General features: G+C 66.3%; 53 protein-coding genes and 3 pseudogenes (1 of these 56 running past the window's edge). 22 read left to right on the plus strand and 34 right to left on the minus strand.

The features are described 5' to 3' along the window. The first annotated feature begins 472 nt into the window (after window positions 1–472). From EPO51_RS23105 to EPO51_RS23125, 5 genes and pseudogenes are all read left to right on the plus strand, one after another. Window positions 473–1,150, plus strand: coding sequence for a TetR/AcrR family transcriptional regulator (locus EPO51_RS23105; RefSeq protein WP_293355285.1), 678 nt, complete (start codon window positions 473–475; stop codon window positions 1,148–1,150). Window positions 1,151–1,217: 67 nt separating this feature from the next. Continuing rightward, window positions 1,218–1,369: pseudogene (locus EPO51_RS23110) on the plus strand (transposase); the annotation flags it as partial. Window positions 1,370–1,543: 174 nt separating this feature from the next. Then, window positions 1,544–3,286, plus strand: a complete 1,743-nt coding sequence (locus EPO51_RS23115; RefSeq protein WP_293355288.1) for a Mu transposase C-terminal domain-containing protein — start codon at window positions 1,544–1,546, stop codon at window positions 3,284–3,286. Beyond that, a complete protein-coding gene (locus EPO51_RS23120) occupies window positions 3,270–4,199 on the plus strand; it encodes a TniB family NTP-binding protein (RefSeq protein ID WP_293355291.1) in 930 nt (309 codons plus the stop codon). The genes EPO51_RS23115 and EPO51_RS23120 overlap by 17 nt, the downstream gene beginning before the upstream one ends. Then, the gene (locus EPO51_RS23125; protein ID WP_293355294.1) at window positions 4,196–5,167 is read left to right on the plus strand and encodes a TniQ family protein; all 972 of its coding nucleotides are present in this window, start codon (window positions 4,196–4,198) and stop codon (window positions 5,165–5,167) included. Before EPO51_RS23120 ends, EPO51_RS23125 begins: the two co-directional genes overlap by 4 nt. 64 nt (window positions 5,168–5,231) lie before the next feature. Here EPO51_RS23125 and EPO51_RS23130 read toward each other — a convergent pair whose 3' ends face one another. The 4 genes from EPO51_RS23130 to EPO51_RS23145 are packed head-to-tail and all read right to left on the minus strand — an operon-like array spanning window position 5,232 to window position 8,037. Further along, window positions 5,232–6,563, minus strand: coding sequence for a hypothetical protein (locus EPO51_RS23130; protein WP_293355297.1), 1,332 nt, complete (start codon window positions 6,561–6,563; stop codon window positions 5,232–5,234). Further along, window positions 6,560–7,084 (minus strand): hypothetical protein, encoded by a 525-nt coding sequence (locus EPO51_RS23135; RefSeq protein WP_293355300.1) that lies wholly within the window; start codon window positions 7,082–7,084, stop codon window positions 6,560–6,562. Before EPO51_RS23135 ends, EPO51_RS23130 begins: the two co-directional genes overlap by 4 nt. Next, entirely contained in the window at window positions 7,020–7,529 is a 510-nt protein-coding gene (locus EPO51_RS23140) for a DUF7665 family protein (RefSeq protein ID WP_293355303.1), read from the minus strand. The genes EPO51_RS23135 and EPO51_RS23140 overlap by 65 nt, the downstream gene beginning before the upstream one ends. After that, a complete protein-coding gene (locus EPO51_RS23145; RefSeq protein WP_293355306.1) occupies window positions 7,516–8,037 on the minus strand; it encodes a hypothetical protein in 522 nt (173 codons plus the stop codon). The genes EPO51_RS23140 and EPO51_RS23145 overlap by 14 nt, the downstream gene beginning before the upstream one ends. Before the next feature lie 160 nt (window positions 8,038–8,197). On the opposite strand from EPO51_RS23145, the gene EPO51_RS23150 reads away from it, so the two are divergent. After that, window positions 8,198–8,587 (plus strand): MbcA/ParS/Xre antitoxin family protein, encoded by a 390-nt coding sequence (locus EPO51_RS23150; protein WP_293355309.1) that lies wholly within the window; start codon window positions 8,198–8,200, stop codon window positions 8,585–8,587. A 1-nt stretch (window position 8,588) separates the two neighbouring features. Then, window positions 8,589–9,299 (plus strand): RES family NAD+ phosphorylase, encoded by a 711-nt coding sequence (locus tag EPO51_RS23155; protein WP_293355312.1) that lies wholly within the window; start codon window positions 8,589–8,591, stop codon window positions 9,297–9,299. A 438-nt stretch (window positions 9,300–9,737) separates the two neighbouring features. Here EPO51_RS23155 and EPO51_RS23160 read toward each other — a convergent pair whose 3' ends face one another. Further along, window positions 9,738–10,454, minus strand: coding sequence for an NYN domain-containing protein (locus EPO51_RS23160; protein ID WP_293355315.1), 717 nt, complete (start codon window positions 10,452–10,454; stop codon window positions 9,738–9,740). A gap of 178 nt (window positions 10,455–10,632) precedes the next feature. Then, on the minus strand, window positions 10,633–10,971 hold the full coding sequence (locus EPO51_RS23165) for a hypothetical protein (protein WP_293355318.1): 339 nt from the start codon (window positions 10,969–10,971) through the stop codon (window positions 10,633–10,635). Here EPO51_RS23165 and EPO51_RS23170 point away from each other — a divergent pair. Beyond that, window positions 10,951–11,457 (plus strand): hypothetical protein, encoded by a 507-nt coding sequence (locus EPO51_RS23170; protein ID WP_293355321.1) that lies wholly within the window; start codon window positions 10,951–10,953, stop codon window positions 11,455–11,457. The two genes, EPO51_RS23165 and EPO51_RS23170, sit on opposite strands and share 21 nt — an antisense overlap. A gap of 319 nt (window positions 11,458–11,776) precedes the next feature. Beyond that, window positions 11,777–12,478: a recombinase family protein gene (locus EPO51_RS23175; protein ID WP_465246629.1), complete on the plus strand. Its 702-nt coding sequence runs from the start codon at window positions 11,777–11,779 to the stop codon at window positions 12,476–12,478. A gap of 416 nt (window positions 12,479–12,894) precedes the next feature. Here the strand turns inward: EPO51_RS23175 and EPO51_RS23180 are convergent, their stop codons facing one another. From EPO51_RS23180 to EPO51_RS23210, 7 genes are all read right to left on the minus strand, one after another. Further along, the gene (locus EPO51_RS23180; RefSeq protein WP_293355324.1) at window positions 12,895–13,380 is read right to left on the minus strand and encodes a c-type cytochrome; all 486 of its coding nucleotides are present in this window, start codon (window positions 13,378–13,380) and stop codon (window positions 12,895–12,897) included. Further along, on the minus strand, window positions 13,380–13,931 hold the full coding sequence (locus tag EPO51_RS23185) for a methylamine dehydrogenase light chain (protein ID WP_293355327.1): 552 nt from the start codon (window positions 13,929–13,931) through the stop codon (window positions 13,380–13,382). Before EPO51_RS23185 ends, EPO51_RS23180 begins: the two co-directional genes overlap by 1 nt. A 31-nt stretch (window positions 13,932–13,962) precedes the next feature. Next, a complete protein-coding gene (gene mauD, locus EPO51_RS23190) occupies window positions 13,963–14,568 on the minus strand; it encodes a methylamine dehydrogenase accessory protein MauD (protein ID WP_293355330.1) in 606 nt (201 codons plus the stop codon). Continuing rightward, window positions 14,568–15,125: a MauE/DoxX family redox-associated membrane protein gene (locus EPO51_RS23195; protein ID WP_293355333.1), complete on the minus strand. Its 558-nt coding sequence runs from the start codon at window positions 15,123–15,125 to the stop codon at window positions 14,568–14,570. Before EPO51_RS23195 ends, mauD begins: the two co-directional genes overlap by 1 nt. Before the next feature lies 1 nt (window position 15,126). Continuing rightward, entirely contained in the window at window positions 15,127–16,395 is a 1,269-nt protein-coding gene (locus EPO51_RS23200) for an amine dehydrogenase large subunit (protein ID WP_293355336.1), read from the minus strand. A 41-nt stretch (window positions 16,396–16,436) separates the two neighbouring features. After that, window positions 16,437–18,998, minus strand: a complete 2,562-nt coding sequence (locus tag EPO51_RS23205) for a TonB-dependent receptor (protein WP_293355339.1) — start codon at window positions 18,996–18,998, stop codon at window positions 16,437–16,439. Between the two features lie 268 nt (window positions 18,999–19,266). Next, window positions 19,267–19,647, minus strand: a complete 381-nt coding sequence (locus EPO51_RS23210) for a c-type cytochrome (protein ID WP_293355342.1) — start codon at window positions 19,645–19,647, stop codon at window positions 19,267–19,269. 314 nt (window positions 19,648–19,961) lie between these two features. Between EPO51_RS23210 and gabT the strand changes: the two genes are divergently transcribed. Beyond that, the gene (gabT, locus tag EPO51_RS23215; protein ID WP_293355344.1) at window positions 19,962–21,263 is read left to right on the plus strand and encodes a 4-aminobutyrate--2-oxoglutarate transaminase; all 1,302 of its coding nucleotides are present in this window, start codon (window positions 19,962–19,964) and stop codon (window positions 21,261–21,263) included. Further along, a complete protein-coding gene (locus tag EPO51_RS23220) occupies window positions 21,256–22,740 on the plus strand; it encodes an NAD-dependent succinate-semialdehyde dehydrogenase (protein WP_293355347.1) in 1,485 nt (494 codons plus the stop codon). The genes gabT and EPO51_RS23220 overlap by 8 nt, the downstream gene beginning before the upstream one ends. Before the next feature lie 197 nt (window positions 22,741–22,937). On the opposite strand, the gene EPO51_RS23225 is transcribed toward EPO51_RS23220, so the two are convergent. From EPO51_RS23225 to EPO51_RS23245, 5 genes are all read right to left on the minus strand, one after another. Beyond that, on the minus strand, window positions 22,938–24,341 hold the full coding sequence (locus EPO51_RS23225) for an amino acid permease (protein ID WP_293355350.1): 1,404 nt from the start codon (window positions 24,339–24,341) through the stop codon (window positions 22,938–22,940). 61 nt (window positions 24,342–24,402) lie between these two features. After that, the gene (locus EPO51_RS23230) at window positions 24,403–26,124 is read right to left on the minus strand and encodes an amidohydrolase (RefSeq protein WP_293355353.1); all 1,722 of its coding nucleotides are present in this window, start codon (window positions 26,122–26,124) and stop codon (window positions 24,403–24,405) included. Between the two features lie 191 nt (window positions 26,125–26,315). Beyond that, the gene (locus tag EPO51_RS23235) at window positions 26,316–27,782 is read right to left on the minus strand and encodes an amidase (RefSeq protein WP_293355356.1); all 1,467 of its coding nucleotides are present in this window, start codon (window positions 27,780–27,782) and stop codon (window positions 26,316–26,318) included. A gap of 201 nt (window positions 27,783–27,983) precedes the next feature. Beyond that, entirely contained in the window at window positions 27,984–28,994 is a 1,011-nt protein-coding gene (locus EPO51_RS23240; protein WP_293355359.1) for a LysR substrate-binding domain-containing protein, read from the minus strand. 101 nt (window positions 28,995–29,095) lie between these two features. Next, window positions 29,096–30,232 (minus strand): serine hydrolase domain-containing protein, encoded by a 1,137-nt coding sequence (locus EPO51_RS23245; protein WP_293355362.1) that lies wholly within the window; start codon window positions 30,230–30,232, stop codon window positions 29,096–29,098. 278 nt (window positions 30,233–30,510) lie between these two features. Here EPO51_RS23245 and EPO51_RS23250 point away from each other — a divergent pair, with 278 nt between their 5' ends. Beyond that, complete coding sequence (locus tag EPO51_RS23250) at window positions 30,511–30,777, plus strand: TetR/AcrR family transcriptional regulator (protein ID WP_293355365.1); 267 nt, start codon at window positions 30,511–30,513, stop codon at window positions 30,775–30,777. A 27-nt stretch (window positions 30,778–30,804) separates the two neighbouring features. Next, window positions 30,805–31,236, plus strand: coding sequence for a TetR family transcriptional regulator C-terminal domain-containing protein (locus EPO51_RS23255; RefSeq protein WP_293355369.1), 432 nt, complete (start codon window positions 30,805–30,807; stop codon window positions 31,234–31,236). Window positions 31,237–31,903: 667 nt separating this feature from the next. Here the strand turns inward: EPO51_RS23255 and EPO51_RS23260 are convergent. From EPO51_RS23260 to rdgB, 10 genes and pseudogenes are all read right to left on the minus strand, one after another. Continuing rightward, window positions 31,904–33,688, minus strand: a complete 1,785-nt coding sequence (locus EPO51_RS23260) for a hypothetical protein (RefSeq protein WP_293355372.1) — start codon at window positions 33,686–33,688, stop codon at window positions 31,904–31,906. Between the two features lie 266 nt (window positions 33,689–33,954). Next, window positions 33,955–34,797, minus strand: a pseudogene (locus tag EPO51_RS23265) (ATP-binding protein); the annotation flags it as partial. A gap of 135 nt (window positions 34,798–34,932) precedes the next feature. Then, the gene (gene gshB / locus EPO51_RS23270; RefSeq protein ID WP_293355375.1) at window positions 34,933–35,880 is read right to left on the minus strand and encodes a glutathione synthase; all 948 of its coding nucleotides are present in this window, start codon (window positions 35,878–35,880) and stop codon (window positions 34,933–34,935) included. 63 nt (window positions 35,881–35,943) lie between these two features. Further along, window positions 35,944–37,590, minus strand: coding sequence for an alginate O-acetyltransferase AlgX-related protein (locus tag EPO51_RS23275; RefSeq protein WP_293355378.1), 1,647 nt, complete (start codon window positions 37,588–37,590; stop codon window positions 35,944–35,946). Next, entirely contained in the window at window positions 37,590–39,026 is a 1,437-nt protein-coding gene (locus EPO51_RS23280) for an MBOAT family O-acyltransferase (RefSeq protein ID WP_293355381.1), read from the minus strand. Before EPO51_RS23280 ends, EPO51_RS23275 begins: the two co-directional genes overlap by 1 nt. A gap of 90 nt (window positions 39,027–39,116) precedes the next feature. Then, a complete protein-coding gene (locus EPO51_RS23285; RefSeq protein ID WP_293355384.1) occupies window positions 39,117–39,932 on the minus strand; it encodes a transglutaminase family protein in 816 nt (271 codons plus the stop codon). Between the two features lie 7 nt (window positions 39,933–39,939). Then, window positions 39,940–40,311 (minus strand): YraN family protein, encoded by a 372-nt coding sequence (locus EPO51_RS23290; protein WP_293355387.1) that lies wholly within the window; start codon window positions 40,309–40,311, stop codon window positions 39,940–39,942. Next, complete coding sequence (rsmI, locus tag EPO51_RS23295) at window positions 40,308–41,189, minus strand: 16S rRNA (cytidine(1402)-2'-O)-methyltransferase (protein WP_293355390.1); 882 nt, start codon at window positions 41,187–41,189, stop codon at window positions 40,308–40,310. Before rsmI ends, EPO51_RS23290 begins: the two co-directional genes overlap by 4 nt. A gap of 115 nt (window positions 41,190–41,304) precedes the next feature. After that, complete coding sequence (gene hemW, locus EPO51_RS23300; protein ID WP_293355393.1) at window positions 41,305–42,459, minus strand: radical SAM family heme chaperone HemW; 1,155 nt, start codon at window positions 42,457–42,459, stop codon at window positions 41,305–41,307. Continuing rightward, the gene (rdgB, locus tag EPO51_RS23305) at window positions 42,456–43,055 is read right to left on the minus strand and encodes an RdgB/HAM1 family non-canonical purine NTP pyrophosphatase (protein WP_293355396.1); all 600 of its coding nucleotides are present in this window, start codon (window positions 43,053–43,055) and stop codon (window positions 42,456–42,458) included. The genes hemW and rdgB overlap by 4 nt, the downstream gene beginning before the upstream one ends. A 401-nt stretch (window positions 43,056–43,456) precedes the next feature. Here rdgB and EPO51_RS23310 point away from each other — a divergent pair, with 401 nt between their 5' ends. Beyond that, a complete protein-coding gene (locus tag EPO51_RS23310; protein ID WP_293355399.1) occupies window positions 43,457–44,014 on the plus strand; it encodes a DUF2975 domain-containing protein in 558 nt (185 codons plus the stop codon). Between the two features lie 8 nt (window positions 44,015–44,022). After that, window positions 44,023–44,265 (plus strand): helix-turn-helix domain-containing protein, encoded by a 243-nt coding sequence (locus EPO51_RS23315; RefSeq protein ID WP_293355402.1) that lies wholly within the window; start codon window positions 44,023–44,025, stop codon window positions 44,263–44,265. 310 nt (window positions 44,266–44,575) lie between these two features. Here EPO51_RS23315 and rph read toward each other — a convergent pair whose 3' ends face one another. After that, the gene (rph, locus tag EPO51_RS23320; RefSeq protein ID WP_293355405.1) at window positions 44,576–45,292 is read right to left on the minus strand and encodes a ribonuclease PH; all 717 of its coding nucleotides are present in this window, start codon (window positions 45,290–45,292) and stop codon (window positions 44,576–44,578) included. Window positions 45,293–45,424: 132 nt separating this feature from the next. On the opposite strand from rph, the gene hrcA reads away from it, so the two are divergent. From hrcA to dnaN, 3 genes are all read left to right on the plus strand, one after another. Continuing rightward, entirely contained in the window at window positions 45,425–46,450 is a 1,026-nt protein-coding gene (gene hrcA / locus EPO51_RS23325) for a heat-inducible transcriptional repressor HrcA (RefSeq protein ID WP_293355494.1), read from the plus strand. A 16-nt stretch (window positions 46,451–46,466) separates the two neighbouring features. Continuing rightward, entirely contained in the window at window positions 46,467–47,066 is a 600-nt protein-coding gene (gene grpE / locus EPO51_RS23330; RefSeq protein ID WP_293355408.1) for a nucleotide exchange factor GrpE, read from the plus strand. Window positions 47,067–47,250: 184 nt separating this feature from the next. Beyond that, window positions 47,251–48,369, plus strand: a complete 1,119-nt coding sequence (dnaN, locus tag EPO51_RS23335; RefSeq protein WP_293355411.1) for a DNA polymerase III subunit beta — start codon at window positions 47,251–47,253, stop codon at window positions 48,367–48,369. A gap of 37 nt (window positions 48,370–48,406) precedes the next feature. Here the strand turns inward: dnaN and EPO51_RS28180 are convergent. Both EPO51_RS28180 and EPO51_RS23345 read right to left on the minus strand, forming a co-directional pair. Further along, a pseudogene (locus tag EPO51_RS28180) lies at window positions 48,407–48,508 on the minus strand (PEPxxWA-CTERM sorting domain-containing protein); the annotation flags it as partial. A 638-nt stretch (window positions 48,509–49,146) separates the two neighbouring features. Continuing rightward, entirely contained in the window at window positions 49,147–49,434 is a 288-nt protein-coding gene (locus tag EPO51_RS23345; protein WP_293355418.1) for a zinc-finger domain-containing protein, read from the minus strand. 110 nt (window positions 49,435–49,544) lie between these two features. Here EPO51_RS23345 and EPO51_RS23350 point away from each other — a divergent pair, with 110 nt between their 5' ends. Further along, the gene (locus EPO51_RS23350; RefSeq protein WP_293355421.1) at window positions 49,545–50,492 is read left to right on the plus strand and encodes an ABC transporter ATP-binding protein; all 948 of its coding nucleotides are present in this window, start codon (window positions 49,545–49,547) and stop codon (window positions 50,490–50,492) included. A gap of 25 nt (window positions 50,493–50,517) precedes the next feature. Here the strand turns inward: EPO51_RS23350 and EPO51_RS23355 are convergent, their stop codons facing one another. Continuing rightward, window positions 50,518–51,309: a TerC family protein gene (locus EPO51_RS23355; RefSeq protein WP_465246630.1), complete on the minus strand. Its 792-nt coding sequence runs from the start codon at window positions 51,307–51,309 to the stop codon at window positions 50,518–50,520. 501 nt (window positions 51,310–51,810) lie between these two features. Between EPO51_RS23355 and EPO51_RS23360 the strand changes: the two genes are divergently transcribed. The 3 genes from EPO51_RS23360 to EPO51_RS23370 all read left to right on the plus strand — a co-directional run bounded on the left by EPO51_RS23360 (window position 51,811) and on the right by EPO51_RS23370 (window position 54,809). Further along, window positions 51,811–52,485: a CHAP domain-containing protein gene (locus EPO51_RS23360; protein WP_293355427.1), complete on the plus strand. Its 675-nt coding sequence runs from the start codon at window positions 51,811–51,813 to the stop codon at window positions 52,483–52,485. A gap of 60 nt (window positions 52,486–52,545) precedes the next feature. Then, on the plus strand, window positions 52,546–53,499 hold the full coding sequence (locus EPO51_RS23365) for a magnesium transporter CorA family protein (protein WP_293355430.1): 954 nt from the start codon (window positions 52,546–52,548) through the stop codon (window positions 53,497–53,499). A 95-nt stretch (window positions 53,500–53,594) separates the two neighbouring features. Further along, complete coding sequence (locus EPO51_RS23370) at window positions 53,595–54,809, plus strand: pentapeptide repeat-containing protein (RefSeq protein ID WP_293355433.1); 1,215 nt, start codon at window positions 53,595–53,597, stop codon at window positions 54,807–54,809. Window positions 54,810–54,964: 155 nt separating this feature from the next. Here EPO51_RS23370 and EPO51_RS23375 read toward each other — a convergent pair whose 3' ends face one another. Both EPO51_RS23375 and EPO51_RS23380 read right to left on the minus strand, forming a co-directional pair. After that, a complete protein-coding gene (locus EPO51_RS23375) occupies window positions 54,965–55,840 on the minus strand; it encodes a crotonase/enoyl-CoA hydratase family protein (RefSeq protein ID WP_293355436.1) in 876 nt (291 codons plus the stop codon). A gap of 170 nt (window positions 55,841–56,010) precedes the next feature. Further along, window positions 56,011–56,114 carry the final stretch of a DUF488 domain-containing protein gene (locus EPO51_RS23380; protein ID WP_293355439.1) on the minus strand. 364 nt of this gene lie beyond the right edge of the window, so the window shows 104 of its 468 coding nt (coding positions 365–468); the start codon falls outside the window, past its right edge; it ends in the stop codon at window positions 56,011–56,013.

A 56,114-nucleotide genomic window follows, 5' to 3' on the forward strand; every position in this document is an offset into this window, starting at 1 on the left:
GCAGACCGCCTCCGAGGCTTGCACTCTGCGCGTGCGCCGCTTGCGACGCCGCGGCCATGGCCACGGCTGCAGCCGTGCCAAGCGCCAGGTTGCGAGAATGCCTCTTCATAGTTTGCCCCCTCTTTGCCGCTGCGCTGCTGCCGCACACACGGCTTCGCTTACGCTGCAGCTAATTGCCGCGCGAAAGATAGACGGATGTCCAAATTCTCGCAACCCCATCGTCGGCTGCGACACTTCGCCCTTCCCCTCACTTTCCGGCCGGCTTTAAATCCGGCCTTTGACAGGGTCACCGAAGATCGTGTTGCGCTCGCTCACGGGCCGACGTGGTGATGCGGTCTCCGCCTGCGGTCAGCCGCCCTGCCGCCGGAAAGTCACTGGAGACGAGTCTTCTCGTCTATCCGCAGATTCTCTGCTTCTACTCTATCAGAATACTGTCTCATGGACCGTGGATATGGAAATTCGAGGGTGCCACATGGTCGAGCGTAGAATTACTAAGACGCGATACACGAGCGGCCGCGCCACGATCTCCAATATCATCCGTGCAGCTGAGCGGGTACTTGCCGAGCAAGGTCACGCCGCTCTCAGCTTGCGCAGGGTTGCTCAAGAGTGTGGCCTGCCGATCGGCAACGTCTCGTACTATTTTCCTGCCAAGCAGCAATTGATCAAGGCGATGCTCGATTCCATCGTTGCCGATTTGGCGGCCCCGATGGACGAGCTCGAACGATGGGCAGCCGACTATCCGAACGATGGGCTCGTTAAATATCTGAGCGGTTGGATGAAGTTCAACGAAGAGAGCCGCGTCGCGCGCATCTACGTAGAAATTTGGTCAATGGCGAACAACGACTCGGAAGTCAGGGCCCACCTTGACCAATACTATGCTCATGGTGAAGCGCGCGTGCGCCGGATGCTAGCCCGCCTCAATCCCGAGCTCAGCGACGAGGCGATGGATACCTTGTCAATATTTGCAATTTCGATCATGGAGGGCCTCATGCTCTTCGGCAACAATGGCCACAGACATGCTAGACATATGCCGATTTTAGCGGCGTACGCCATGGATGCAGTTCTCCATCATGCTCGGTCGCCTGATAGTGCGTCGCTTCGATCGCTCGTAGACCAATACCAGCAGGCGACAGCCGTCCCCATCGTTTAAAGGGGGGCGTAGAGCAGCACGTCCACTTGGTGAGGCGGAGATCTACTCCACAGAAGGGCAGCTTTAACTGCCGGGCGTGGGCCCGGTCTGCGCGCTGAGCTTCGCCGCCGCCATCGACGGTCCGGCACGCTTCCGGCGTCCCGCGACGTGGCCGCTTACTTCGGGCTGACATCCAGACGCTGGCAGTCCGGCTCCTCCATCGACGTCCAGGGGCGGATATGGGGAATGCCTAGCGCACAGGTGGTGGCCCAGCAAGCATCGCCCCGGTGACAGCGAGTCCGGGGTCCAACAACACTTTAATTCTATTGCTGTAACTGGCGGTGTGATCGGAGAACGGCGCTCGGCTGACCGGCCTGGGCGCGAACCCGGTTGTCCAGTTCATAGGGTCAGCCCTTGCAGCGCAGAAGCGACTACGAATCCAAGATAGCCCATCCCGGGCCAGGCGCTCCGCTCGACATCCGCTTCCTCGATGAGGAAAGGACAAGGGAGGCAGAACGGCGATGCAAGATCATCGAGGATCTGGAAGCTGGGGGCCGCTTCGACGGCGCTACTGTGCGCGCGGCGGCTGACGAGTTCGGCGCCTCGAAGTCGCAGTTCAACCGCTATCGCCGCAAATACCGCGAACTCAAGACTCTCACATGCCTACTCCCTCAAGGCAGCAACGGCGGCCGTGGCGCCGTTCGCCTTCACCCGGAGGTGGAGGCGCTAATCGTCGAGGTTCGGGAGGAGTTCGATCGGGACAAGCCCAATGCGCCAGACAACCACGCCTTCGCGGAAATCCGCAGGCGCGCTCGCGCGCGAAACCTACCCGAGCCAGCGCACAACACGCTCCGAAGCCGCTTCATTGGTGTGCCGATCCGCCAACGCAAGGAGCGCAAGTACGGTAAGAAAATTGCCCGGGAGCACCACAACGCCCTGGTGGGTGCTACGCCAAAGACCGACTTTCCGCTGCAACGCATTCAGATCGACCACACTCTCGTCGATGTGGTTTGCACGGGCGTCCACGACCGCAGCCACATCGGCCGACCCTGGATCACCGTCGCCCTCGATGAACACACGCGGGCCGTACTGGCCTTCGTGCTTTCCTGGGAATACCCGAACGCGGCAACGGTCGCCCTTCTGATCACGCGGATCATGACGCCCAAGGAGGAATGGCTGAAGCGCCTGGGCTCATCCGCGAGCTGGCCTATGCACGGCAAGCCCGAAGCGATCTATGTCGACAACGCGAACGAGTTCAGCTCCGAAGCCGTCATCTTCGGCTGTCGGGAGTGGCAAATCCCCAAGCCTGAGACCCGCCCGCCCGGCATGCCGCATTTCGGAGGGATGATCGAACGCTTCATCGGGACCGCCATGGGTGAGATGAAGCTGCTCAAAGGTTCGACCGCCCACGCGCGTGGGTTCGGCAAGGAGCGAACGCGCAATCCTAACGAGACCGCCGAGATGAGCTTGCCCGAGCTCGAGCTCTGGATGATTGAGGCAATTTGCGAGCAATATCATCGCAAGAAACATAGCGGTAACGACGGCCAGCGCCCCGACTATGCGTGGGCAAGGGGCATCTACGGCACCGAAAGGCGCCCTGGCCGCGGCGAGCCAGAGAAAATCGCAGACAAGCTGAAGCTCTTCCTCGATTTTGCGCCGATCGAATATCGGACCGTCCAGCGGTATGGCGTCCTTTGGGACGTGCCGTACTGGGGCGACGTCCTACAGCCGTACCTCGACGCCGGGGACAAGCGCCGCTTTGTGATCCGTCGCAACCCCTATGACCTCACGCGCGCCTGGTTCCGGAGACCGGAGGACGGCCTCTACTACGAGCTTCGCACCAACGAGATCACGACCGAAAACGTGGCGCTTTGGGAGTGGCAGCAGGAGCGGCGCAAACGCCGAGCGGCTGGCGACTCCACTGACGTCGCCTCGATCGACGCGTCGGTTCAGCGCCAGCGCGACCTCGAAAAAGATGCCCGCAACAAGACTGCCGCCCACCGGCGCCGATTGAATGCGGAGCGGCGGGCAAAGGGTGCCGAGGTGACGCGCGAGATTCTCGGCGACGTAACTTCGAGGCCCCACGCACCCGCGCCACCAGCCAAGCCCTACAACCGCGACATCTTCTTCATGGTGGATGATGAAACCCTCATTTGACGGCCGCAAGCTGACGGCGGGGGCTCGAGCGGCCCTGGAGGCGGACGACACCGCTCGGCTTCGTCAAATCCGGCGCAAGCCCTTCATCCTCCACGCTACCGCCGCCACCATCCATACACTGTGCGACGAGGCCCTGGAGGACTACCCAACGGAGGGGGACACCCATCTGCTGGTGGTGGGCGATAGCGGAATGGGTAAGAGCAAGATCCTGAAGCGGTTCGCAGCAATTCACGGCTGTCCGGAGGACGGTAAGCTGACCGCTGCTAATGTCCCCGTACTCTACATCAGTTGTTCGATCACGGCCTCGGCCAAGGGCTTCCTGGGCCGCATCTTCGAGCGGACGAACGCACCGTACAGCGCCAGCGCGAGCGCCGAGGTGCTCTATCCTCTGGCTTTGCGATTGCTCCGGAGGATCGGCGTCAAGCTGCTGATTGTGGACGAGGTGCATCACGTCCTTGCAGGCCCCAAGGATCGCCAGCTCGAAATGCTGAGCGTGCTCAAGCTGCTCGGCAATGACCTGGGCATTACAATCGTCGCCTCGGGAATCGACACTGCGCTTCGCGCCGTCCAGCTCGATCCTCAGATGGCCCGCCGTTTCGACCCGATTGCGTTGAACCACTGGCAATTCGCTGATGCGACGGCCGGCTTCCTGAACAGCATCGAAGCCACCTTGCCCCTGCAGCACGCTTCCGATCTGTCCGAAGAGCCGCTCATGCGTTGGATTCTCGCGGAGAGCGAGGGCCTGACCGGTGACATCGTCCGGATCGCGCGCCGCGCCGCGGTCACCGCCATCAAGACCAAGGAGGAACGCATCACGCTGAAGACCCTCAAGTCCCTTGGGTGGATCCGTCCCTCCCGTCGCCTCGCCGAATCCCAGGCTGCGCTGAAGGCGGGCCGCCAGGTGTTGGGTTGAGCCAATTCCAGCTCTGGCCGATCAGACCGCGTCCTCAGCCGGACGAACTGCTCTCTTCGTGGCTGCGCCGGATCGCGCTCGCGCACACGCCCAAGGTTCATAGCTTCTGCCACGCCGTATGGCCTGGCCTGCAGATTTGGAACCGCGACATCGACGCGTCGGCGCCGGCCGTCCTCGCAACGGTGATGGCGGAACGTACAGGTATTGCGGCGGCGGACGTCGAAGTCACGACGCTGCGGCCGTTCACGGGCGTCCTATTCGAGGATCTTCGGGGGCGAACAGCACACACCGACTGGATCCTGCCGGTCGGCATCTATCACCGCACGCGCCGGCGTCCCGGTCTGCAGTGGTGTCCCATGTGCCTCAGCGCCGACGAGGAGCCCTACTATCGCCGCCGCTGGCGCCTTGCGCTGGCCAGCACCTGTCCGCGCCATGGTGTGGTCCTGGCTGATCGCTGCCATGACTGCCGGCGACCGGCATCGCCGCATCGTGGCCAGGATCCGCTCTGTGACGTCTGCCAAGCAGATCGCCGCGAATGCCCGGTCGAGCCTGCGGATTCACAGGCGCTACAGTTCGAGCACCGCCTCGCTGAACTCTTGTCGGCCGATGCCCGGGCCTGGACCCAACTTGAGGCGCTGCACCCCTTGTCGTTCTTCGGGGTAGTACGACAGGTCATGACCGTTGTTGGGGCGGGTGAGCGGTCCCAGGGCCTTCGAGATGAGATCGCCCGGCACTGGGGGGGCGACCCGGCGCCGCCCTCCGAGAAACAGCTGGAGTTCATGGTGACGGCCGACCGTCACCGCATCTCGGCTCTCTCCGCCCGCCTCATGCGTGGCTGGCCCTGGCTTTTCGTGGCTCACTGCGCCGATGCCGGTGTGTGGAAATCCTGGGCGTTCGGTGAGCGGCGCTACGGCCGCTCGCCATTCGCATACGCAGACCCCGTGATCCGGTTTCTCACCGCAGCCTAAGCCGGCAGTGCGAGTGACCAACGCGGAGGTGCGGCTCGTGCGGGTGCGCCGCACCTCCGAAGGCTCAGAGGAGAATTCGCTCGCTACCGAAGTTGGCTTCCGGCTTGGGAACTTGCCCTCCGTCCATCATCATGTGGGGCGCGTTCAGGTCCATCTGCAGGACGGCCGCAGCGGGCTTCAGGCTTGCTAGTCGTATTGCTTGTGCCAGCACCAGAGCGCCAGTAGCCGCACCGACGAACGGCACCGACACAGAGGCGTCGGCAAGGGGCACCACGCCGCACGCACCCGATGTTTGAGCAAGCGCCTCATAGGGCTCGGTGGCGAGATTTTTGGCCCGACGATCATCCGCGACGGGCTTGGTCCAAAGGCCGTCCAGGTTCGCGCCGGCGGGGATGACTCGGACCTGGAGACCCTCGAAGTCGACAGGACCGTGTCCAATGCCGGCGTCGATCATGTAGGGGAAGCCGGCGCCGGCGACGGCGCGGCGGGCAGGCAGACTGTCCAATCCCGCGATCAGCATCTGGGGGTCACTGTCCTGCACCTGCACGTCGCCGAAGTTCCTGCGCTCGACGATATCAACATCCCATCCCAGCGCTTCCAGCCAGCGCTCTCCGATGCGCGCCTTCTTCCACCCGATGTCCTTGCTCGTGACCAGCAAGCTCGTGGGCTCGTTCTCCGGCCCGATCCGCTGGTTGTCCTGCAAGATCACCCTACGAGGCCCCTTGAACGGCAGGAATCCCAGATTCCAGATGAAGGCTTGGCCTAGATGCCCAAGGCCGAGAATCCAGAAGGAATTCGGCACGTCGAAGGCTGCGGGACCTTGTAGGGGGGCGTCGACACTCCAGGGCGCCCAAAGGGAGATCGTCAACGGCTCAAGGCGGTATCCTTGCTTACCGCGGATGTTTGCGAACACATCGCGCACCGCGAGCGCGCCTGCGAAGACACCGGCGAGCGCAAGTCGACCGTCCCCAGTAGTATGGTCGCCTTCCGGACGCAGACCCGACAGCCAACCATCCCACCAGCAACTCACGCCCCAGGCCTCAAGCTCCGGGCCGCGCCCGACGTAGATCGCGTGCGTGGTGTCGTCCGGCGGTGCAGTGACCGTTGTGGCGCCTAGATAGGCTGCGGCCCCAAGCAGCGTACGGCCCATGAGCTGCGGCACGAGGAGATCGGCGTCCTCTCCGAGGACCAGGTTCACGCGGCCGAAGCACTTGAAGGCAGTCGCCAGCACGGTCAGCGTCGCCGCTTGGCCGGCCGCTGTACGGCTCTGGTCCCCCGCGACGACAACGCAGATGCTGACTGCGTCAAGCCGAGCCTCCGCCTCGGGGAACGAGGACACCAAGCTGGCGTCGGTGAGCGCCTTGGTGATGCGCGAGCGGCGAATGTGGTCGGTCATGACGTCTTCTCCAGTTTCACGAACTTCGACCCAGCCGCGGAGTGATCGGTCCAGGCGCCGTCGCCGTGGTACTCGTAGATGCCGATGTTCCCTGGAGCCGGAGCGCCCCGCGCGAAGTTCGGCAGGATCATTGCGATGTGACCCGCACGCGGCATGACGGGGTTGGCCCGGTCCGAGGGACTTTGGCCGTAACCTGCCGGATGAACATGCACGTCAGCGACAACGCCGTAGCCGCGAGAACGGCAGTGCTCCCACAGGCGCGGCAGCGCGACTTGGCGGATCGTCACCTCACCAGTGGCCAGTGCCAGCGGATCGATGTCGTCGTAAAAGACGAACTCCTGGATGCGTTTTGCCCCGTTGGGAAGCTCGACCCCGAGCAGGTAGGCGCCGCTTTCGCGCCGCCCACCCAGGGTGCGCCGAGCGAGCTCCCCCACGCCTACCCGCCAGACGGCGGTATCACACAGCAGCCGTGGCCGACTGCCGATCAGCCAACCAAGCAGCGTGTTCAGAAACGAGCGCATAGAGGTGCTCCATGATGAAGGTTATGTGCCGGTCGCGCCGCCAAGCCTGATCCGGCCGGCTAACGGCCCAGTTGTTGTGATTAGCGGCGCCACGCTGCCAGCCGCGGTAGATTCCGCCGTAACCCGTCCCGGACTCATTCCAGTCCTTCAGAGCGTCCACGACACCTGGCGTACTCTCGGTCGGTGCCGGTGGCCTGACCCCGCGGGCGTGATCCCACAGCTGCACGTAAGGTCCCTGTGCGGGAAAATCGTCGCACAGGAGCTGAAACTCCATGCTGGTTTTGAACGCGCCGTCCGCATCAGACCCGGTGACCCGCACCTCAATGTGGGGAAATTGGTTTCGGAGGACCGCCCAGCGGCCCTCCTCCACCCCGGCCTGAAACAGGACGGACTCCAGCTGGGCGGCGAGCGTTTGCTCGGCCGCCGAGGGCTCAGAACACTCCATTGGTGAAGTCCCGCAGCGTCAGATCGAGCACCAGCGTGTCTTGCCCTTGCGGGGAGTACTTGCCGATGACGTCGTCCTTGGGCAGGGGGTTCTCCGCACCCGGCAGGATCAGGTTGGCGCGGGCCGCGGCCTGGGGCTCCAGTTTGAACCCCTGTTTGCCGACCGCCCACTGCAGCACCTTGAAGACCGTCTTCGCCGGCCCGAACACCTTCTCCTTCGTCAAGTGTTCGTAGCGCACCTGGACGGTGATCTTCTTGTTGCGATGCGCCACCAGGCGAACCGCCTTGCGGCCGGCGAGCGCGGCCATCGCTTCGTCCGCGTCGCGTTCAAACAGCTCGTAGTCGTCATCCAGGCCCAGGGCGGCACGGACGCCTTCGCGGTTCGCCTGGTCTTCTGTGACCGCCAAGTTCACGACCTGGCCACGGTCTTCGACCTGCACTTCGATCTGCAGGGTGGCCGCCGACTTCGCGCCGGCGCTGGGGTTTTCGGTGTCTTTCAGCGTTCCCATCAGGGTCTCCAGGGCGCGCGAACCGACACGGACCGTCGGCGGGCGGCATTGACGAAAGGTCGAATTGGACTACAACAGCCAAATCGGTCCGATTTCGTACAGTGCATAATCGGACCTAAACCTCAGATCAAGTTTTTTCTGAGACACCAGGAGGAGCCGTTTGCCACATGCCACAGACACACTCGAGCAGCCCTCGTCACAGCCCAGCAGCAGCGAGAGGCTGCGGGCGTTTTTCAGGATCGCTGAACTCTGGGGCCTCACCACAGATCAACAAATAATTCTGCTGGGCAGTCCCTCCCGTTCCACATTTTTCAAGTGGAAGAAAGACGGCGGGGAGATGTCACCAGATACAGAAGAGCGAATTTCGCATCTCGTATCGATCTACAAGTCGCTTCAGATCATCGTTCCCGAGCCCGTCAACTCGGATACATGGCTGAAGCGACCGAACCGATTCTTTGATGGACGTACGGCGTTGGACAAGATGCTCGATGGTAAACTCACCGACATCTATGCAGTCCGTTCGTATGTAGACGCGCAACGCGGAGGGTAGATTGCGTTATCCCACGCGCTCAGTGGATCAGAAGTGGCGGCGTTTAATTCCGTCCCGCTTTCCGCCAATCGACATCTACGAGCGCCTGGGCTCACCCGAGCTCGCGCGCGCGGCGATTGATTCGGAGAATCGAACCAATCCCCGCCTGTTGGCGCGGGAGTGGCTCGTCGAGGGTTCCCCCCGCGTCGATGCCCGCTCCCCGCGCTTACAGAACTGGAATCACGCGCCGTTCGCCTACAAGAACCCCGAAGGCAGCACATTCCTCGATAAGGCCTTCGGAGTCATGGAGGTCGCGGACAGCGTGGAAGCGGCGTTGGCGATCGCCATCCGACGTCGCGAAATTTTCCTGAGCCGCACGGACGAGCCGCCGACGAATCTCGACATGCGAATGCTGGTGACGCGGATCAACGGCGAGTTCGCCGACCTGACGGGTCTGCCGCGCGACGCTTCGCAAAGAGATCGACGCCGTATCGGACTGGAGGTTTACAACGCCGACGGCTGCGGGGTGCTATTCAAGTGCGCAGAGCGTCCAGACGCGACCTGCCTGGCTGTCTTCGACAATCGTGTTGTAGGGACGACCGAGCAGGCCGCGCACTACAGATTTGTGTGGGATGGAAGGCAGATCCGCAGCGTCTATGACTTCTCACCGCCGGGCAATGTGATCGAAAGATCGGCTCTCATCACTGGCGCGATCGAACAGGAAGCAGCGTAGTGGCGCTTACCAACGCAGCGCGGGAAAATGCACACGCGCTGTAGACACAGCTGAAAATGATTCCTAAGTTCGGGTGGCGCTCGTCGCAGTTCACGTCCCCGCCGTGCTACCGAACGGGATAACTACGGCAGTGAGAGACAACAGTCTCCCAACGGCCGAACCGATAGCGGATATAAGAGCAAACGCTCACCGCTCTCGGGTAAGAACAAGCAATACGCATATCGCCTTTTCCTCCTTCTCCGGGTTTGAGCCCGGAGACTCCGTGCGCCCCATGCGCCACGTAGTTGGCCAGGGAGTGCGGAGTGGAAAAAAAGCGACGAGCGCCACCATCAGAGGTGGCCTAGCGGCGGCTTGAAGTCAAGACGACTGCACACAGAACAACCAGCTGGACCACGGAAGCGAAGCCTGCGGCACGTGACCGCAGATCAATCTCGAGTCCTATTCAGCCTCTGTTGCGCTTGTCTCGCGACGTTCACGCACCCTTTGGCGACGTCTACGCTGCCGTTCGCGTTTCACTTCATCGTGCGTCGGGATCTCGGAAAGACGAAGGTCGCTGTGCTCGATCAACGCCGGCAGGACACGTTTTCCCAGGGAGTCCAGGTAAACCTTGATCCCCTCACGCCGAGCGAACTTGAACGCCGGCACGAAGTCTGTGTCGGCCGTCACAACAACGAGCGACCTCACGGTGTCGTTGAGAGACAGTCGCGCGATGTCGAGGCCGATCCGGATATCAACGCCCTTCTGGCGCAGGTTGGGTTTGAGGTCGTTGGCCGTCAGCGCCCTTGGAGCCCGGGTCAACTTGTCCATCGCTGACTCGCGGACTTGCCACCCCCCGATCCTGACGTCACCCATGCGGAGCGCCAGGTTGGGGGCGCTCGCCAGTTCGTTTTGCAGCCGCATTGCCGCCTGCGTGCGATCGCTCGCTTGCAAGTCCAGCTCAGATGCATCGATGGGATTGATCAGCACACCTTGGGCGGCTGGCGCGTCGTAGTAATAGATGCGCAGGAGGTCGCAGTCCTTCACGGCCTCATGGGCGACTATCCGGTCGCATTCATCCAGGATGTCTTTCGCCGTCGGAAAGCGACGATGCCGGGCCCAGAGGACCTTCTGGATGAACCCGCCGTCGACGCAAATCGCGAATCGAGGCTTGAACACCCACTACAGCTAACATTTTTCGGGATTCGGCAAAACGGCCGTCCGCCCGTGGCGTCCCTTTCGGTCCGCACTTATTAAGGGTGACGGGCGAACGACCTGTTTTGCAAGGACAGCCTATAGGCCGTGCCTTGCCGAAGTGTCAACGATGAACCGGAAAGCCTTGTTCCATTCCGTTGAGCTAACCCTCAACCAGATGGATGCGCTCATGATCCGATGCAATAGGCAGCATCATCACACGTATGCCGCCACTCAAGACATCAACTCTGAAGACAGAGTTTTCTTCCAGCAGGGTTGAGCGCCCCTTTCCGGGATGTTGATCGCCGAAAGCGCCGCTGCTCAGCGCAAACATGCCCATCAGCGGGAATCGTTCTATCTTTATTCCTGCCTTTCTCGCGCATTTCGAACCAAAGGAGCCTAACTTGGCCGATCTGGTCTCGCGTTCTGAGTTTCGCCTGTCTTCGCTGTCGCGGTGGCCACCGGAGTGAGCACCACCCTCGTGGACGAAGAAGAAGGACATCTGCTGATCCGCCTGCTGGATCTCCCTGGCGTTCGGGAGATCGAGGCGCTGCTAGCGCGCGCCGTGGCCGCCCGAGGCAAGAACTGGCAGTGGTGTGACGAATACGATGAGGCCAAAGCGCTGGCGGAGCGGGTCTCGCGCCAAGCCTTCGGCATCGCCGAGGCGGACACACGACATGTCGATGACCCCAAGCGTTCCCGCGAGGACAACGACAACGAAGGAGGGTGGTGGGAAAGCCACTTCCGCGGCTATGTCGAGAACAATCAGCCAGACCCAGGAGCTGATTGGGCAGCCCTCGATTGGGATGTCAGCGACGAGGCGGGGCGGCCGCTCCGCGCTCTCGGCTTCTTCCACCGCCAGATCGTTGCGGTGGAGTACGGCCTGTGCGGACACCTCCCGGGTGAAGTCGTAGACCTGAGCCCGGCCGAAGCAAAAGCGATCGAAGCTCGGCTGCAAGCCGACTTTCAACTATTCAAAGCAAAATGAATTCTCAGGGTCTGCCGCACCGGGCTGCTGCGCGCTCAAGGCGCCGTGAGAGCAGAAAAGCGACTGTGAAAACGAACGCCGCCGCCGGCGTCGTCATGGCGAAGTTCATCAAACCTTGAAGCATGCCGCGCCCATCTGGTTAGGCCTCGACTTAACCCTTTTACGCCCGCGCCAGCCACCCACGCGCTCGCATATCGTTCCAAAACCCAAATCGGGACGTCGCGGTACATAGAAAATGGGATGGGATATAGTGACGGAAAATGGCCAACGGACGATGCCCGTAGCTGTTGTCACTAAATCGACCGTTTGTGGAACACGTATGTCCCAGCCCGCGAGGTCAACCGTCCACCCAAGCAAGCCCAAAGCCCTGGCGTCAACGCGGTCGGTAGGACTGCGCGGCGTCTTAGTTGGCTATGCGCGGGTGTCGAAATCAGACGGCCGTCAGACCTTGGACCTCCAACGGGATGCCCTGCTGGCAGCAGGCATCACGGCTAAGAACATCTACGAGGACCACGCCTCTGGTCGAAACGACGACAGGCCAGGCTTGGCGGCGTGCATCAAGGCTTTGCGCGGCGGGGACACTCTCGTGGTGTGGAAATTGGATCGGCTGGGCCGCAATCTTCGACACCTCGTCAATACCGTGCAGGACCTTCAGGCTGAAGGCATCGGCTTGCGCGTGCTTACAGGCCAAGGTGCAGCCATCGATACGACGACCCCGGCCGGAAAGCTGGTGTTCGGAATATTCGCTGCACTCGCGGAGTTCGAGCGCGAGCTGATCTCTGAACGAACCCGAGCCGGTCTTGCCGCTGCGCGAGCGCGGGGCCGCGCCGGCGGACGCAAGCCCAAAATGACTGCGGCCAAGGTGCGCCTTGCGCAGGCAGCAATGGGGAAACCTGAGACTCGGGTCAGCGCGCTCTGTAGGGAAATAGGCGTATCGCGGCAGACCCTCTACCGACATGTTGGGCCACAAGGCGAATTGCGAGCGGCTGGACTTCAAGTGCTGGGTCGGAAGGCACCATAAACTCCCGTTCCGGGAGCGGGTGGGAAGCGAACACCAGGCTTTCAGCCACCGAACTCAGCTTAGCGGCAGTCGTTGAACCTTCGCCGGGCTCCGCTGTCCGTCATCCATGCCCCGAGCAAATCCGCAGGGAACTTCGCCCAAGCAGGAGAGGGTTCAGGATGTGCGGCAAAGACGGCGCTGGTAGTGCGTGTCAGCGGGGAGAAAGCCCCATACGGATTGAGCGCCGCCGCTTCAATCGAGGCAGCGGGGCGGCGGAGGAGGTCTGCCGGCGAGCATGTACCAGGGCCGCCCCGCTCACGGGCTCTCCGCCTAGTCCGGGACTGGGAGATGCAGCGACCGCATACGGAGCAGCGAACAAGGACGGCTGAAACCCTCGCATGCCGGCTGAAAAGCGCGCATGCGCGAGCGGCGGGCGATTAGCGCCACGGGTAATCGGCTAGTCTGACGCCACGCGAAGCGAAACGATCAACGATTCTTCGGCGCAGGCTCACCACGTCGGCCGGACGAACCTGCGCCAAACGCGCCACTTCAGCGGACGTGAAGCGCTCGGGCTGCGCCGCTTCGCCCCGCCAGCGTTCGACGATGTAGTTCAGGACCGACGCCTTTTGCTCTGGGCTCAAGCCAGAGCCGGCCACGCCAGGCACGCTTACCATGTAAAGGCGACCTTCGGCGTCGCCGGCCAAATGTCCGATTGACGTTTCGAAAGGCGGGATGCCGGCCGAAACGGCACCCCGCCCATCACTCACATGGCAACCGGAGCAACGCAGCAGGTACATTGCTTGTGGCGAAGTCATGCCGTGGAGCGGCTCGGCGCGCGCGCCCCATGCAAACGCAATGGCCGCCGCCGCGGCGGCAACAACCGCGCCCAGGCCGAGACCGGTGACGCCTCTGGCGGGCGGCATCAGCCCGCCGTTCCCACAACGATCGCGACCGTGCAGTGGTAGCCCTTGTTCGCGTTCGCCATGCACCAGTTGACGTCGTTGTTCAGCCCCATGGTGTACGGCGGGCGCTCGCCCTTGCTGCCCAGGCAGAACTTTGCGCCGGTGAAGGGCGTGTTTCCGCAGCAGTCGTAGTAGGAGACCAGGTAGTCGCGCTTGTCAGCGGGGTTATGACACGTGCCGACCCATGAGACCTGGGACGCTTCCGAGCCCATTGGGCAGGTCGATTTGCTTCCCCCAGCGGTTGTGCACAGGAAGCCATCGAGCGCGCAGTACCGCCAATAGGTGCAGGTCTCGTCATCCTCGGGCGCCGGGGCGCCGAACGCGCGGTCGAATGGCAACGTCGTAACGGCGCCGCCGAGCAATAGCCCTCCCAACTGGGCTAACGCGCTGCGCCGACCATGCGTGCGCGCGCTCCGGCGAGCGCTGGTGACCAATAGACCCTCCAGCGCCTCGCCAAGAACACGAGGTGCGCGCGACAGCGCGTGCTTCCAACCGCGGGGCGTGCTGCTCATGTTCCTTGCTCCTGGCTCGGTTGTTGCATCATCAGACGAATGCCAGCGCACGCTGTTTCGCGAGCTGCTGAACGGAGGCGGCGCCCGCCTCTAGCGCGTGAAATAGGCTCTCAAGCTGTTCGCGATTGTTGATCAGCCCCTTCGCGCGAACCACGCCATCGCCATCGAGCACGACCCCAAAAGGCAGGCGCTGCACGCGGTATGCCATTCCAAGTTCCGTCGAAAGCACATAGGCGAAATCCCCCAGACGGCGTCTTGAGATGAATGCCTGGTGGGTCGCTTCCTCACCGTCGCTGGCGAGGACGACATCGAGCCAGTGGCCCTCATCCTTTCGGACGCTATCCAGGACCGGCAGAAGCTGTTTGCAGACGGGACATGAGGTGGACAAGAAGAAGAGCAGCTGAGCACGCCCGCGGCCGGGCCCGACCACCACCCCCCCGCCGTTGAGGCTCGGCAGACGCATTGTTGGGCTCGCCTCGCCGACTTTGGGTCCGCCGCTGTCCATCAAAGCTCCGACCGGGGCGACACGTTCGTAGAGCACGCCGATCTGACGCAGCATGGCCCAAACCACGGCCGCCAGGACGAGGAAGCACAGCCAAAGGGCGCCCAACAGGACGAGTATCGTGCTCTGCGCCATTAGATGCGCCCCCCGCTCACCAGAGCCACGCCGCCGCGGGCCACCATCCGCCGTCGATTGGCGAGCGCCTGGCCTGCAGCCGCGACGCAAACGAACGCGAGGCAGCCGGCCGCCGCGCCGGCGAGGATCACCAACCAGGATGGCTGGCTCGACGCCAGCGCTGCGGAGCTGAGCAGGCATGTGCAGAGCGCCAGGTTCCGCAGCACCAGGGCGAGACTGATCGGTGTGGGCGGGCCCCCGCAACCGCAGCTGATCTCCGAGCGGCCCCGCACAAGGTTGACGCCCATCGCCACGGCGTAGAGGGCGAGAAGTGCCGCCGCAGCCATGAACGCCTGGTCTTGAAATGTCGGGATGAGGAGCGCGGAGCCGACGGCGAATTCGGCGAGCGGAAGGAGTAGCGCGACGGCTGGGATGGCCAATTCCGGCGCGAGCCGGTAGTCCCAGAGGATGCCTTCGAAGCGTGCCGTGTCCAAAAGTTTGTGGGCGGCTGCGTGGAACAGCAAAAGCGCGGTGAACACCGCGAGCGTCCAAATCAGGAGATCTGTCGCAGTCGCCATCTCACGGGACCGTCACATAGGCGGCGTCTTCGGCGACGATGCTGTGGGTCGGCTTGGCGGCAAACTTCGCGGTCGGATCGACCTCGAAGCGAACGATCCGACCTTGGAAACGCGACACAGCGAACAGTGTCGGCGTCTTGTCGGCTGTGACCGCGAGATGGGTGAACGACGCGGCGGGCGACCGGTACAGCACTTGCCTGGACTTCATATCGACGGCCCAGATCTCCTCGGAGCCATGCTTGTGGCTACCGTCCGTCGCTCCGCTGTGCATTAAGACGAAGAGCACATCGTTCGCCGCATTGTAGGCGGTGATCTCGTAACCGCCCGGCGCCCAGTCCCGGGGTCCGCCAGACGTCATCTTGAAGCTTTCGATGAGTCGCGGCGCATCGCCCGCGTCAGACACCCGGTAGACGACACCCGAGTAGGACACGAAGATCAGGTTGCCGGCGCTATCGCGCTGGACATGGGTGAACAGCGGGTCCTTCTGGGCGTCGAAGATCTGCTCGCTGTACGCCTGCCCGGATGGTCTCCCGTTGGGGCCGAGCTTGACCGTCATCAGGGTGCCGTCGCCGCAGAGGGTCGAGAACCGATCGCCGGAGGCGGAAGGAATGATAGACCAGCACCCGGGGGTCGGCGCCTCGGCGACAGACTTGCCCGCATTCAGATCGATCACCGTCACCGAGGTCGCGGGCGTCGCGTTCTGGACCAGCGCGAAGCGGTTGCTGGCGGTCAGTTCGACGATGCCCCTCGCAGTCTGGGTGAGGGCATACTTTTCCGAGACGAGGATTTCGGCGCCCGGCTTTAGCGTTGCGAGATCGTAGCGACGGAACACCACCTCAGCTGGACCGGACATGATCCGCTTTGGATAGGTCGAAACCACATAGGCCGCGCCGCCTCCGCGGGCGACCACCACCTGGCCGTTCAAGCCGACCGTGATGTTGGCTTTGTAGCTCAAGTCGTCGGCGGAATAGATGTTGACGGACCCAGCCCCGTTCCAGCTGCCGTGGTTGATCAGCACATTGGGTCCAGGCTTCAGGGCAGATTCGACCGTAAGCTGCTCCGGGGGCAGCGGCTCCTGTGCGACGACCGGGCCGCTCGCGAAAGCGATGGCCGCGGGCAGGACGCCACCGCCAAGGGTGGTGACGAGCCACTTGACGGCAGCGCCCGCAGCGCCCGGTCCGCGCCGGCTTGAACGTAGGCTCCCCACAGAGAGGAGCGGCGTGGCCGCGGCCGATGGCTCCGACAGGGTCTCGGCGAGCGCTCTGGACATGCTGGTTGCCTTTTCTCTTCGGACCGATCGGCCGCGCTGAATCAGTAGCGGTGCGTCAGCGTCACCCCGACGGTCCGCGGGCGGATGGTCGAGGCGCTCCACACGTAGAGCGTCCTGCCGGCACCCGTGAGCGGGTGGGTGTCGAACAGGTTAGTCGCGAACACGGAGAGGTCTGTGCCACCGCGGGTGACGCCCAGCCGCGCATTGACGATGGTGCTGGCCTCGATACGCGGGATCAGCGGATCGTAGTTGAACACGTCGGGGTCACGCGTTCCGCTCACGCCTGGCCGGCTGGAATAGGTCACGTCGGCGCGTACATAGCCGTCCAGCGTCGCCGTTAGAGGGCGCTCGTACTGACCGCTCAGCACCACCCGCCACGGCGCGCCCGCGCCTGAGATCGCAGAACCTTTGGCCAGGACTACGGCGCCGTCCTGCGAGACGAGCCCTTCATCAAGCGTGGCGTCTGTGTAGCCGACCGAGGCGCTGAGGACGAGGCCACGGGCCGGCGAAGCGTCCAGCTGAAGGTCGAAGCCCTTGACGGTGGCCGAGCCGAGGTTGTCCGTGAAGGAGAGCAGGCAAGTGGGAAGCAACAGGCTGGTCTGGATGTTCTTCCACTTGATCGCATAGGCGCTGCCCGCGACCGCCAACTTGCCGCCGAAGAACTTGTTCTTCGATCCGACCTCATAGCTCCACACGGAGTCGGAGCGGTACGTGGCGGGCGTGTCCGGGCGACCCGACGCGTCTGTGTAGCCGTAGCCGATCAGGTCTGCGTCACAGGCCGCGGGGAGCGGAAGCTGCGCTCCGCCCGGTCGGAAGCCTTTCGACACCGAGGCATAAAGTAGGTTCTGGTCGTCGATACGGTAGTTGACGCTGACCTTCGGTGTGAACGCGGTTTCCGAGGTCTTGAGGGAGCCGTTGGCGTATACCGGCTCCAGAACGCCCGAACCGAACGGGCAGGTCGGCCCCGTTGGACAGGGAATACCAAACGGGGCGTTGAGGTTGTTCTCCGGGCCGACCGTATCGAGCGTATAGCGAAGTTTGTTCTTTGAATAACGGGCGCCGGCTGTGACCGATAGCTGTTCCGTCAGTCGGAAGTCGATCTGTCCGAACAAGGCGGCCTGACGCTCATTGGTGCGGGCGTAGGCGAAGTAACTGCCGGACTCGCCGATCATCGGCGCGCCCCAGACGTTGTGGAAATTGAGATAACCAGGCCCGAACGGATCTGCGCCGGTCAGGTCGGGAATGCCGAAGTAGCTCTTGGCGTGGTAGAAGGCGTTCTCCTCGAGGAGCTGTTCGGACACCTGCCGCGTCTTCGAGTAGAAGAAGCCGGCAACCCACTTCAGCCGGCTGTCCTCGTCAGCGTTCGACTGGATCCGGATTTCCTGGGTGTACGCCTGTTGCTCGTCGTCGTAGGCGGTGATGCCCTTCTCGCCTGCGAGAGGCACGTCCAGCACGTAGTACTGGAGCGCGTACGGGATGGTGAAGTCCATGTACTGACGCTTGTCTTGCTCGACGAACGATGTCGTCGAGTAGACCGTGACGGGGCCGGCGTCCCATTCCACATTCAGGGCCGAGACGAAGAGCTCACGACGGCCTTTGCTGGTGTCCGGGAGCGTCAGAGCGGTCAGCCCGTTGGCCGCCGAAGGCGCGCCGGGCGAGAAGTCCGGAACGACGAACCGTCCGGCGCTCGGGTCTGAACCCGACAGCCAATAGGAGTCGGCACCGACGCCGACATTCTGCACCTGGTAAAAGACCGACGGAGTGATGGTGAGATTTTCGGCCGGGGCCGCCGCCACGGCGAGTCGCACGACTTTGGTGGTCACGTCATTGAAGTTCTTGTCCCCCTCGCCAGTCGGCTCGAACCGCAGGCCCTCGCCGTATGAGGCGCCGGTGGGATCCACGACGGTCAGGGTGGCCGGCACTCTGTCGATCCAGCCGCCCTCCTTGCGGTAGAGCGCGCTCAGTCTGAAGCCCAGACGATCCTGAAGCAGAGGCCCCCCGACAGCGACGCCAGCTTCGTAGCTCTCAGCGGCGCTGTGGGTGGACGACCCCTCGACGCGCACATGGGCAGCGAAGTCCGTAAGGCTCGGGTTCGGCTGGATGAAGCGGACTGTGCCGCCTTCGGAGCCTGCGCCGAACAAGGTGCCCTGTGGCCCCCGCAGAACTTCGACGCGCTCAAGGTCGAAGATGACCGGGAGAGAAGCGCCCGCACCGAAGCCGACCTGCCGAACTTGGATCGGAACATCGTCGACATAGATCCCGGTGGTTGAGGCTCCCGCGTTGGACGACACGCCGCGGACGGCCACGTCGCTGCTGCCCGTCACCGTGGGATTGAAGCTCAGACCAGGCGTGAAGCGGACGACGTCCCCGAACTGCTTCACGCCGCGGTCGTCCATCTGCTCCTGAGTCATTGCGGCCACGCTGATCGGCACGCGCGACAGCGACTGAGCAGAACGCGTCGCAGTGACGACGATCTCCTGAAGCTCGGTGCTGCCGGGGGCGGCCACGTCCTGGGCGCGCGCGACACCGGCGGCGCCGCAGGCCCCCAGCGCGAGGAGGCTGGCTCGCGCGACGAGGTGTCTGCGACGTTGCATGTGCGACATGGAATTCCCCTGTTCCGATCTGGAGATCTTTTGTCTCTCAGGGCGCAATTCTGGGCGGACCGTCGGGGAGGGGTAGGTGCGTAAAGTGCGCGGTAGCGTGTGCGCAGGTCACCAAGCTGCGCTCGGGACGGCCGGCTTCCGGCCTCAAGCTGATCCTGGCTCGTGCAAGTTCGAGTTGCTTAAGCCGGTCGCCGCAGGGCGGCCGATGCGAGCACTTGGAAGCGAAGAGGCGGACGGCCGCTGAGCCAGCGGCCACCGTCAGCGACGCTTACTTCTTCAGGGTCGCCAGAAAGGCGATCAGATGCGCGCGGTCCTCTTGTCTCGGCGTCGAGATCATCATGGCTGAGCCCGGCGCGACGCGTTGCGGCGCAGCGAGGAAACGGTCGAGCTCAGCGACATCGAAGGTTAGGTTCGTCTTCTTGAGCGCTGGCGTATACCGCGCAAACGATCCCGCGCCAGCCTTGCGACCGACGACGCCGCGCAAATCAGGGCCTATGCCGGCATTGCCCTTGACGGTGTGGCACGACACGCAGCGTTGCTGAAAGAGCTTGGCGCCTTCCGCCGCCTTTCCAGTGGTTGCGGCGGCCGCGCTCCCAGCCATGACTAGGGCGACACCCGCCACCACGGCCTCTCCAAGGTAACGCCTCATCGACTCGACTCCTGCTGCACCGCGCGCATCGCGGACCGCTGGATAGCGATCGCACAGGCTTTGCGTTACCTCAGCACCCCGGGCCGCGGCAGGCGCTTAGAAGGCGCCTTTCGGTGCTGCGCGGCCACCACGAGTCCTCAGGCGCACATCTCGCCGTTGGCGGGCGATCGGGCCCGCGCGCCTCTGACGAACCTGCGCGCCGTTAGCCGCCGCTGCGGTGCTGGAAAGCCACCGTGCGGGGCGCCTTTCACACTCCAGCCGACCGCCACGCGACAGCTACGGTGCCGGCATCTCAAACGACGTGATGATGCGCCATGACAAACGCCCAGCTCCTCGCCCGACGTGAACACGCCCTCCCGCGCGGTATCAGCACGGCCACTCCCATCTTCGCCGCGCGCGCCGAGAACGCGGAACTGTGGGACGTAGACGGGCGACGCTACATCGACTTCGTCGGCGGCATCGCCGTTCTCGGCGTCGGCCACCGCCACCCGCGGGTCGTTTCAGCGGTGCGTGATCAGCTGGAGTGCTATACCCACACGGCCTTCCAGGTCTGTGGGTACGAACCCTATGTGGAGCTCGCCGAGCGCCTGAACGCGCTTGCGCCATTCACCGGCGAGGCGAAGACGATCCTGTTCACCACCGGAGCCGAAGCGGTGGAGAACGCAGTGAAGATCGCGCGCGCCGCGACGAAGCGTCCAGCGGTGATCTCATTCGTCGGTGGGTTCCACGGCCGCTCCATGCTGGGCCTCGCGCTCACCGGCAAGGTGGCGCCTTACAAGCGCGAGTTCGGCCCGCTCCCCGGGCCGGTCTACCACCTCCCCTTCCCGGCGCCTTACGCTGGCGTGACCGAGGAGCAGTCGCTTCAGGCACTGGACTTCCTGTTCGCCGCCGACGTTCCCCCATCTCAGGTGGCGGCGATCGTGCTGGAGCCCGTGCAAGGCGAAGGCGGCTTCCACGTCGCTCCGCCGAGCCTGCTCGCCGCGCTACGCAAGATCTGTGATCACCACGGGATTCTGCTCGTGGCCGACGAGGTGCAGACCGGCTTCGCCCGGACCGGCAAGATGTTCGCGATCGAGCATTCAGGCATCGAGCCCGATCTCGTCACGATCGCGAAGTCGCTGGCCGGCGGCCTCCCGCTCGCCGGCGTCATCGGGCGCTCGTCCGTTATGGACGCCGCCGAGCCCGGCGGCCTGGGCGGCACCTTCGGCGGCTCTCCGCTCGGCTGCGCGGCGGCGCTGGCCGTTCTCGACATCATCGCCGAGGAACAACTGCTCACCCGCGCCGATGCGATCGGCGCGCGTCTCCGTGCCTGGACCGAGAAGGTGTCGGCGCGCAATGATATGCCTGCGATCGCCAACGTCCGAGGCCTCGGGGCGATGATCGGTTTCGACGTCCTCAAAGCGCACGGCGCGAAGGAACCCGACCCGGGAGCCGCCAAGCGGATCGTCGCGGCAGCCGTTCAGCACGGCCTGCTCGTGCTCTCGGCCGGCATGCAGGGCGAGACCATCCGCTTCCTCCCGCCTCTGACGATCACCGACGAGGTCCTGGAAGAGGGTCTGACGCGCCTCGAGCAAGCCATGGTCGACATCTCCGCGGATCGTCCCGCCGATGCTTGATGGCCTCGATCTAGCGCGTCCGGAGCTCCTCTCGGGCCAGAGCCTCATCGATGGCGCGTGGACCGATTGCGAGCGCGTCATCCCTGTGATCAACCCGGCCACGGGCCGGAAGATCGGAGATGTCGGGGACTGCGGCGCGCACGATGCCGAGCGGGCGGTGGCCGCAGCCAGCCGCGCCCTGCCGGGCTGGCGCGCCATCGCGCCGAGGACGCGGCAGGCCGCCCTGCTGCGCTGGCGCGAGTTGATCCTCGCGAACGCCGAAGACCTGGCCCGCATCCTGACCGCCGAGCAGGGCAAGCCGCTGGTCGAGGCTCGCGGCGAGATCCACTACGCGGCGAGTTTTCTCGAGTGGTTCGCAGAGGAAGCCAAGCGGGCCTACGGCGACATCATCCCGGGACATCAGCCTGACAAGCGTCTGCTGGTCCTGAGGGAGCCCGTGGGCGTCGTTGGCGCGATCACCCCGTGGAACTTCCCGGCAGCAATGATCACCCGGAAGGTGGGGCCTGCCCTCGCCGTTGGCTGCACTATGGTCCTAAAGCCTTCGGAGCTGACACCTTATACCGCACTGGCTCTGGCGCGCTTGGCGGTCGAATCAGCGCTGATCCCGCCAGGCGTCTTCAACGTGGTTGTCGGAGAGGCCGAGCCGATCGGTGCCGTGCTCACGCAGGACCCCCGGGTGCGGAAATTCTCTTTCACCGGCTCCACAGCGGTCGGCAAGATGCTCGGAGCGCGTTGCATGAGCACCGTCAAGCGGGTGTCGCTTGAGCTCGGCGGCAACGCGCCGTTCATCGTGTTCGACGATGCCGACCTCGGCCAGGCCGTCGAAGGCGCCATCGCTTCCAAGTTTCGCAACACTGGACAAACCTGCGTCTGCGCCAATCGCCTGCTGGTGCAGTCCGGCGTCTATTCAGCGTTCGCCGAGCACCTGGCCGAGCGCGTTTCAGAGCTGGCGGTCGGCGACGGGCTGAAGGGGCAGATGGATCAGGGCCCGCTCATCAACGAAGCCGCCCTGCGGAAGGTTGAACGCCACGTAGAGGACGCCAGGGCCGGCGGAGCCTCGGCTTTGACCGGAGGCCATGCGCTCCCCGGCGAAGGCTGCTTCTACGCGCCGACAGTCCTGGTCGACGTGGCACCGGATGCTCTCCTGTGCCGTGAAGAGACGTTCGGGCCCGTGGCGGGTCTGGTCCGGTTCGAGACCGAGGCCGAGGCCATCGGCCTCGCCAATGAGGGCACCGCCGGGCTCGCCAGCTATCTCTACACGCGGGACCTCGACCGCGCCTTCCGCGTCACCGAGGCCCTTCGCTACGGGATGGTCGGCGTCAATACCGGGCTCATCTCGACAGAGGTTGCTCCGTTCGGCGGCGTCCGTGAGTCCGGCCTCGGCCGCGAAGGGGCGCGGCAAGGGCTGGACGATTATCTCGACTACAAGCTCATGTGCCTAGGCTTGGCGCCCGATCCTGGGGGCCGCTCCGGCTAGCCTGAGAATTGCTTCTGGTCGCGGCCGGTTCGCCAGCCGCGGTCAGGGTATGCCCTCACTGAGGCTCGAGAAAAAAGCCGCGGGCCCGGCTGGGCCCGCGGCAGGATGCTGCCCACGCCAGGGAGGTGAGCGGGCGGCTTGGGCTCCTTGTCAGGAGATGCCGCGCAGCGCGGCGGCGCCCCTCGACGATCTGCGCGTCATGTCTCTCGCAAGTCGGCGCCAGTCTGCGCCCGGATACCCTTCCGACGGAGTCGATCGACCAACCCGTAGGCCGCGAGCACCACTGCAAGGCTGAGCAGGCTGGCGTGCAGCTGACTGGCGAGGTCTGGCGTGAAGGCCATCGCGGCCAGGACGCCCATCATCGCGACGACGGCGGCATAGGCTGTCCATGGGAAGAACCAAAGCTTCAGGGTCAGAGGTCGCCCTTCCGCCTGAGCGCGCCGCCGCAGGACCATCTGTGAGCCAGCGATCAGCAGATAGACGAACAGAATGATGGCACCCGAGGCGTTCACGAGGAACGCGAAGACCCCCCCCGGCGAGACGGCTGAAACGCCCACGCCGACGAAGCCGAACAGGGTGCAGAAGATGATGGCGCGCGCGGGTACGCCCCAGCTGCTGAGCCCGACGAGCCACTGCGGCGCGTCGTTGCGGCCCGCGAGGGTGAAGAGCACCCGGGAGGCCACGTATATGCCGGAATTCAGGCACGACAGCACCGCGACGAGGACAACCATTTGCATGAGGATGGCGGCGCCGGGAATGCCGATGACCGTCAGCGCGGCGGTGAAGGGCGACTGACCGGGCTGGACCTGGACCCAGGGCATTACCGCCACGATCAGGCCCACTGCGCCCACATAGAACACGACGATGCGCGCCACGAGCGTGGTGGTAAGCTTGGCGACAAGCTCGGCCGAATCCTCCGCCTCGGCCGCTGCGACGGTGACGATCTCGGCACCCACCAGCGCGAAGATCACGCTCGTCGTGCCGGCGGCGACCGCCCACCAGCCGCGCGGCGCGAAGCCGCCATGGTCGACCAGATTGCCCCAGGTGGCGTCAGTCCCTGGGGGCAGGCCGAAGGCATAGGCCGCGGCCACAACGATGAAGGCGATGATCGCCGCCACCTTGATCGAGGAGAACCAGAACTCGAACTCCCCATAGGAGCGCGTGGACAGGAGGTTGGCGCCTGTCAGCACCACCATGAGCGCCAATCCGATCTGCCATGCGGGCAGCGGAATCCAACTGGCGACAATGTTGGCCCCGGCGATGGCCTCGATGGCCACGACCACCACCCAGAAGTACCAGTAGAGCCAGCCTGCGATGAAGCCCGCCCAGTTTCCCAGCGCCAGACGTGGGAACTCCGTAAAGGACCCGACGTGCGGATGGGCGACGGCCATCTCACCCAGCATCCGCATCACAACAAGGACGAGCAGGCCCGCGAGTGCGTAGCTGACCACCGCAGCGGGCCCGACCGCGGCGATGGCCGCGCTGCTGCCGACGAACAGACCAGCCCCGATGATCCCTCCGATCGAGATCATCGTCACGTGTCGGGGCTTCAACGTGCGCGCGAGTTGCGGCGCAGGCACCTGGCCGACAGGTTCCGTCACCACGAAATTTCCCCAAATCTGATCTGCATCGGAATCCCGATAGGCCCGCCTCGAAGTCCCCTCATGGACGGCCGCGCTCGTAGACGAGCTTTCCGCCGAGGATGGTCATGTCCACCTTGATGCCTAAGATGGCCTCGGGATCGACGGTGAGCGGATCCGCGCTCAGCACGATCATGTCTGCAAGCTTCCCCGCCTCGAGGGTGCCCTTCGACCGCTCCTCCCAGGACAGGTAAGCGGCCTTCTCAGTGTATCCGCGAATGGCTTCCTCGATGGAAACCCGCTCCTCCGGCCCCACGACCTCGCCGGACGGGTTCTTGCGGGTGACCGCCGAATAGAGGCCCACCATCGGCCCGATCGGCAGGTTGTCCGAACCGAAGGCGACGTGCAGCCCAAACTTCTTCCAAGGCGTCGCCACGGCGTTGTTGTGACGATAGCGGGTGGCGTCGAGCGTCTCCCGGTACCGTCCGTCCAGGTTGTAGGCGAAGTTCGGCTGTTGCGAGATCAGGATCCGGTACTTCGCCATTTTCACCATCGTGGCCTCGGGCGGCATGACGGTGAAATGGTCGAGGAACCATCTGTGGTCGCTATCCTTGATCTGGGGATAGCGGTCGAGAGCGCGCGCATAGGCGTCGACGGTCTGCACGATGGCAGCGTCGCCGATGGCATGCAGGGCAAGCTGCCACCCGTTGGCCGCAGAGGCGTCCACTAGGGTCTGCAGCTCGGCGTCGGTGTAACGGCCCTTGCCCCGGAATCCTGGGAGGTTCTTGTAGTCGGCCAGTGTCCAAGCGGTGGGCCCGGTGAAGCCGCCGTCGACCGGGTTCTCGCCGATGCCGCCGAGACGCACCCATTCGTCGCCTTCGCCGCTCTTCTTCCCGTACGCCTTGAGGCGTTCCGGGCCGGGGAAGTCGATGTAGGTGGTCACGCGAGGGATGGCGTGGCCTGTTTCAGAGTGCAGCAGCGCCAGCCGGCGCGGCGTCAGGCCGCTCGTCGTCTTGCCGGAGCCGCCGGCCCCGACGGGCTCGTCGTCAATGGTCGTCGAAGCCGAATGGAAGCTCGTGATGCCCAGCTCGAGAAGCCGTCTCATCGCCGCGACGTAGCCGGGCTTGAGCTCTTCCCAAGGGGCGGGCGGCACGTGCCGAAGGAAGAGGTCGATCCGCTCGCGCACGACGCCGTTCGGTTCGCCGCCAGCGTCATGCTCGATGAGCCCGGTGGGTGGATCAGGCGTCTTGCGGTCGATGCCCGCCATCTTCAGCGCAAGGCTGTTTCCAACGGCCGAATGTCCGCCCGCCCGGGTCAGGGCGACCGGATTATTCGGCGCCGCGGCATCGAGATCTGCACGATTGAGGTTGCGGCGTTCCGCGAACAGCGCCTCGTCCCAGCCATAGCCGGTGATCCATTCGCCTGGCCCAAGCTCAGCGGCCTTAGCCCGGACAATCTCCTGGACCTCCTTGATCGAGCGCGCAGGCTCGATGACCACTTGCCGCCGCGCGAGACTATAGATGTGCAGGTGCGTATCGATGAAGCCGGGCATCAGCGTGCGCCCGCCGAGATCGATCTTCGACTTCGCGTCGTATTTCGCCGCGAGTTCGTCTCCTCCCAGCTCCACGATGCGGCCATCCCGCACGGCGACGGCTTTGCGGATCGAGAACTCCCGATCTACGGTGAGGACCTTCCCGTTGTAGAGAAGAATGTCGGCGGGCTCTGCACTCTGTGCGCCGCCCGCGCTCGCCGCCAGCAACGCCGCGATCGAGATCAGCAGACCTCCACGTCCGGTCAGCCTCATGCGCCCCTCCCGCGATTGTGAGCGCACGCCGTTGCGCGCCCGTCACCGTTCCAGGACCCGAAGCTTTGCCCTCGCTCCGGAGATGAGGAAGTTGCGATTTTGGACGGGGATGGTGCGCCGCCTGCACCTAGCCGAAGAGGCCTCGATGAGCTCTGGCCGTTAACGCTCGCGTGCGTGTCGGGTCGCGCATCTCATTCTCGACCGGTATGCTCTCCGCCATGTGTCCGGCATTGAACGCCGTCCGCCGACCGCTCCTCCCTCGCCCACAGTCTCGGCACAACAGGGCCGGCCCGGCTTTCGATCGCAGCCGCCGCCTGGAGGCAGAGGTCTTCCCGGAACCGCGTGGCGATGAGCTGAACGCCGATCGGGGCGCCATCCACCAATCCGACGGGAACGACCGCAGCCGGCAGGCCGAGTAGGTTCACGGGGCCGACGAAGCGCAAGCCTTTCCAGAACAGGTTTCGGGCGCTGCCGTCGACATCCGCGTTTGGCCCAGGGGTCCGCTGCACGGAGACCGGCGTCAACAGCACCGGGTGCCGTTCGAGGAATTCCATCCAGGTTCGGATAAAGCCTGTGCGACGGGCGATCCCGCGCATGTAACCCTCGAGGTCCGTCACCGTCGATGACGCAAGCGAGGCTTCGATCAGGCGCTTGAAAGCGTCGCTCCCGACTTTCCGCATCAGCGGCGCCTGCATCACGGCGAACTCCGCGAACAGGAGGTCCCGCCAGAGCCCCCACACGGCCGAAAGCTCAGGAACCTCGACCTCTTCGAGTTCGTAGCCAGCCGCCGCCAGGTGCTCGCCGGCCTGGCGATAGAGCGCAACCACTGCGGGGTCGCAATCCATGTCGTCCGGGATCCTGGCGATGGCCGCGCGCCGAGGGACGGAATCCCCGTCCAGTGGCGCAGGCGCGTACCACGGATCTCGACGGTCCTGCGCCGACATCACTTCGAGCGCGACGCGCGCATCCTCAACCGTACGCGTCAGGGGCCCCTGGGCCGACATCAGCTGGGACACGAGGGCCCGCTCTTCCATGGCGGTCGGGTTGTAGGCAGCGATCCGTCCCTGGGTCGGCTTGATCGTCACGACGCCGTTGCAATGAGCCGGCCAGCGAAGCGACCCGCCGATATCGTTGCCATGGGCGATCGCCCCGATGCCCGCTGCGACGGCCGCGGCCGCGCCGCCCGAGGAGCCCCCGCAGGTGATGCCGGCGTCCCAGGGGTTGAAGGTCATGCCGTGCAGCGGATTGTCGGTGAAGGCGCGAAGCGAGAACTCGGGTGTATTGGTCAGTCCAAGTAGAATGGCGCCCGCGCGTCTGAGGTTCGCGACGACCGGCGCGTCCTCCTGCGCAATATTGTCTTTGAAGGCGACGACGCCGTTCGAATTCGCCTGGCCGGCCACGTCCACATTGATCTTGATGGTGATCGGCACGCCGTGCAGCGGCCCCAGTTCGGCTCCGCTCGCCTGGTGCGCGTCCGCAGCCTTGGCCGCACTAAGAGCGTCGGCCGCAAGCGGCACGACCACAGCGTTCAGGGGCGGGTTGGCGATAGACATCCGGGCCAAGTGCGCCTGCACGACCTCGACCGCACTGACTTGACCCTCCCGGACCGCGCGCGCGGTTTCCACCGCCGTCCACTGCCAGATTGATGTCTTCGTCATGTCCCCTCCGTTCTGCGCCGGCCTCTGTAAGGCCGTTCCGCTGGTCGCGACGCGCCAGGCGCTGCGGCGCGGCTCGCGTCACCCTACCGGCTGGTAATGCATCCAAGGGTGCTCCCGCCGGTGTGAAATGAGCACCGCACGGGGGCTTCGCCGCCCGTCCGCCTCATGGTCGCCACCGCCAAACCTGTGCCGTGGCTTCCACTATGACGCCGCGCGGACACCTGGCGACTGCGCCTGACTATGGCATTCGATCGCGCATTGCAGCCAGCGCCTGAAGCTCGCGACGAGGGGGGCGTTGCCGCGGTCCGCGCGACACGTGAGGACGTAAGCTCCGAGGATCGTCTCGCGGCTGCTCTGGGGGCCCACCACCACGAGCCGTCCAGCCTGAAGGTCGTCCCTCAGCAGGAACGGGTTGGCCAACACCACCCCTCGACCGCTGCGCGCCGCTTCAAGGGCGATGTGCGCATGCCATAGCCTTGGGCCGGGAAGCCCGGACGGGACGTCGACTCCCTGGCGCCCGAGCCACGCGATCCACTGATCGGCGCTCTCCTCGTGGAGCAAAGGCGCCTTCAGGAAGTCCTCAGGGGCGGCGATCGATTCCAGAGTGTCGGCCAGGGACGGGCTGGCGAGGGCCAGGACCGGAGGGCGCGCGATCTCGAAGGTCTTTAGGAACGGGTCCGGCGCGGGCGCGGGATCGGGGACGAACCGGATGTCCACGTCGGTGCCGCGCGCGGTGAAGTTGGGCTGCTGGTCTGTGGGCTGCAGCTCAAGTTCTATATCGGGATGCTGATCCTGAAAGGTGATCAGCCGACCCGCCAGCCACTCGGATGCGAACCCCGGCACGCAGGAAATGCTGAGCAGGTTGTCGTTGCCCCGGCGGATGAGCTCGGCCGTCGATTCCGCGATCTCATTGATCGCTCTCGAGATTCGGGCGTGATAAACGCGTCCGTCGTCGGTGAGTTGGCTGCCGCCTCGAAGTCGGTCGAGCAGCGGGACCCCCAGCCAAGATTCGAGACTCCTGACATGCCGGCTCACCACTGTATGGTCTATGCTCAGCGCCTGGGCAGCCCCGCGTATCCCGCGCAGTCGTCCCACCGCTTCGAACGCCCGCAGCGCTGCAAAGGGAGGCACGGCCCGGCGATCATCGAGCGGTGTCTCGCGACGTGCGCCGACCAGCGTCAGCGCGCCAGGGCGTTTGTCGGCGTCACGCATCGCAGGGCCCTTCATCTGGAAAGAATAGCAAGCCCTGCCACAGACGACCCGCCGCGGCGGCGGATCGGGGCCTTGGCGGGACGGATTGGGCTCATGGCGCGCTACATACCTTTCGCGGCGGCGTGCGCCGCCCGCACGAACGCGTCCCTCGCTCGGTAGAGATTCGCACCGCCAGCCGTCGGCCAGGCCGCGTTCGTCACAATGATCAGACCATCTTCGGGGAAGGTCGTGATCGACTGGCCGAAGATGCCCACGGCTTCGTATCCGCCGTCGTCGCGCATCCACCAGAAGTAGCCATAGCCGGGCGGGGGCGCCCCATTCTTGATCTGCGGCGTCGTCGCCTGTTTGACCCAGCCTTCCGGCAGGATCCGCTGTCCCCTTGCGACCCCGTCCTCGAGCACAAAGAGGCCGAACCTTGCGTAATCTCGCAGGGTCATCGACATGCAGCAGCCGCCACGCTCATGACCGCTGGTGTCTGTCAGCCAGATTCCGTCCCGTTCCATCCCGAAGGGGCCCCAGATCTTCTCTGAAGCATATTCGGCAAGCGACTTGCCCACTGCTGTAGACACCAACACGCCAACAAGGTCGGTTTCACCGGTGTTGTAGGTGAACTTAGCGCCGGGAGTGTTCGCGCGCGGCAGGCGGCTCATGTAGCTCACGATCGGGTTCTGACCGGGCTCACGAAAGGCCGTTCCGGCCCTCGCCACATCCGAGTTGGGATCGGTGTAATCTTCGTTCCACCGGACGCCGGAACTCATCGTCAGGAGTTGCCGGATCGTGACCCCTTCGTATGCCGATCCCTTGAGCGCCGGGATGTAGTTCGTGACCACATCGTCGAGGCTCTTGATCTTACCGTCCTGGATCGCCGCCCCCACGAGGGTCGAGGTGACCGACTTTGCAACCGAGAAGGATGTCCAGCGGTCTTCCGGCTTACGTCCGAGCCCATAGCGCTCCAGCAGGATTTTGCCGTCCTTCAACACGAGGACGCCGGACAGCCGGTTTTCGGCCATGTAATCCTCGACGCCCTGCTCGCGGCCATCGAAGGTCCAACGGGGGGAAATCTGTCGAACTGCGAGCGGCAGCGGACGCACATAGGTTCCCTTCCGGATCGTCTCGACCGGATAGGCGGTCTCCATCGACCCGTAGAGGATCCTCTGCTGCTCGGGGGACAAGGTCAGAAGATTCGGTCTCGATTCCGCCGACAGCGACGCGCTCGAGGCGCAGGCCCCCAGCAGCAAGGTCAGGGCCAGGGCCGCGGGCCTTAGCTTACCCATAAGATCGTACCCCCAAGCCAATTTAGTACGATCGACCTAAACACGGCGCCGTTCGTGATACAAGACCAAGGTCCGGACGGCTTGTTCTGGACCAGCGCCCTCACGAAGGATCGACGGCAATGTTTCGAGGCTCGCGAGAGATTCTGTGCTCCGCCGCCCGAGGAGCCTACTTATCGCAGCTCAGCGGGTACGCTGGGGGGGGGGCGGACGAGGCCTCGCAGCCGCATAGCGCCGGAGGAGCGATGAACGAACCCGCATCCTTGAAGATCAAGATTCGAGCCGGTGCCTACCCGAGGACCGCGGATACGGTCGAGCAGATCCTGAGGTCTACGCTCAAGATACTCATGACCGATGGCTATTCGGCTTTGAGCATTCGCCGGGTGGCTGGCGACTGCGGCGTCGCGATCGGCAACCTGACCTACCATTTCCCGAACAAGGCCGCTCTGCTCAAAGAACTGTTGGAAGCGGTTCTGGAAGCCTATGCGGATCGGGCGAGGCAAGGGGCTTAGGAGTTCAAGCTGGACGACCGCACCGCTTTGAAGGCCGGCCTGTTCAACGTCCTGCGCGACGTGCAGAGCTTCCAGACGACGCATCTGTTTCCCGAGCTCTGGTCGCTCGCTAACCACGACGAAGAGATTTCGTCGCTGCTGCACAACTTTTACCGCCGCCTGCATCTTCCGGTCATCGCGCGCATCCGACGCTTGAACCCGACGCTGGATGAGGCTGACGCCGAGACTGTCGCAGTCTTCATCTCGAGCTTCGTGGAGGGGTCCACGATCTTCGCGGGGCACGGGAAGCCCCATGCTGGACGAATGGCTGACCTGGCGTCCATCGCGCTCGAGACACTGGTCGGGATGGTCGAGACCATGACACCGGAACGTCTTCATGCGCTGCGCGAGCCTTGGGCGAACGCACCTCCCGAAATCTCCGGGCCGGCTGAGTTCCTCCTGCGCGAGCCTGTGGGGTAGAAGCATCGGGAAAGAGGCGCGGAGCTGAAGCTCTCGCTGAAACCGCCGGAGGGCCCGGGCTCCCAACCCATTTGAAGCCACGCGCTGCGTCCCGGCCTCGGACATCAGGGGCTCAGCAGGATGTGAGCGCGTCCACCTCGTCGTTTCGTCAAGCGAGACGGGCCGAGCGAATTTGCGAGAGCGTGCCGTGCATGAGGTTCCGGTTGGCGTCGCAGCCTGGCGGGTTTTCAACTAGGTGAGCGCGACCCAGGCTCCGATGATGGCTAGAACTGCTATCGCGCCGCCTAGCGGGTACATGGCGAGGCGCCACCAAGGCGTCTCACTGAAATCGTCCGGGTGCTCGGCCATATGGGCCCTTTAGCATCCTGGCGACGTGGCGTCGCTGGCGCGGTGGGGGGGCTAGGGCGTCGACGCTCTGCAGCGATGTTACGCTGCTCCAGATGGCGCGGCCGGCGACGCGCAACGGAAAGTCGCCGAAGAAGCGGTCAAGAGTACAGCCCAAAGCGCATCGGACGCGGGCGCTAAGCAACGGTAACGGTGGAGAAGCGTCCCTGTGGAGACCCGCGCGTCACTCAGCGAACCGCTCGAGCAGCTTAACGTCGTCGATCTGGTGCCGCTCACATCTCACGCATCTTCTTATAGGCGTCAGCGACGACGTCGCTGAGCATCAGCCTATCGCCTGTATGGTCTCGGGCAGCGCAACCGGCGGATCGAAGAGTGTTCTCGCCAGCGCCTCCAAATCTTCCGCCAGCAGGGCTGCGAGCCGGCGGCGCGCGGTGTGGGGTACGATGCGAGCCCTCACGTCGCTGTAAGAGACGGGCCAGACCCCCCGCCATGTAGCCTCTCGCGTCGAGGGGCGCGACGACAGCTTGGAGATAGCGTGCTCTGCAATCGCCGATAGCTCGCGCACGGACATAAGGCCGCCGTCGTGACGAGCGACCAACCCAAGGCTGATCCGTTCAGTCTTGCGGCGGCGGGACACCTCGAACGCGTAGACCCTTCTGCCAGAAACCTGGATGTGGCCGACGGCAAACTGGCGGTCACGCCAAGCGCTGCCCCAGCTTGGATGAGCCTGCAACAACATGACTTTGCCCGCGGCGCCTCGAAGGGGATCTTGGCCCACGAGTCCTCCACTTTGGTGGCGCCCTAACTTGCCGATCGCACTCGCGAACACAGAGAGCGGATAGCTGAGCGCCTGACGGTCGTAAGGTGCAAATTGACCGACCTCTCCGGCCTGTCGCTCCAGTAATCTGTCCGAAGGTGGCGGACCGGGCTCCGCCGGTGCTGCGCGGTAGGAGGGGCCTGGTCGAAGGATCACGCCCCCAACGCTGGCGTCGCTCCCGGGGCTCAGGGCTGACAGACTGTCGACCGTGCGTTCATTCCAGCTTGTCTGACGCGAGCCGCCGCGGCGATATCGTCGAGCAATCTCGTACTTGATCTCGATCCGCCCTAGTCGGGGGAAGGCCCTCCGCAGTGACTCAGGAAACGGTGAGAGCCCGCCGACAGAAAGCCCGGGGCGGCGGTGACTCTCCAACGCGGCATCCCGTGAGATGATCGTGCGATAGCGGCTGGAAGTCTCAGGCTCGCCCGCATCCGGATCGTCAACGTCCAACTCATCTGTCCCGTGCGGAAGCTTGACAATTAAGCGTTTGAACGGCGCGGGTCGAAAGTCGCTCAAGATTGCAGCGGCCACGAACGCGCGTTCCTGTCGCTCGCCGTAGTGATCAAGATCAACCGGCACCGTGTGGCCGAGCAAGGCGTAGGAGTGCTGTCCGGCCGCGAGCACGGCTGGCGGTAGAGGGCCCTCTCCACTTGCATCAAAAGAGCCAAGCATATCTGCGGCGGCGGCCTGCCACATCGTCATCAGGTCGGGTGAGTTGAGCAACATGGCGAGGTGCAAGGCGGACGATCTATCCGTGAGACCGGCGACAGGTGCGATCTGCATCACCTCCGGTTCGACCATGCCCGAGGCATCGAGATCGACGAGCCCCGTTCCCGGAGGGCTATGGGCCGCCGACATGAAGCCGTCGGCCAACCAACTGACCGGACCGAAATAGAAGCGAAGCAATTCGCCTGCCCTGATGTAGATGCGCCTTCCGGCATGTTCACATACCGTCGCGATCGGATAATCCTGTATCGGCCGAGGCGTGACCGCGCTTCCGAGGGGACGATGTCCGATAGCGGCGTACGCGCTCAGCCCGTTGTCGGAAAGCTGGCATAGCTGATTGGCCTGAAGCCGCGTTGCTTGCCGCTCGACCAACGCTTTTGCCGTCCCGGAGATCACTCGATTCTGGAAGATCGTTCCCGGCCGCAGGATCGACAGCTGCTCTATGGGAGCCCACACAGAAACGCGGCTCCCGCCGCCTTCGCCTTCCAGAACGCCTAGGCTGCACTCGATCTCGTAGCCGTCGGTGCGCGCCGTGCTCGCTCGTATCCGGCTGTGGCTGATCAACACATAGCGATCATCCCCCGGCAGCCACGGGAGACTCAGTGCATGCTCAGCGAGCGGTACAATCGGCTGGGAGGGCGATGGGGACACAACTCCACGTTGCCAAGTAATCGTTTCGATAGAGCTACCGGACTACTTCTTTCCAGTTGCGAGGGCGTTTTCTGGCGCAGACCGCCTGGAGTCTCAAAGAGACGCGGTTCGTCGTACTGCTTAGGTCCCCTTCAGGCTCATCGACTGTTTCCGCGGCGCATCGCCTGTTGCGTTTTCACACCGCCGCCCGTGAGGGCCGCCATGCTGGCCGAGTGGTGCGGGGTGCGGAACGGGCGTGCGCGGCTGAGCTGGCCCCTGGCGATCAGGCCGGCCACCGAATGGATCATTGAGGTCTCGAGCAGCTCGCCCGGCGTCAGCGGCGGCAGCAGGCCGGGCAGGCGGGCCGCCATCATCGACTTGCCCGAGCCGGGCGGGCCGACGAAGCAGAGGTTGTGGCCGCCGGCCGCGGCGATCTCCAGGGCGCGCTTGGCGTTCTCCTGGCCCTTCACGTCGCGCAGGTCGGGGACCCGCTCGCCGTCCAGCATGTCGCCGGCCTGGGGCTGCGACAGGATCTGGGTCCCGCGGAAGTGGTTCACCAGGGCGATCAGCGACGGCGCCGCCAGCACCCGCGTCTCCCCCGCCCAGGCCGCCTCCGGGCCGCAGGCCTCGGGGCAGATCAGGCCCAGCCCCAACCCGCCCGCGGCGACGGCGGCCGGAAGCGCCCCGGCCACCGGGGTGATCCGCCCGTCCAACGCCAGCTCGCCGACGGCCGCCCAGCCCTCCAGCGCATCGGGCGGGATGATCCCCATCCCGGCCATGATCGCCAGCGCGATGGGCAGGTCGTAGTGGCTGCCTTCCTTGGGCAGGTCGGCGGGGGCCAGGTTGGCGATGATCCGCCGCGACGGCAGCGCCAGGCCCATCCCCTGGAAGGCGCCCCGCACGCGCTCCCGGCTTTCGGAAACCGCCTTGTCGCCCATGCCGACGAGGAAGAATTTCTGCTCGCCGCGGGTGAACTGGACCTGGACGTCGACGCGGACGGCCTCCACCCCCCGGAAGGCCAGGGTCACCACACGCGCCGACATCCCCTCAACCCCTTGTGGCTCGTTCGAAGTTATCCACAACCGAGCATGGACCTCGGCTCAGATCAAGAACAAAAACCGAACTTAGGGGGAAAGTAAGACAGTTCCGTAACTTCCGGACGTCTTTTCGACAACATTCTAGGCCCCGGCCCGAAGCCCTTCAATCCGCTGCCACATCACGTCCGTGGCGTCGATTCCGGTGAAGCGCTTGAGCGCCACCGCGCCGGTCGGCGAGGTCACATTGATCTCGGTGAGCGACTCTCCGATGACGTCGATGCCCACGAAGATCAGGCCGCGGGCCTTCAGTTCGGGGCCGATCGCCGCGCAGATCTCGCGGTCGCGCGCCGACAGCTCCACGGGCTCGGGCAGGCCGCCCACGGCCATGTTCGAGCGGATCTGGCCCTTGGCGGGCACCCGGTTGATCGCGCCGACCGGCTCGCCGTCGACGATCAGGATGCGCTTGTCGCCCTTGGTCACCGACGGCAGGAACTTCTGGACGATCACCGGCTCGCGGCCAAGCTCGGCATGGATCTCCAGCAGGGCGTCCAGGTTGGGGTCGTCGACGAGGTGGCGGGTCACGCCCGAGCCGCCGCGGCCGTTGAGGGGCTTCAGGACCACGTCGCCATGCTTCGCCCGGAACTCGCGGATCGCCTCGCGGTCCCAGGTGATCAGCGTCGGCGGCTGCAGGTGGGGGAACTTGGTGACGAAGATCTTCTCGGGCGCGCTGCGCACCTCGGCGGGGTTGTTCACCACCAGGGTCTTCGGATGGATCGCCTCCAGGAAGAAGGTGGCGTCGATGTAGTGCATGTCGAACGGCGGGTCCTGGCGCATCAGGACGACGTCGAAGTCCGACAGCTCGACCTTGCGGAGGTCGCCCAGCTGGGCGTGGTCCCCCTTCACCCGCTGGACGGCGACGTCGCGGCCGCGCGCGAAGACCCGGCCGTCTTCCAGGCTGAGGCTGTTGGTCAGGTAGACGAACAGGGAATGGCCCCGCGCCTGGGCGGTCTCCATCATCAGGAAGGTGGTGTCGGCCTCGATATTGATCCCCTCGATGGGATCCATCTGGACGGCGACCTTCAGGGACATGCGGGCGTTCCTCGGCATCAAGCTCAGCCGACATAGGGGGTCGGGGCGCGGAGCGCCAGCCGGCTACCGGTTCGCGATCCAACCCCGCGGCAGATCGGCCATGGCCACGCCCCGCAGGATCAGCCGCGCGCCCTGGAACTCGACCACAGTGTCCGCGCCCACCTGGCGGGCGGCGTAGCCCGTGCCCCGGGTGACCTGGATTCGGTCGCCCTCGCCGGCGTTGAAATCCATGATCTGGTCCACGCCCGAGCCGACGGCGAAGCTGAAGGTGTCGCCGCCCTTGCCGCCGTGGAGGACATCGTCGTCCCGGCCTCCGGCGATGAAGTCGTCGCCATCGCCGCCATAGACGACGTCGCGGCCCTGGCCCGCCGGCAGGGTGTCGTTGCCGGCTCCGCCGTTCAGCGTGTCGTCGCCCGGCCGACCCTGGATGACGTCGGACCGGGGCGTGCCTTCGAGGAGGTCGTCGCCCGGCCCGCCCTCGATCAGCTTGCCCTTGCGCGGGCGCGGACCGGTGGACGGATAGATGAGGTAACTCTTCCGGTTGGCGATGTTCTGCCGGATGCGAGCCTGCGCCTCGGGCGGCGCCGGCGGGCCGCCAGCCATGACGATCGGCAGGCTGCCCTCGACGACCTCGAGGGCCACGATGTCGGGTTGGAAGCGCGCGATGAGGTCGGGGCGCCACACGCCATCCTGGTTGTGCGCCGTGACGATGCGGCTGAAGTGCGCGTAGAGGAACGGCAGCAGCGCGTTCGAAAAGGAATCCACCGTCATCAGCAGGGTGGGCTTGCCGACCTGTCCCGTCTCGATCAGCCGCGGGCCGGTCCAGTCGAGCTTCGGGCTGAGATAGGTGATCCTCAGATTCTGTGGAGGCACGGTCTCCTCGACCATCGGATAGTCGACCTTCACGAAGCTCGCGACCCCCAGCATCCGCGCCAGGTCCCGGGGCGATCCGCCTTCGCCGGGCGCCGTGAGAGGCGAGAAGTCCTCTAGGCCGCGCGGCCCCTCGGCCAGCCCGCGGGCCTGGAGGTTTCGCATGAAGGCCGCGTAGCCGTGATAGGCGCCCAGGTCGGTCCAGTGGGTGTCGTGCCGGCTGTAGGTCTTGAGCCCCCAGCGGGCCTGCCGCGCGATCTCGGCGTACGGATAGACCACGTCCCCGGCGCCCGACAGCCGCGCGAGACGGCTCAGCCGGACCGCGGTGCGGTTCGGGTCCAGGTGAAACCAGCCGGGCGCGAATTCGGGATAGACGGTCTCCTTCAGGGGAGGCGCCAGCACGACGTAGGCGCGCCCTTCCGCCCGCAGGGCTTCCGTCCGGCCGGCAAGACCCTCCAGCCAGGCCTGGGCGGCGGCGTCCGCCAGCGGCGGATCCCCGCGCCCGGCGCCCAGATGGGTGGAGTCGTCGTGGAACAGCCATCCGTCGCGCCCCACGATCACCCGGCTCGAGCCGCTGACCCCAAACTGCATGCGAAGCGCGTTCAGGGCGCCGATGAGCTGGATGCGCGGCGGAAAGTGGTCGGCCACCCAGGCGTCGGTCGCCTTGCGAAAGGCCGTCAGGTCGGCGGCGCTGCGGGGTGGTTCCGGCGGCGCGGCCAGGACCCGGTTCTCCTGGATGTCGGGCCGCCCCATGATCCGCGGCGCCACGAAGGCGCCGGCGATCACCGCGACCGCGGCGCCGATCAGCCGTCCCCAATGTCCGCGCCGGATGTCCGCCATCAGAACCGGAAGTACAGGAAGGGGTTGAGGGTCGAGCCCGCCAGGATGGCGACGCTCAGCACCAGGCCGGCGATCAGCGCCGGGGTGGCCAGGACGTGGACGCCCTGGGTGTCCAGCCGGAGCTCCAGCGTATGCGCGGGATCCAGCTTCGGGGCGCCGAGACGGTCCAGCAGCCACGGTAGGGTGGGAACCGCGAAGACCAGGCCCGCGGCGATGGCGGCCAGGGTCTCGGCGTTCAACAGGATCGTCGTGCCGACCGGCGGCGCGACGATCGCGGCGGGGTTCGCCATGACCGCCAGGTAGTCCAGCGCCTGTGGCAGGGTTTCGGCCCGGAACAGCACCCAGCCGACCAGCACGACCAGCAGGGCGTAGGCGTGACCGACGAACCGAGGGGCCGCCGCCAGCAGCCGCGACAGGCCGAAGCGTTCGATCAGCAGGAAGGCGCCGTGATAGAGGCCCCAGACGACGAAGGTCCACGCCGCCCCGTGCCAGACGCCGGTGAGCAGGAAGACCACCAACAGGTTGCGCACCGTCTTGGCCGCGCCGGCCCGATTGCCGCCCAGCGGGATGTAGACGTAGTCGCGGAACCACGACGACAGCGAGATGTGCCAGCGCCGCCAGAACTCGGTAATCGAGCGGCTGGCGTAAGGGTGGTCGAAGTTCTTCGGGAAGGTGAAGCCCAGCATGAAGGCCAGGCCGATCGCCATATTCGAATAGCCGCAGAAGTCGAAATAGATCTGCAGGGCGTAGGCCAGGGCGCCCAGCCAGGCGGTGGCCGGATCCAGCGCCCCGCCCAGGCCGAACGCGTGGTCGGCCAGCGGGGCCACGCTGTTGGCGACCAGCACCTTCTGGCATAGGCCGACGATGAAATACTGGACACCCAGGCCGATGCGGCCGGTCTTGCGGCGGTCGGCGTGCAGCTCCTCGGCGATGTTGGCGAAGCGCACGATCGGCCCCGCGATCAGGTGCGGGAACATCAGGATGTAGGCGGCGAACCGGGTCAGGCTGGGCTCGACCTCCACGCGCCGCCAGTAGACGTCGGCCACGTAGCTGATCAGCTGGAAGGTGAAGAACGAGATGCCCAGCGGCAGGGTCAGGTTTAGCTCGGGAAGCGGCGCGCCGGGTATGAGGAGGTTCAGGTTGTGCGCGAGGAAGCCCGCGTACTTGAAGACGCCCAGCACCCCCAGGTCGAGGACGATCAGGCCGGTCAGGATGGCCCGCCGTCGCCCCTGGCCCCCGGCGGCGGCCAGCACGCGGGATCCCGCGTAGTTGGCCAGGATCAGGGCCGCCAGGAGGAAGATGTAGGGGCCTTCGCCCCAGACGTAGAAGGCCGCGCTGCCCGCCAGCAGCGCGGCCGTTCGCCAGCCGGACAGGTAGTAGCCGAGCAGGAAGACCGGCAGGAAGTAGAAGATGAAGATGATCGAACTGAAGACCATCTTCCGCCGCCGCGCGCTCCGCCCCTGATTCGCGCCGCCATCTGAGCGGCGAAGGCGCGGGTGCGCAACCCGCGCGTGTCCGGCTCGTCGTCAGTTCAGGCGCAATCTCACCCGCTCGCGCTGCGCCCGGGCGGCCAGGGCCGCGCCCCCGTCGAGAGCGGTGGCGCGCTGCAGGGCCTCCAGCGCGCCGGCCAGGGCGCCCTGGCCTTCGCGGGCGGCGGCGACGTCCAGCCAGGGCCGGTGGTCGGTGGGGTCCAGCAGGGCGCGGCGCATGGCGGCGCGCTCGGCGCGGGCGAAGTCGCCGTAGGCGGTGGCGTTGGCGTAGACGATGTTCTGCAGGCGCAGCAGGACGGCCCGGTCGCTCACCGGCGCCATCAGCCGGTCCAGCCGGTCGGCGACGTTGGGGGTCAGGCCGGCGTGCAGCGCGCGCCGGGTCAGTTCGGAAGGCAGCACGACGCGGCCCTCGGAGAACGGGTCCAGGGCCAGTGGCCCCTCGTCGGTCTCGATCCGCAGCAGGAAGTGGCCGGGGAAGTCGACGCCCTGCAGAGTCAGGCCGCACTTGCGCGCCGCGTGCAGGTAGAAGAGGCCGACGGTGACGGCCAGGCCCTTGCGCCGGCCCGCGACGGAGATGACGTCGGCGTTGTCGGGGTCTTCCAGGGTGAAGAGGTCGCCGGACAGGCCCAGGTCGCCGGCCATGGTCTCGGCGATGGCCTCCTCGGGACTTTCACGCTTCAGTCGCTCCGAGAGGCGCTCGACCGCGATGGCGGCGATCTCGCGCGCCGAGCCCGGGTCACGCGCCGGATCCTCATGGATCGCGCAGGCGATCGCGGCCTCCAGCAACGGGAAGTCGCCTTCGGGGAGGCTCCCCGCCTCCGACAGGATGCTTTCGGCCTCGTCGCGGTTCATCCGTCCCTCAACCGCCCTTCCAGGCGTCCGGAATATGCCTAGGAAGCCGCCCGGGCGCGAGAGCCAGCAGATCGAGCCGGACCACGCACCTCGAAAGGCCCGGCCGATTGGCTGCAAGCGCGGCGCCAGCCCGGCGCAGCCGGTCGCGCTGGTCGAAGGTGACGGTTTCCAGGGCGGCCTCCAGGCTGGACCGCCTCTTGACCTCGATCACCGCCAGCACCTCGCCGCGCTTGGCCAGCAGGTCGATCTCGGCCTGGGGCGTCTTCAGCCGGAAGCCCAGGATGCGGTAGCCCTTGGCCATCAGCCAGGCGGCGGCCCAGGCCTCGGCGCGCCGGCCGGAAAGCCGCGCCGCCGCGCCTCGGGCGGACCGTGCGCTCACCGCCTCGGCTCCCCATCCTGCTTGAGCTCCATCGCCCGGCGGTAGAGGTCGCGGCGCGGCAGGCCCAGGGCCTTGGCCACCTCGGCGGCCGCATCGGCGGGCTTCAGCCGGCTGAGCGCGTCGGTGAGCGCGGCGTCGGCGTCGGCGGCGGTCGCCTCGGTCTCGCGGCCAGGCGCCACCAGGATCACGATCTCGCCCTTGGGCGCGTCCAGCCTGGGGTCGGCGGCCAGGGTCGCGAGCGGCCCCCGGTAGAAGGTTTCGTACAGCTTGGTCAGCTCGCGGCAGACCACCGCCTCGCGATCGCCCAGCACGGCGGCCATGTCGGCCAGGCTGTCGGCCAGCCGCGAGCCGCCCTCGAAAAACACCAGGGTGGCGCGCACGCCGGCGAACTCGGCCAGGAAGGTGCGCCGCGCCGCGCTCTTCGGCGGCGGAAACCCCACGAACAGGAAGCGGTCGGTGGGCAGGCCGGCGGCGGACAGCCCGGCCAGGAGGGCGGAGGCGCCGGGGATCGGGAAGACCTTGTGCCCGGCCTCGGCGGCCTCGCGCACCAGCCGGTAGCCGGGGTCGGAGATCAGCGGCGTGCCCGCGTCGGACACGATCGCCACCCGCTGGCCCGCCGCCAGGGCCGCCAGCACCTTCGGCCGGACCCGTTCGGCGGCGTGCTCGTCGTGCCGCTCCATCCTGCCCTTGATCCCGAAGGCGGCGAGCAGCTTGCCCGACACGCGGGTGTCCTCCGCCAGGATGAGGTCGGCCTGGTTCAGCACGTCCAGCGCACGCAGGGTGATGTCGCGCAGATTGCCGATGGGCGTCGCCACCACATAAAGCCCCGGCGCCAGCGGGGCGTCGTCGAGTATGGGGATGGGCAGGTGGCGGGCCATGGGGGGAGGGTTCGCCGCTCCGGCGGGCAAAGGCAAGCGCAGCGACCATAGCGAGTGCAACAGCGGTCGAGCGGCTAAGGTTGCGCAGGCTGGCGGAGATCCACGTTTCGGCGCCCTAGGCGGTGGCCAGCTCCATCGTCAGCCGGTCCAGCACCCGCCGGCCTTCGCGCGTCGCCCGCAGGCGCTCCGGATCGTCGGCCACGAGGCCCAGCTCGATCATCCGGCGCACCGTCGGGTGGTCGGGCCGGAGCTCCAGCGCCGCCACGTCCTCGAACGGCGTCCCCTCGGCGATCCGCAGCCCGCTGAGCAGGCGCTCCTCGGCGGCCTCGACGGGGCTGAGCCGCTCCCGTTCCGAGAATCCCACGCCGGCCTCGGCCACCTGGCGGACGTAGTCGGCCGGGCGATCGGCGGCCTTGGTGGCCACGCGGGCGCCGTCGAGCGTCAGGCGGCCATGCGCGCCCGGCCCCGCGCCGACATAGTCCCAGCCCTTCCAGTAGACCAGGTTGTGGCGCGAGCGGGCGGCCTCGCCGCGGGCGTGGTTGGAAACCTCGTAGGCCTCGAAGCCCTGGGCCTCCAGCGTGGCCTGGGTGGTGTCGTAAAGCTCGGCGCCCAGGTCCTCGCCGGGGGGCTTGAAGGCGCCCCGGCGGACGGCGCGGTCGAAAGCGGTGCCCGCCTCGATGGTGAGCTGGTAGGGCGAGACGTGCTCCGCGCCGAGGTCGATGGCGGCCTCGAGCTCCCTGGCCCAGGCGGCCGGCGCCTGGCCGGGCAGGGCGTAGATCAGGTCCAGCGACAGGCGCGGGAAGGCCCGGCCCGCCGCCTCGGCCGCCCGCCGGCCCTCGGCGGCGTCGTGGTTGCGGCCCAGGAATCTCAGCGCCGCGTCGTCCAGCGCCTGCAGCCCTAGGGAGAGGCGGGTGACCCCGGCGTCGGCCAGGGCGGCGAACCGGCCGGCCTCCGCGTCGGTGGGATTGGCCTCCAGGCTGACTTCGAGGTCGGGCGCCGGCGTCCATAACCTGCGCGCCGCCGCCACGATCTGCGCCGCCCATTCCGGCTCCATCAGCGAGGGCGTGCCGCCGCCGAAGAACACCGAGACCAGGTCGCGCGACCCGGTCAGCGCCCGTTGCGCCTCCAGGTCGGCGACGATGGCGCGGGCCAGGCCGGCGGCCTCGGCGTCGCGGCCCCTGGCCTTGAAGACGTTGAAGTCGCAGTAGGGGCAGATCTTCGCGCAGTAGGGCCAGTGGACGTAGACGCCCAATGGGGGTGCGTCGGTCAAAGCAGGGCGGCTTTCAGCTTCACGAACGCCCGCGCCCGGTGGCTCATCCCGTCCTTGGTCAGGGGCGCCATCTCGCCGAAGGTGATCTCGTGGCCCTCGGGCATGAAGATCGGGTCGTAGCCGAAACCCTTGTCGCCGCGGGGCGGGAAGGTCAGCGTCCCGTCCACGCGCCCCTCGACGACGACCGCCGGCCCGTGCGGCCAGGCGACCGCGAGCGCCGAGGTGAACCAGGCGGCGAGATCGTCGGCGCCGACTTCATCCAGCCGCTCCTCGACCTTCCGCATCGCCATGGCGAAATCCTTGTCCGGCCCGGCCCAGCGGGCGGAGAAGATGCCCGGCGCGCCGTCCAGCGCCTTGACGGACAGGCCGGAGTCGTCGGCCAGGGCGATCATGCCCGAGGCGTCCGCAGCAGCGCGGGCCTTCAACAGCGCATTACCCGCGAAGGTGGTCTCGGTCTCGTCCGGCTCGGCCAGGCCCAGCTCGCCGGCGGCCACCAGCTCGAACCGGCCGTCCAGGATCTCGGCCAGCTCGCGGGCCTTGCCGGGGTTGTGGGTGGCGACGACGAGGCGGGTCCCGGGCTCCAGCTTCAAGGCCATCAGGTCGACTCCATGCTCCGCAGCCGGCGGAACATAGCGCCCGGCGGTCCTGTTGCATTGCAAAAGTTTAATATCGTTACTCGATATTCACGTGATCGAAAATCGATGTGGGCGTATCGATAATCACATCAGGACATGAGGTTCTGACCCACCCACCGCTGCACTGCAGCATAACCAGACCGGAGATACGAAATGTTCGCCCAAGCCATGAACCACCTCGATCGCGCCGCGATGCTCTTCGTCGTCGTCCTGGCCGCCATGCCGATCCTGAGCATCGCCGCCCGCGCCGCCTTCCTCTAAGACTCAACCTGAGTCATGAGGTTCGTCCGATCCGCCCCGGCCCTCGGCGAGTAGCCGACGCCGCGGCGGATCCAGACGAGCAGACGGGGGAGCAGTCAGGCATGCGCGCCTTGGGACCGGGCTCGGTATCGAGCTTTCTGAAGATCATCCTGGATGTCGTCTTCGCAGCCCTCTGGATCGGCGTCGTCGCCCTCTCCCTGATCACGCTCGCGGCGCTGCTGCTGAGCTTCAATCCCGACCTCCTCGCCAACCTCACCAAGGCCACCGACGCCGGGGCCGTCGCGCGGGACACCGCGCTGGGCGAGCTGGCGTCCAACGGCTCCTCCATCACCAGCGGCCTGCTGGCCGCCGCCCTCTACCTAGCCGGCATCCTGGTGATCGTGGGTTCGCTGCGCCGGATCTTCACGACGCTCACCGCCGGCGACCCCTTCCATCCCGACAATGTGGCGCGGCTGCGCCTGATCGGCCTGATGCTGGCTGGCCTCGAGCTGGGACGCTACGCCTTCTGGGCGGTGAGCGCGTGGCTCCTCCCCGGCGTGGGCCGGATCGAGCCCAGCATGAGCCTCACCGCCTGGTTCTCCGTCCTCGTGGTCTTCGTGCTCGCGGAGGTGTTCCGCGAGGGCGCGCGCCTGCGTCGCGAAGCCGAACTGACCATCTAGGGCCGCCGATGCCGATCCGCGTAAGCCTCGACCGCGTCCTCCTGGAGCGGCGCATGTCGCTCACCGAGCTGGCCGACCGCGTGGGCGTGACCATCGCCAACCTGTCGATCCTGAAGACCGGCAAGGCGCGCGCCGTGCGGTTTTCGACCCTCGCCGCGCTCTGCCGAGAACTCGACTGCCAGCCGGGCGACCTGCTGGTCTACGAGGCGGGCCCAGACGACGGCTTCCTCGAGGAGGACGAGGACGGATAGGAGCCTTCGTCGTGCGGCCGTGCAGATCGTGCGGCATTGCAGCGCAGATTATTTCACCAGGCGTAGAAATCCTTGATTGCGCCGAGAGCAACGCCCATATGCAGAGCTACGCTGCACTGCACAATGGAGTGACGCAGATGTCCGCCCTGATCGAAAAGTTCCTCGACGCGATGTTCGCCCCGCTGGCGCGCGAGCTTGAGCGCCTGCCGCCCTCGGCCCTGCGCTTCAACGTCTTCTTCTGATCTGAAGTAGAGCGCCATCCCGGTCTTCGCGATGCGAAACCGGGATGGCAATCGTCAGGGTCGGCGGCTTAGCCGCCCGTCGCCGCCCGCTGGATCGCGCACAGTTCGCCGATGCCCTTGCGGGCGAGCGAGAAGAGGGCGTCGAACTCCGCCTGGCTGAAGCCGCGCTTTTCGCCGGTCGCCTGGACCTCGACGATGTCGCCGGTCCCGGTGAGCACGAAGTTGGAGTCCGCCTCGGCGTTGGAATCCTCCTCGTAGTCGAGGTCCAGCACCGGCGTGCCGTTGAAAATCCCGCAGCTCACCGCCGCCACCTGGTCCAGGATCGGGTCGGTGGTGATCAGGCCCTCGTCCAGCAGGTACTTCGTGGCCAGGCGAAGGGCGACCCAGGCGCCGGTGATCGAGGCCGTGCGGGTGCCGCCGTCGGCCTGGATCACGTCGCAGTCGACGGTGATCTGGCGCTCGCCCAGGGCCTTCATGTCGGTGACGGCGCGCAGGGAGCGGCCGATCAGGCGCTGGATCTCCTGGGTGCGGCCCGACTGCTTGCCGGCCGCGGCCTCGCGCCGGCCCCGGGTGTGGGTGGCGCGGGGCAGCATGCCGTACTCGGCGGTCACCCAGCCCTGGCCCTTGCCGCGCAGGAAACCGGGAACCCCCTCCTCCAGGCTTGCTGTCACCAGCACCTTGGTGTGGCCGGCGGTGATCAGGCACGAGCCCTCGGCGTAGCGCGTGACTCCGGTCTCCAGGGTGATCGGGCGCAGCAGGTCGGGGGTGCGTTCGGAGGGGCGCATGTCGAGAACTCGGAAGGGCAGCTTGCGCCGCGGGAGCCCGGGCTTATCCTAGATAGCGATGATCCCGTCCATGGCCCCCTGCCGCACGCCGTGACGCCACCCCTCTTCTCCCGTGGGCCGACGCTCACCGACATGGACTCCCGGGCGCGGGAAATCTTCCGCCGCATCGTCGAAAGCTATCTGGAGACCGGCGAGCCGGTGGGCTCGCGCACCCTTTCCAAGGGCGGCCTGTCGCTGTCGCCCGCCTCGATCCGCAACACCATGCAGGACCTGACCCAGCTCGGCCTGCTGGGCGCGCCGCACGTCAGCGCCGGCCGCCTGCCGACGCATGCGGGCCTGCGGCTCTTCGTCGACGGCCTGATGGAGGTGGGCGACGTCGGCGACGAGGAGCGGCGCGCGATCGAATCGCGGCTGCTGGCCCATGGCCGCAACTACGAGGACGCGCTGAACGAGGCCTCCAAGATCCTGTCCGGCCTGGCCGGCGGCGCGGGCGTGGTGGTGACGCCGATCCGCGACGCGGGGGTCAGCCACGTGGAATTCGTGCCGCTGTCGGGCGACCGAACCCTGGCCATCATGGTGTTCGACGACGGGGTCGTGGAGAATCGGCTCATCCGGCTGCCGATGGGGGTGACGCCCTCGGCGCTGCAGGAGGCGTCCAACTTCCTCAACGCGCGCATGCGCGGCCGCACCCTGGGCGAGACCAAGAGCGACCTGCGCGCCGAACTGGACCTCGCGCGGCGCGACCTCGACGTCACGGCGGCGCGCCTGGTGGAGGACGGCCTGGCCGCCTGGGGCGGCGGCGAGGCGGAAGAGCGCGCCCTGATCGTGCGGGGCCGGGCGAACCTGCTGGAGGACACCCAGGCCACCCAGGACCTGGAACGCGTACGCTCCCTGTTCGAGGACCTGGAGCAGAAGGAACAGCTCATCACCCTGCTGGACGGGGTCCGCGACGGCCAGGGCGTGCGGATCTTCATCGGCGCCGAGACGCGACTCTTCTCGCTTTCGGGTTCCGCTGTGATCGCGGCGCCCTATATGACGGGCTCGCAGAAGGTGGTGGGTGCGATCGGCGTGATCGGGCCCGCCCGACTGAACTATGCCCGGATCATTCCGTTGGTGGACTATACTGCCCGCGTGCTTGGTCAGGTGATGAACGCTTAAAGGTCCTAGAGAAGAGATGTCCGAAGACAACACGCCCGCCGACTTCGACGCGGATGGCGACGAAGGCAACGCCAACATCGACGCCCTGCTGGCCGAGATTCAAGGCCTCAAGGAGCAGGTGCTCCGCTACGCCGCCGAAGCGGAGAACACCAAGCGCCGCGCCGAGCGCGAGATGAACGACGCGCGGGCCTACGCCATCACCAAATTCGCCCGCGACCTCCTGGGCGCCGCCGACATCTTCGATCGCGCGCTGGCCGCAGCGCCCACCGAAGTCGAAGGCCCGATGAAGAATTTCATCGTCGGCGTCGAGATGACCGCCAAGGAGCTGCAAGGCGCCTTCGACCGCAATGGCCTTAAGCGCATCGAACCCGCCAAGGGCGAGAAGTTCGACCCGCACAAGCACCAGGCGATGATGGAACAGGCCGACACCGACGTGACGCCCGGCGGCGTCGTCCAGGTGATGCAGCCCGGCTACGAGCTGCTGGGCCGGCTGGTGCGCCCCGCCATGGTGGTTGTGGCCGCGAAGACCGCCGCCGCGGCTCCGGCGGCCAACCCTTACGCCGACGGAGACGGCGGTGGCGACTCCGGCGGCGGATCGGTCGACACGCGCGCCTGATCGGCGGTCGGACATGCGTTTGTGAGACGCCCCGCGGCCTCCGCGGGGCGTTTTGCTGTGGGTGACGCCGCGGCGCTCTTTCGCAGCCTTACGATTTCGCTAATGTCGCAAGTCCCCTCTTTTCGGGGCGTGCGCCGGCTCGGGTGATTCGCCGACCGCGTACGATTGGCGAGCCGGGACCGATATGAAGCTTACGATCGAACGCGCCGCGCTGCTCCGCGCGCTGGGACATGTGCAGAGCGCCGTGGAGCGCCGCAACACGATCCCGATCCTGTCGAACGTCCTGTTGTCGGCGGAACGGGATCGGCTGACGTTCTCGGCCACCGATCTCGACATGGAGATCATCGACGAGGCCCTGGCCCAGGTGGACCAGCCCGGCCAGATCACCGCGCCGGCCCACACCCTCTACGAGATCGTCCGAAAGCTGCCCGAGGGCGCCGACGTCTCGCTGAGCTTCACGGGCGAGGATCCGCGCCTGACCGTGGCCGCCGGGCGCTCGCGCTTCAACCTGCCGGTCCTGCCGGCGGGCGACTTCCCGGTGATGTCGGCCGAGGGCTTCGCCGGCAAGATGACCGTCGACGTCAACGACCTGATCCGGCTGATCGACAAGACCCGGTTCGCGATCTCGGCCGAGGAGACGCGCTACTACCTGAACGGCCTGTACGTCCACACGGTGATCGTCGACGGCGCCCCGCGCCTGCGCGCCGTGGCCACCGACGGTTCGCGCCTGGCCCTGGCGGACATGCCGGCGCCCGAGGGGGCGGCCGGGACGCCGGGCGTCATCGTGCCCCGCAAGACCATCGGCGAGATCCGCCGCCTGCTCGAGGACGCCGGCGAGAACGTCGACCTGCAGATCAGCCCCCAGAAGGTGCGCCTGGAGCTGGGGGGCGCCGCCCTGACCTCGAAGGTCATCGACGGCAACTTCCCCGACTACGCCCGCGTCATCCCCAAGGACAACGACCGCACGGTGATGGTCGACGCCAAGGTCTTCGCCCAGGCCGTCGACCGCGTGGCCACCATCTCGGCCGAGAAGAGCCGCTCGGTGCGCATGGCCATCGAGTCCGGCCGCGTCGTCCTCACCGTCCGCAACATGGAGGCGGGCCAGGCGGTGGAAGAGCTGGAGATCGATTACGACGGCGAGCCCTTCGAACTGTCGTTCAACGCCCGCTACCTGCTGGACATCACCGACCAGATCTCGGGCGGCGCGATGGAACTGCGCTTCGGCGGCCCCAACGACCCGGCCCTGGTGCTCGATCCGGGCGACGCGGACGTCCAGTACATCCTGATGCCGCTGCGGGTGTAGGGCGAGGCGACGCGCCGTGAGGCGCGCCGCTGCCAGACTAGGCGGTGGTCGTTCTCCGACGCCGGACGGCGCTCCCAGCCAGGCCGAAGCCCATGATCATCAAGGCCCAGGTCGCCGGTTCGGGGACGCCCTGGAAGGCGCCCGGCAGCGCCTGGATGTAAGTAACGTCGAAGCCCGGCGACGCGCCGAGGTTGTCGAGACCCACGATCTTCACCGCCTTGACCTGACCGACCCAGCCGATGTCGGCCAGGTCGAAGCCCGTCAGCGCGTTGTCTGTGGCCGTGCCCAGAAGGATGAAGTTGATGAAGTCCGAGGAGACGAAGATGTCGGCCTGTTCGCCATTGCCTCCGGTCTCGCCGACGAACAGGTCGTCGCCGACGCCGTCGAGCACGATCTCGTCCGTGAAGCCGACCGTGACGAAGCTGCCGGTGGGCAGGGACAGGAAGTCAGGATCGGAGACGCTGTCCGTCCCCAGCACGACTGACGTCGAGACCGGAACCGGGTAAGCTCCCAGCAGCGTGCCGCCGTACGGCCCCGCCATCGGCCCCGCTCCGGAGTCGAAGAAATTCAGGACGACGTCCGCGTAACCGACCAGCGCATGCGCGGGAGCCGACAGCGCCAAGCTGGCTGCAAGGCCAGCCGCTACAGTTTTCAATCTCATTAGAGCCCCTAGAGTTGGAGGAGCCCCCTTCCGACGGCGACCACCGTCATATATCGAACATCGTTCGTCAATCGCGTTTGGCGGGCGAAGCGCCCGCGCGCCGGATCCGGTCGAACTCAGTGCCCGTGCGGGCCTTCGTAGACGCCGGGGGCCAGGTACTCGTCCTCGGGACCCTCGCTGCCGGCGGCCAGCACGAAGCGCCGGTCGCAGTAGGGGCACTCGACGAAGGTCGCCTCGCCCATCTCCAGCCAGACCCGCGGATGGCCCAGGGCGCCGCCGACGCCGTCGCAGGCGATGCGGCCCGTACGCACCACGATCACCTCGGGCGGGTTCGGGTCGACGATGAGCGCCGGCTTGGCGGGGGCCGGTTCGGCCTTGGTCTTCGCGGCGGGCTTACGGGCCATGTTCTTCGATACCTTTGAGGCCGCCCGGCTTGGCTGAGCGGCGACGCGCGCCTAGGTATGCGAGCGTGGGTTTCGTCGTCAACGACCGCCCTTCTAAAGTTTAGGACCCCATGGATCTTCCGGAATACGCGATCGAGGCGAAGAATCTCGTCAAGACCTACGCCGCCACCAAGACCACGCCCGAGATGCAGGCGCTGAAGGGCCTGGACCTGGCGATCCCGCGCGGGTCGATCTTCGGGCTGCTGGGTCCGAACGGAGCGGGGAAGTCCACCTTCATCAACATCCTGGCCGGCCTCTGCCAGAAGACGTCGGGGACGGTGTCGATCTGGGGCCGCGACATCGACAAGACCCCTCGCGACGCCCGCGCCGCCATCGGCGTCGTGCCCCAGGAGATCGCCGCCGACCCGTTCTTCACGCCGCGGGAGGCGCTGGAAGTCGCCGCCGGCATGTACGCCGTGCCGAAATCCGAGCGCCGGACCGACGAGCTGCTGGCCGCCCTGGGCCTGGCGGACAAGTCCAAGGCCTATGTCCGCCAGCTGTCGGGCGGCATGAAGCGCCGGCTGATGGTGGCCAAGGCCATGGTCCACAATCCGCCGGTGCTGATCCTGGACGAGCCCACGGCCGGGGTGGACGTGGAGCTGCGCAAGCAGCTCTGGAACTATGTGCTGGAGCTGAACCGCAAGGGCGTGACCATCGTGCTCACGACCCACTACCTGGAGGAAGCCCAGGAACTCTGCGACCAGATCGCCATCATCAACCGCGGCCAGGTGGTGGCCTGCGAGCCCACGACCACCCTGCTGCGCCGGATGGACACCCGCATGGTGCTGGTGACGCCGGAGGAGCCGTTGCCGGCCGCCCCCGCGCTGCCGGGGTTCGAGACCAGGCTGCTGAAGTCCGGAGGTTTTTCGGTGACCTACCGCACCGGCCAGTCCAGCGTCGAACAGGTGCTGGCCGCCATCCGCGCCGCTGGCCTGCACATCAAGGACATCTCCACCGAGGACCCGGACCTGGAAGATGTGTTCGTATCCCTCACGTCGGGCGTGACGGTCGGGGCCTAGCTTTCCCCCCGGGGTGTGCGGCAGGTCAGTGCAGGGTCTTGTCGATGACCGTGGGCTTCTTGCGCCTGGCCAGCATGTTCAGTGTCTCGACGCCGGCGGAGAAGGCCATGGCGGCGTAGATGTAGCCCTTCGGCACGTGGACGCCGAAGCCGTCGGCGATCAGCACCGCCCCGATCATCAGCAGGAAGCCCAGGGCCAGCATCACCACGGTCGGGTTGCGGTTGATGAAGTTGGCCAGCGGATCGGCGGCCAGCAGCATCACGCCCACGGTGACCACGACGGCCGTGATCATGATCGCCAGGTGATCGGTCATGCCTACGGCGGTCAGGATCGAGTCGATCGAGAACACCAGGTCCAGCAGGATGATCTGGAAGATCGCGGCGCCCGCGTTGGTGATCACCTTGCCCTTGGTGTCCATGACGCCGTGGCCGTCGCTGGGCTCCATCTTCTCGTGGATCTCGGTGGTGGCCTTCCAGACCAGGAACAGGCCGCCGGCGATCAGGATCAGGTCGCGCCACGAGAACGCCAGTTCGAAGAGCGGTTCGCCATGCTCGCCGATCGGGCCCTGCCAGGGCAGGGCGAACACCGGCTGGGTCAGGCCGACGATGAAGGCCAGGGTCGAGAGCAGCGCCAGCCGCATCACCAGCGCCAGCGCGATGCCGATGCGCCGCGTCCGCGCCCGCTGGTGTTCGGGCAGCTTGTTCGAGAGGATCGAGATGAAGATCAGGTTGTCGATGCCGAGCACCACCTCCATCACGATCAAGGTGACGAGCGCGGCCCAGGCGGCGGGGTCGCTGACAAGCGCGGCGATATCCATCAATCCCTCCGGCGAATTCCGTACGTGTATCTAGTCGGCGCGTACGCGTATGGCCAGGGTGCGGCGCGATTTTCTGCAGCGCCGGTTTTTTGTGCATAACGCCGGTGCTCACGGGCTCGTGAACGGGGGATTTCTCCTCTTAGGCGAGTCTTGGGAGACGTCGCCGCCGCGGCGCCGAGCTCTTGTTTCGGCTTGTTACGAGAGTGTGAGTGGAAGACTAGAAAAAATTACAGACCGTTAACGAGGGGTTCGAATTCAAGTTAACCGCAGCTCAAATACGAGATGTTCCGCAAGCGTGCCGCAATAGTTTTCTTCAATCCGGATTTTTCACTGGGTTACTTCTGAGTTTCACTGGCGAACTCGACCATACGTTCGGCCTCATGCCTGAGTCGAGCTGTGGATAAACCGCCCGCGACAACCCGCCACGCGGCGTAAACCCTCTTTTCACTCAAGGCGGATACGGTTACCCCTTCACTCGTAGTGTCGGGGAGTACACCGAAGATGCTCAAACGGACGCGGGCCCTCCTGGGTTCCCTGGCCGCCGCGGCCTTCGTCGCCTTCACGCCCGCTGGGGCGGTCGCCGACACCTATTGGCAGTGCGTGCCGTTCGCGCGCCTGATTTCCGGCATCCAGATCTTCGGCGACGCCTGGACCTGGTGGAACCAGGCGGCGGGCAAGTACGAGACCGGATTCCAGCCGCGCGCGGGCGCGGTCCTCTGTTTCAAGCCCACGGCGCGCATGCGCCTCGGCCACGTGGCCGTGGTCAGCCAGGTGCTGACCGATCGCGTCGTCCAGATCACCCATGCCAACTGGAGCCCGATCGAGGGTTCGCGCGGCAAGGTGGAGAAGGACGTCACGGTCATCGACGTTTCACCCTCCGGCGACTGGAGCCAGGTGAAGGTCTGGTACGACCCGAACCGCGACCTCGGCGGCTCGACCTATTCCACGCACGGTTTCATCTATCCGGATATGAGCGCCCGGGTGATGGCGGCGTCGGGCATGTCCAAGGTCCAGAACGGCGCCATCGCCGTGGCCCAGTCGGCCGCATCGCAGATGGCCGGCGCCGTCCGTCCCGGCCAGGGCGCGCTCAGCGTGCTGAGCCAGGCCGCGGACTCGACGGACCGCATCGCGGCCCTGATCGCGGCAGCCACCGGCGGCGGCGACACCAACAAGTAGTCCAGCGCGGTTGACGCTGCTCCCGACGCACCCCCACAAGGTGCGGGCGGAGGCGCGGCCATGCTCAATGTCCTTCGGCGCGGGCAGCGCGCCGCCCAGGTGGAACAGGTGGGCGAGGCCTGGCGGCCCGGCCCCGACGTGCTCTGGATCGACCTCCTGAAGCCGACGCGTGACGAAGAGCTGGCCGTCGAGGCCGCGCTCGGCCTGCAACTGCCCACGGTCGAGGAGATGCAGGCCCTAGAGCCCTCCAGCCGCCTCTATCAGGAATCCGGCGGCACCTTCATGACCGCCACCCTGCTGGCCCGCAGCCACGAGGATGCGCCGTTCGCCACGCCGGTGACCTTCGTCCTGGCCAAGGGCCTGCTGGTCACCCTGCGCTACGAGCCCCTGCGCGCCTTCAGCGTCTTCTCCGAGCGCGCGCCGGAAGGCGACCTTCGGAGCGGGTCCGCCGCCCTCCTGGGCCTGCTGGACGCCGTCGTCGAACGCCTGGCCAAGACCCTCGAGGACATGGGCGACAAGGTGGAGCAGGCCTCCGGCGCCATCTTCAAGCGGCCGCAAGGGGGCAACTTCAGGCCGCTGCTGACGGATCTGTCGCAGGCCCAGTCGGTGACCTCGCTCACGCGCAACAGCCTGGCCAGCCTGGCCCGCGCCCTGGGCTACGCCAGCCTGGCGGCCGAGATCTCGAGCGATCCCGAGTGCCGGGCGCACCTGGAGACCCTGCAGCGCGACGTCCAGTCCCTGACCGAGCACGCCGGCTACCAGTCGTCGCACATCGCCTTCCTGCTGGACGCGGCGCTGGGGCTAATCAACATCGAGCAGAACGGCATCATCAAGTTCTTCTCGGTGGTGGCGGTGGTGTTCATGCCCCCCACCCTGATCGCCTCGATCTACGGGATGAATTTCGACGTGCTGCCAGAGCTGCACTGGCGGGGCGGCTACCCCATGGCGCTGCTCGCCATGCTGATCGCCGCGGCGCTTCCGGTGCTGTGGTTCAAGAGGCGCGGGTGGCTTTGAAGCCTCGCCACTGAAAGTTGCGTTCAAAGTTCGCTTAAGGCTGTCGCGCAACTCATCCTTAAAGACGTTTGCGCCATGGTGAACGCGAAGGCCTCATGTCCACCTTACCGCAACAGCATCATACGGCGCTCGACGCCCAAGCGCTCCGCGAGGCGCTCGACGCCCACCAGCGCTACCTGGCGGGCCGTGCGGGCGGTCGACGGCTGAACCTCACCTATGCCGACCTGGCCAACTGCAGCCTCGAAGGCGTCGACCTGCGCGACGCCGACCTGACCGGCGCGAAGCTGTCGGGCGCGACCCTGGCGCGGGCCAACCTCAGCCGCGCGATCCTGTTCGGCGCCGACCTGCGCGAAGCCGACATGCGGCACGTGAACCTGAAGCGGGCCGACCTGCGCGGCGCCTGCATGCGGGGCGCCAACCTGGCGGGCGCGGAGCTGGCCGGGTGCGACCTGCGCGAGGGCCGCATCGCGCTGCAGGACAAGCTGGACGGCTTCCGGATCCTGCGCCACGAGCACCGGCCGGGCGAGCTGAACTACGCGGTGCTGGCGGGCGCGAACCTGGCGGGCGCCCAGATGAGCGGCGCCGTGGCGATGACCAGCGACTTCACGGACGCCAATCTGTCCGGCGCGACCCTGACCGGCGCGAAGCTGATGCGCGCGGTGCTGGACGGGGCCGACCTGTCGGGCGCCGACCTGGGCGGGGCCGACCTCACCGGTTGCTCGATGAAGCGCGCCGTCCTGACCAATGTGAATCTGAGCCAGGCGCGGCTGGACGACGCCGACCTGACCGACGTGCTGCGCGCGCCGCCGCCGATCTTCTACATCGACGACAAGTCGCTGGGCGAGGTGATGGCCGAGCACGAGCAGTTCTGCGACAGCGCCGGCCGCAAGGGCCAGGTGCTGAAGATGTCCGAGGTGGACTTCCGGCCGATGAAGTCACTGAAGAAGCGGCGGCTGTCGGGCCTCTCGGCGCCCCGGTCGATCTTCTTCGGCATGGACCTGGAGGGCTGCCAGCTGCAGGGCGCGGACCTGTCGGGCTGCGATTTCCGCGGGACCAACCTGCGCGAGGCCGACCTGCGGGGCGCGCGTTTCACCGGCGCCCAGCTCGCCCGGGCGGACATGCGCGGCGCCAAGATGGGGCCGCTGGCCATCGGCGACGACCGCTTCGTGCGCACCGACTTCACTCGCGCCTCGTTGCGCGGGGCCGACCTGCGCGGGGCCCACGCGCCGCGCGCGCGCTTCCTCGAGGCCGAGATGGACGGCGCCCGCATCGCCGGCTGCGACCTCACCGGCGCCGAGCTGGAAGTGTAGCAATCTCTGCCGGAAGAGCCCGCCGCAGGCAGGTTAAAGATCACCGCCAAGACGCCAAGACGCCAAGACGCCAAGTTCGCCAAGGCACCTCGGCCGCCGAGGCCCCTTGGCGTCCGTGGCCCCTTGGCGGTGGTCTTGTGGCGCTGGCGCGCCCCTCACATCCCCTTGCGGAGCGGGGCCAGGTCGGGGAAGTCGCCGGGGCGCTTCTCGGCCTTGGCCTTGAAGGCTTCGGCCATATGGGGGCCTGAGAACATCGCGGTCTGCCAGACGGCGATGTAGTCCAGGCCGTCCTTGATGGTGTGGTCGCGGGCGTAGTTGATCATCACCTTCGAGCCGGTGACGGCCAGCGGCGCCTTGCCGGCGATCTCGCGGGCCGTGGCCAGGGCGTGGTCGACGACCTGCTCGTGGGTGTCGAGCACCTCGTTGACCAGGCCGATCTCGCGGGCGCGGTGCGCGGGTAGGCGGCGTCCCGTATAGGCCAGCTCGCGCACCCAGCCCTCCGGGATCAGCTTGCACAGCCGTGGGAAGGTGCCGACGTCGGCGGTCATGCCGATGTTGATCTCCTGGATCACGAAGAAGGCGTCGGCCGTGCAGTAGCGGATGTCGCAGGCGCTGGTCATGTCCACCGCCCCGCCGACGCAGCCGCCCTGGATCGCGGCGATCACCGGCATCCGCGCCTCGTCCAGGCAGGAGAAGGCGTCCTGGAGCTGCTTGACGTGATAGCGCATGGCCTCGGCGTTGACGTGGCGGTCCTGCGAGGCCGGCGCCGAGGTGGAGCCGCCGCCCTGGAACACGGCCAGGTCCATGCCCGCGCAGAAGTGCTTGCCGGTGGACGAGATCACGATGCAACGGGCCCGCGCATTCTCGTCGATGTCGCGGACGATCTGCGGCAGCTCGTTCCAGAAGTCGCGGACCATGGTGTTCATGGCCTCGGGGCGCTTCAGCTTGATGTGGGCGACATGGTCCTGGATCGAGACGTCGAAACAGGTCCAGTCGGTGGTGGTGATGTCGATGGCGGCCGGCGCGTTCATGGCGTCCTCCCTGGCTTTGGGGGGATCATCGCGCCAGGACGTCGGGGAAGGCCAGACCATTCGGCGCTCAGGTTGGTTCGATCCCGGCACGACGAATGGTCTATTTTTCCAAGCAAAGGTCCTGAGCAATCGGCTGTTCAAGTGAACCGCCGATTGCTCAGGGGGCAAGTTTACAGTGTAGACGGTTCCAGGTTCTCGACCCGGAAGTCGGCGGCCTCCTGCATCCGTTCGACGACGATGGAGCGGTGGCAGCCGCGGTGGTCGGCCTCGTAGC

It is taken from the genome of Phenylobacterium sp. (genome assembly GCF_004297125.1).
In the GTDB taxonomy this organism is placed as follows: Bacteria; Pseudomonadota; Alphaproteobacteria; order Caulobacterales; family Caulobacteraceae; genus Phenylobacterium.

What these genes read in the sequence shown, in the direction of transcription:
- EPO51_RS23210 (WP_293355342.1), bottom strand. Translation starts at nt 19,647, where the DNA reads ATGAGGCGTTACCTTGGAGAGGCCGTGGTGGCGGGTGTCGCCCTAGTC.
- grpE (WP_293355408.1), top strand. Translation starts at nt 46,467, where the DNA reads ATGTCCGAAGACAACACGCCCGCCGACTTCGACGCGGATGGCGACGAA.
- EPO51_RS23195 (WP_293355333.1), bottom strand. Translation starts at nt 15,125, where the DNA reads ATGGCGACTGCGACAGATCTCCTGATTTGGACGCTCGCGGTGTTCACC.
- EPO51_RS23230 (WP_293355353.1), bottom strand. Translation starts at nt 26,124, where the DNA reads ATGAGGCTGACCGGACGTGGAGGTCTGCTGATCTCGATCGCGGCGTTG.
- EPO51_RS23140 (WP_293355303.1), bottom strand. Translation starts at nt 7,529, where the DNA reads ATGGAGTGTTCTGAGCCCTCGGCGGCCGAGCAAACGCTCGCCGCCCAG.
- EPO51_RS23180 (WP_293355324.1), bottom strand. Translation starts at nt 13,380, where the DNA reads ATGCCGCCCGCCAGAGGCGTCACCGGTCTCGGCCTGGGCGCGGTTGTT.
- EPO51_RS23235 (WP_293355356.1), bottom strand. Translation starts at nt 27,782, where the DNA reads ATGACGAAGACATCAATCTGGCAGTGGACGGCGGTGGAAACCGCGCGC.
- EPO51_RS23345 (WP_293355418.1), bottom strand. Translation starts at nt 49,434, where the DNA reads ATGGCCCGTAAGCCCGCCGCGAAGACCAAGGCCGAACCGGCCCCCGCC.
- EPO51_RS23370 (WP_293355433.1), top strand. Translation starts at nt 53,595, where the DNA reads ATGTCCACCTTACCGCAACAGCATCATACGGCGCTCGACGCCCAAGCG.
- mauD (WP_293355330.1), bottom strand. Translation starts at nt 14,568, where the DNA reads ATGGCGCAGAGCACGATACTCGTCCTGTTGGGCGCCCTTTGGCTGTGC.
- EPO51_RS23105 (WP_293355285.1), top strand. Translation starts at nt 473, where the DNA reads ATGGTCGAGCGTAGAATTACTAAGACGCGATACACGAGCGGCCGCGCC.
- EPO51_RS23185 (WP_293355327.1), bottom strand. Translation starts at nt 13,931, where the DNA reads ATGAGCAGCACGCCCCGCGGTTGGAAGCACGCGCTGTCGCGCGCACCT.
- EPO51_RS23120 (WP_293355291.1), top strand. Translation starts at nt 3,270, where the DNA reads ATGAAACCCTCATTTGACGGCCGCAAGCTGACGGCGGGGGCTCGAGCG.
- rdgB (WP_293355396.1), bottom strand. Translation starts at nt 43,055, where the DNA reads ATGGCCTTGAAGCTGGAGCCCGGGACCCGCCTCGTCGTCGCCACCCAC.
- EPO51_RS23220 (WP_293355347.1), top strand. Translation starts at nt 21,256, where the DNA reads ATGCTTGATGGCCTCGATCTAGCGCGTCCGGAGCTCCTCTCGGGCCAG.
- EPO51_RS23240 (WP_293355359.1), bottom strand. Translation starts at nt 28,994, where the DNA reads ATGCGTGACGCCGACAAACGCCCTGGCGCGCTGACGCTGGTCGGCGCA.
- EPO51_RS23285 (WP_293355384.1), bottom strand. Translation starts at nt 39,932, where the DNA reads ATGAACCGCGACGAGGCCGAAAGCATCCTGTCGGAGGCGGGGAGCCTC.
- EPO51_RS23375 (WP_293355436.1), bottom strand. Translation starts at nt 55,840, where the DNA reads ATGAACGCGCCGGCCGCCATCGACATCACCACCACCGACTGGACCTGT.
- gshB (WP_293355375.1), bottom strand. Translation starts at nt 35,880, where the DNA reads ATGTCCCTGAAGGTCGCCGTCCAGATGGATCCCATCGAGGGGATCAAT.
- EPO51_RS23250 (WP_293355365.1), top strand. Translation starts at nt 30,511, where the DNA reads ATGAACGAACCCGCATCCTTGAAGATCAAGATTCGAGCCGGTGCCTAC.
- EPO51_RS23365 (WP_293355430.1), top strand. Translation starts at nt 52,546, where the DNA reads ATGCTCAATGTCCTTCGGCGCGGGCAGCGCGCCGCCCAGGTGGAACAG.
- EPO51_RS23280 (WP_293355381.1), bottom strand. Translation starts at nt 39,026, where the DNA reads ATGGTCTTCAGTTCGATCATCTTCATCTTCTACTTCCTGCCGGTCTTC.
- EPO51_RS23175 (WP_465246629.1), top strand. Translation starts at nt 11,777, where the DNA reads ATGTCCCAGCCCGCGAGGTCAACCGTCCACCCAAGCAAGCCCAAAGCC.
- EPO51_RS23360 (WP_293355427.1), top strand. Translation starts at nt 51,811, where the DNA reads ATGCTCAAACGGACGCGGGCCCTCCTGGGTTCCCTGGCCGCCGCGGCC.
- EPO51_RS23130 (WP_293355297.1), bottom strand. Translation starts at nt 6,563, where the DNA reads ATGACCGACCACATTCGCCGCTCGCGCATCACCAAGGCGCTCACCGAC.
- hrcA (WP_293355494.1), top strand. Translation starts at nt 45,425, where the DNA reads ATGGACTCCCGGGCGCGGGAAATCTTCCGCCGCATCGTCGAAAGCTAT.
- EPO51_RS23165 (WP_293355318.1), bottom strand. Translation starts at nt 10,971, where the DNA reads ATGTCCTTCTTCTTCGTCCACGAGGGTGGTGCTCACTCCGGTGGCCAC.
- EPO51_RS23275 (WP_293355378.1), bottom strand. Translation starts at nt 37,590, where the DNA reads ATGGCGGACATCCGGCGCGGACATTGGGGACGGCTGATCGGCGCCGCG.
- EPO51_RS23355 (WP_465246630.1), bottom strand. Translation starts at nt 51,309, where the DNA reads ATGGATATCGCCGCGCTTGTCAGCGACCCCGCCGCCTGGGCCGCGCTC.
- dnaN (WP_293355411.1), top strand. Translation starts at nt 47,251, where the DNA reads ATGAAGCTTACGATCGAACGCGCCGCGCTGCTCCGCGCGCTGGGACAT.
- EPO51_RS23205 (WP_293355339.1), bottom strand. Translation starts at nt 18,998, where the DNA reads ATGTCGCACATGCAACGTCGCAGACACCTCGTCGCGCGAGCCAGCCTC.
- rsmI (WP_293355390.1), bottom strand. Translation starts at nt 41,189, where the DNA reads ATGGCCCGCCACCTGCCCATCCCCATACTCGACGACGCCCCGCTGGCG.
- EPO51_RS23200 (WP_293355336.1), bottom strand. Translation starts at nt 16,395, where the DNA reads ATGTCCAGAGCGCTCGCCGAGACCCTGTCGGAGCCATCGGCCGCGGCC.
- EPO51_RS23310 (WP_293355399.1), top strand. Translation starts at nt 43,457, where the DNA reads ATGCGCGCCTTGGGACCGGGCTCGGTATCGAGCTTTCTGAAGATCATC.
- gabT (WP_293355344.1), top strand. Translation starts at nt 19,962, where the DNA reads ATGACAAACGCCCAGCTCCTCGCCCGACGTGAACACGCCCTCCCGCGC.
- rph (WP_293355405.1), bottom strand. Translation starts at nt 45,292, where the DNA reads ATGCGCCCCTCCGAACGCACCCCCGACCTGCTGCGCCCGATCACCCTG.
- EPO51_RS23135 (WP_293355300.1), bottom strand. Translation starts at nt 7,084, where the DNA reads ATGCGCTCGTTTCTGAACACGCTGCTTGGTTGGCTGATCGGCAGTCGG.
- EPO51_RS23145 (WP_293355306.1), bottom strand. Translation starts at nt 8,037, where the DNA reads ATGGGAACGCTGAAAGACACCGAAAACCCCAGCGCCGGCGCGAAGTCG.
- EPO51_RS23315 (WP_293355402.1), top strand. Translation starts at nt 44,023, where the DNA reads ATGCCGATCCGCGTAAGCCTCGACCGCGTCCTCCTGGAGCGGCGCATG.
- EPO51_RS23350 (WP_293355421.1), top strand. Translation starts at nt 49,545, where the DNA reads ATGGATCTTCCGGAATACGCGATCGAGGCGAAGAATCTCGTCAAGACC.